This window comes from Pseudodonghicola flavimaris (assembly GCF_030164425.1).
GTDB classification, from domain to species: domain Bacteria; phylum Pseudomonadota; class Alphaproteobacteria; order Rhodobacterales; family Rhodobacteraceae; genus Pseudodonghicola; species Pseudodonghicola flavimaris.
Window position 1 is genome coordinate 283,659 of sequence record NZ_JASNJD010000003.1, and the last position, 55,325, is coordinate 338,983.

Genomic DNA, 55,325 nt, shown 5'->3' on the forward strand with positions numbered 1-55,325 from the left:
AAAATCAGAGACTTGAAAAGTTTTCCGAAAAAACTTCGAAATCGAGCGACGGAACCCCGTCCCGCCTGCGTATGACCAAGTGGCGTTTATCGCCACCGTCACCCATCCCCGGTTCACCCCCACTCACGGAACCGCACGACCTCCTGGTCACGGGGGTGGGTGACATCCGCGGCCAGGGAGGGGCATTCCCCGATGACCGCCAGAAGGCAGGCATCGCCCCTCCCGGCCGCATCTTGCCAACCCGCGATCCCGGTCACAGCGCCGCGCTGGGGCGGGCTGCGATGGCGTCGAACCAGGCCCGGGTGGCGGTATTCTCCTCCGGGATACGGGTCTTGATGACGCGGGCGAAGTCGATGAAGACGAAGCCGGTGATATCGGCCAGGGTAAAACGGTCGCCGGCGAGATAGGCGCTGTGACTGAGCCGCTCCTCGATCATGTCGAAGAAGATCGCAACCCGGGTGCGGCCGCGTTCCGCCAGTTCCGGGATCTGGTCGAAATCCTCCGGCCCCGGGATCGCACGGCCCTGCATGTGACGGTTGGAATTGCGGAATGTCTCGGCGATCGGCATGCCGCCCTGCTGTTCCACCAGCGCGTTCCACATCATCACCAGCCCCTTTTCAACAGGCGTCTCTCCCATCAGCGGCGGTTCGGGGAAGCGGGCCTCGAGATAGGCGGCGATGCCGAGATTCTCGGCCAGCACCGTGCCCTCGTCGGTGACCAGCACCGGCAGGGTGGCGCGCGGGTTCACCTTCAGAAAGGCCGGCGACAGCTGCTCTCCCTTCGCGATGGAAATATCGCGGGTATCGATGGTCAGGCCCTTTTCGGCGATGAACATCCGCGCCCGGCGCGGATTGGGGGCGGTCGAACAGTCGTAAAAGATCATCTGGCGGGTCTCCTCTGGCCGCCACGATAGCGACGGCGACAGACCCGGCAAGCCCCCTTAGCGACCGATCAGCCCGGTCAGTGCGCGCTTCACCATGCCGCGAACCGACGGCCTGTGGCGCGGGGTGAAGGCCAGCGGCCGGCAGACCTCCATCGCCGCGACACCGACCCGGGCCGAGAGCGCACCGTTGACCAGCCCCTCGCCGAAGCGGCGCGACAGCTTGCTGAGGATCGAGCCCCCCAGCAGCGGTTCCAGCAGATCGTCACCGACCGCCACCGCGCCGGTGGCCACCAGATGGCCGAAGACCGCCCGCATCAGCCGCCAACTGCCTAAGAACCCGCCGCGGCCGCCATAGACCTCCGCCACCCGGCGGATCATCCGCAGATTGGCGGTGAGCGCGGCGGCGACATCGGCCAACGCCAGCGGCACCAGCGCGGTCACCGTCGCCACCTGCCGCGCCGCCGCCTCGACCTCGCGCGCGGCGCGGGCGTCGAGCGGGGCCAGCACCTCTGCCTCCACCAGTTCCAGCACGGCGGCGGCATCGAACTGCTCGCCCACCTGCTCCTCCAGCCGGGCGCGGCCCCAGCGGGTGTCCTCGCGCCCGGCATAGAGCGCGATCAGCCGGGCGGCGACGGCGCGGGCGCCGTCCAGATCGGCATCGGCCAGGGCGGCATCGGCCTGCCGCCGCACTCCGTCGAGCCGGGACAGACGGCCGAGTGCGGCCAGTTCGCGCAGCACCAGCAGTGCCACCACCAGCAAGAGCGCCAGGATCAGCGCCGCCACCGCCCAGCCGAGGATCGGCAGCCGGTCGATCAGCCGATAGACGAAATCCCAGGCCGCGACCGAGATCACCGCGCCCAGAACCCCGCTCAGCAATCCCCAGAACCAGCGTGCCAGCCGCGATGGCCGGGCCCCGGCGATCCGGGCCGCGCGCTGCATCGCCGCGCCGTCCAGGCCCGGCGCATCGGGATCGGGCACCGGCGCGGCCCCGGCCACATCGGGCAGCGCCTCGCCGCTCTCTTCCAGATCGAACAGCACCGGTCCCTTGCTCATCGCCCGCTCTCCTGTTGCCAGATCATGGTGATATCCGGCAGGTTTTCATCGTTCTCGGCGCCATCGCCGCGCGCCACCTCGGCGAACCCCGCCCGCAGGTAGAACCGATGCGCCCGGTTGTTGGCGGCGATCACCCTCAGCCACAGCCGGGGGGATCGCGCCTTGGCCTCCGCCATCAGCAGATCGGCCACCCCGCTGCCTTGAGCCCCGGGCGCCAGGTAGAGCGCGCAGATCTCCTCTCCGTGCCGGGCGAGAAACCCCACCACGGCGCCGGAATACTCCGCCACCGTCACCCAGCCCATGCGGATCATCGCATCGCAATGGGCGATCGCCTCCGCCCCGGTGTGGTGATCGGGCATCCAGTCGGTCTCCCGCTGGAAGCGATGCAGGATCTCTCCCATCCTGCCGGCGTCCAGCGGCCGGGCGGCGCGCAGGAACAGGCTCACAACCGGTCCCCGATCAGGAATTGCGCGGCGCGGTCCAGACGGATGTGCGGCGGCCCGTCGCCCGGGTGCAGCACCAGCGGCGCCGGTGCAAAGCGCATCAGCCCGTAATCGGCGCCCAGCCAGGCGCGCGCACCCTGCCGCGCCGGGGCGAGCAGCCGCGCCGGATCCTCCGGCAGCTCTCCCGGATAGAACGCGGCCTGCCGTCCGTCCTCCAGCAACCGGCCGCGCACGCAGGGCAGTTCCCGCCCGTCATGATCGCGCATCTCCTCGGTGGTGGCGCGCAGCGCGGCGATCGCCATCGCCGCCGTCTCCGCCCCGGCGAATTGCGCGCGATCCCGGGCACTGCGGGTCAGCGCCTCCATGATCGCGGTCAGACGGCCGTGCTGGCTATGATGCAGGTGATCGGCCTTGGTGGCGGCAAACAGGATGCGGTCGACCCGCTTGCCGCGCCAGAGCCGGGACAGGAAAGCGTTGCGACCGGGGCGGAAGGCGCCAAGGATGCCCTCCATCGCGCGGCGCAGATCCTCCACCCCCTGCGGGCCGGCATGGATCGCCCCCAGCGCATCGACCAGCACAACCTGCCGGTCGAGCCGGGCGAAATGATCGTGAAAGAACGGTTTGACCACCTTTGCCTTGTAAGCCTCGAACCGCCGTTCCATCTCGCGCAGCAGACTGCCGCGCCGGCCGGCGCCTTCCGGGATCGGCGCGAAGGTCAGGACCGGAGAGCCCGCCAAATCGCCCGGCAGCAGGAACCGCCCCGGCGGGATGCAGTCATAGGAGCCACTGCCCCGCGCGGTATCGAGATAGGCGGTGAAGCTGCGGGCCAGCGCCTGCGCCACCGGTTCGTCCAGCGCCGCGTCCGGGTCGGCGGCACGGGCCTGATCCAGATAGGGCTGCGCCTCCGGACGTCGGGCCAGGCGGCTCAACGCATCCTCCGCCCAGTCGCGATAGGACATCTCCAGAAGCGCCAGATCGAGCAGCCATTCCCCTGGGTAATCGACGATGTCGAGATGCACGGTGCGCGGCCCCTGCAGCCCCGCCAGCAGCCCCGAGGGCCGCACCCTCAGCGACAGGCGAAGCTCGGAAATCGTGCGGGTGCCGTCGGGCCAGTGCGGCCCCGGCCCGGTCAGCGCCGCCAGATGGGTCTCATAATCGAAGCGCGGCAGGGTGACATGCGGCTGCGGCTGCAGAAACGCGGCCTCGATCCGCCCCTCCTGCGCCGCCACCAGCCCCGGCATCCGGCCCCGGTCCAGCAGATTGGCCACCAGCGAGGTGATGAAGACGGTCTTGCCGGCGCGGGCAAGGCCGGTCACCCCCAGCCGGATCACCGGTTCGAAGAAGGTTTCCGAGATCCGCCCGCCCAGGGTATCCACCCCGCGGGCGACCTCATCCGCCAGATCGGTAATGATCAAACCTGTCTCCTGCCGATTGCCTGTCCTGCAAGATAGGCACGGCGGCGGCCGGGGCCAAGCGGCTCTTGCCCGCGGGCCTGCGCCGCGCTACTGCCCGGGCCATGCCACGCTATGCTTTGAAAGTCGAATATCAGGGGGCGCCCTTTGCCGGCTGGCAAAGGCAGAAGCAGCAGCCCTCGGTTCAGGGCGCCATCGAAGAGGCGCTGGCCCGGCTGGAACCGGGGCCCCATACCATCGCCGCCGCCGGCCGCACCGATGCCGGCGTGCACGGGCTGGGACAGGTGGCCCATTGCGATCTGGTCAAGGACTGGGATCCCTTCCGGCTGTCGGAAGCGCTGAATTACCACCTCAAGCCGCAGCCGGTGGCCATCGTCGCCGCCGCCCGGGTCGATGACGACTGGCACGCGCGGTTTTCAGCGGTGGAGCGGCAGTATCTGTTCCGCATCCTGGTCCGCCGGGCGCCGGCGACGCATGACGCGGGCCAGGTCTGGCAGGTGTCGCATCCGCTCGACGTGGCGGCGATGCAGGCCGGCGCCGACATGTTGCTGGGGCGGCATGATTTCACCACCTTCCGCAGCTCGATCTGCCAGGCGGCGAGCCCGGTGAAGACGCTGGACGAACTGCGGGTGGAGGCGGTGGACGGCTTCTCCGGCCCGGAAATCCATTTCCACGTCCGCGCCCGGTCGTTTCTGCACAATCAGGTGCGCAGCTTCGTCGGCACACTGGAGCGGGTCGGCGCCGGCGCCTGGGCGCCCGCGGATGTGCGCAGCGCGCTCGAGGCCTGCGACCGCGCCGCCTGCGGCCCGGTCTGTCCGCCGCAGGGGCTCTATCTGGCGCGGGTCGGCTATCCCGCCGATCCCTTCGCCGTGTGACGCCGCACGCGCCCCGCGACCGGAGGCGCGGGGCCCACAGGATCACTCTGCCGCGCGTGGCGATTCCAGAAGCTCGATTTCGACGAAGGCGCATTCGAACTCATTGGGGTTGATCACGTCATGCTCCGCCCCGAGCGGTTTGAAATAGGGCACCCCGTTCTGCACCGGCGACTGGATCACCTCGCCCCCCGGCAGGTGGATTTCGAGAAACCCGTCGAACAGCGGCACCACGACATAGTCGTATTCATGCCGATGCCAGCCGGTGTTGGCACCGCGCGCCTTGAACCGCCATTCGGTGACCTTGACCCGTTCGTTTTCGATCATGACCGTGGCCAGGGCCGATCCGCCTTCAGAACACATGGGAAACCTCTCTGTTGTTTCCGCGGACCCTAGGGGCGGGCCAAGTCCTTCCATAGCGCCAGTTTTCCGGGCTCACACAGGCCAGTTGCCCAGCCGTCAGACCGACACGCCCAGGCAGGCGGCATGCGCCCGGGCGATACAGCGGCCGCGATCGGCCGCAGCCCGCGCCACCCGCATCAGCCGTTCCGGATCGGCATGGTGGCCGGCGCTGGAGAGAATCCGCGCCCAGATGCAGTCCAGCAGCACCAGCGCGGTCAGTTGCATGAAATCATGCGCCTGCGGCGTCGGGTCCGCCAGCCCGAGCAGATGCGCCCGCGCCCGCCGCCAGAGCGCCGGCAGCCCGTCCTGCGCCACCGCCTCTCCGGTCAGGAACCGGTCGAAGGCCTCGGCCTCCGCCCCGCCCAGCAGCCGGGTCGCCAGCATCCGCGCATGGATGCCGTTGGCCCCCTCGTAGATGGCGGTGATACGGGCATCGCGATAGGTCTGCTCCAGCCGGTATTCGCGCAGGTAGCCATAGCCGCCCAGCACCTGGGTGCCCAGTTCTGCCGCCCGCATGCCGCCCTCGGTGCACAGCACCTTGGCCACCGGCGTCAGGAATTCCACCAGCGCCGGATCCTCGCCCGCTTCCATCACCGCATAGGCCAGATGCACCACGCCGCGCCCGCCCAGCGCCAGCGCGTCGATCTCATCCAGCATCCGGCGCACATCGGCATGCTGGTCGAGCCGCGCCGACGCCCCGTCCGGCAGCCGGCCCTGGCTGCGCTCGGCGGCATAGCTGGCGGCGACGTCATGAGCCCGCGCCGCATGGGCCACTCCCTGCAGCGCCACATCGGCGCGGGCATGGTTCATCATCGTGAACATGGCGCGCAGCCCCTGCCCCTCCCTCCCGATCAGCTCGGCCTCCGCCCCGTCGAAGGCCAGCTGGCAGGTCGGCGAGGCATGCAGCCCCATCTTCTCCTCGATCCGGGTGACGGCGACGGCATTACGACTGCCGTCGGCACACTCCGACGAGCAGAGGAACAGCGACAACCCCCGAATGCCGTCGTCGGAGGTGCGGGCGAGGACCAGATGCAGGATGCGCGGGCTCATGTCCTGATCGCCGCCGGAGATGAAGATCTTCTCGCCGGTGATGCGCCAGACCGCGCCGTCCGGCTCTGCCCGGCAACGCACCCGCGCCAGATCCGAACCGGCCCCGGGTTCGGTCAGGCACATGGTCGCCAACGTCGCACCGGAGGCCAGGCCGGGCAGATGTCGGGCCTTCTGGTCTTCGGTGCCGAAGCGCTGGAGGGTGCGAATCGCGCCGGGCACCAGACCCGTCACCATCTGCAGCGCATGATTGGCGCCAGAAAAGATTTCCGAGGTGATCGCCAGCATCAGCGCCCCCATGCCCTGGCCGCCGGCCTCCTCCGGCGCGGTCAGCCCCGGCCAGCCCTGGTCGGCATAGGCGCGATAGGCCGCGGCGAAACCGTCGGGCATGCGCACCCGGCCGTTTTCCAGCCGGCAGCCCTGCAGATCGCCCGAGGCGTCGAGCGGCGCGATCTCACCCTCCGCGAAGGCGGCGAAATGCGCCCCGATCCCGGCCGCCATCTCTGCGTCCCAGCCGGGCAGCGCATCGACCCCGGCGACATGGGTCAGGCTGAAGAGGATATCGTCAAGCGGTGCGGCAAAGGGTTTCATCGGTCATCTCCTCCCAGGATGACCGGCCCAGACCCGCCCGCCGCCGGCGCGGCGGCGAGACAGTGCGGCAGGGGCCGGTCAGTATCGCGCAGGTCTCAGCCCGCGATCACATCAGCCCCAGAAGCCGGGCCGCGTTGTTCTTGATGATGTCTTCGCGCAGTTCGTCCTTGATGGCGATCTTCTCGAAATCCGCCAGCCAGCGTTCCGGCGTGATCATCGGCCAGTCCGAGCCGAACAGCACCTTCTTGCGCAGAATAGAGTTGCAGTAGCGCACCAGGATCGGCGGGAAGTACTTCGGCGACCAGCCGGAGAGGTCGATATAGACGTTCGGCTTGTGCTGGGCGACGCTGAGCGCCTCTTCCTGCCAGGGAAAGGACGGGTGGGCGAGGATGATCTTGAGATCGGGAAAATCCACCGCGACGTCGTCCATATACATCGGGTTGGAGTATTTCAGGCGCATGCCGTTGCCGCCAGGCATGCCGGAACCAACGCCGGTCTGGCCGGTGTGGAACAGCGCGATGCAGCCGTGTTCGGCCAGCACCTCGTAAAACGGGTAGGCCATGCGGTCATTGGGAAAGAACCCCTGCATGGTCGGGTGAAACTTGAACCCCTTGATGCCGTAATCCTCGATCAGCCGGCGCGCCTCGCGCACCGCCATCTTGCCCTTCCACGGGTCGATCGAGGCGAAGGGGATCAGCACGTCGCTGTTCGCTTTCACCAGCTCGATCACCTCGTCGTTGGAATAGCGGCGATAGCCGGTCTCGCGCTCCGCATCGACGGGAAAGATCACCGCGGCGATGTTCTGTTCGCGGAAATGCGCCGCGGTTTCGGGGATCGTCGGCGGGTGCTTCCAGGGCGCGCCGAAATAGCCGGCCATGGTAGACTGCAGGTCGTCATAGCCGTCGTCGGAATGACAGCCGCAGGGTTCCTCGGCATGGGTATGGATGTCGATGGCGCGGATTTTTGACAGGTCGATCATTTATGTCCTCGAAACATGGGAAAACATCGCGTGGCTCAGGTCGGTGCGGTCAGCGGAGCGCGCCCGGCCCAAGGACGGCGCCCGATCCGGGGCCGCTGGCCCCGGGGCAAGAGTGGCGCTTCGGCGGCTCACCCTCAGATCCGCGTCACACATGGATCCTCCGGCGCATAGAGCCGCTCCAGCAGATCCGCGCGGCGGCTCAGCACCTTGCGGAAGTTCAGGTTGCCCTTGGCGGTCATCTCGCCCTCGGGCATCGAAGGCGGCTCGGACAGCACCATCGCCCGTGCGATCCGGGACGAACTGCCGGAAACCGACAACGCCCGTTCCGCCAGGCAGCGGTGAATCTCCGACAGGAGCCTGGGATCGGTCACCGCGCCGTCGCGGTCGGCGGGATCGAAGCCCTCGCCCTCCAGCACCGCCATGTTGGGAAAGATCATCACCCCGATCTCGTCGCGGTCGGCACCGGTGATCACCACGTCCTGCGCCAAGGGCGCCAGACAGGCCAGCACGTCCAGCCGCAGCTGGCCGGCCCGCACCCAGGTGCCCGAGGTCAGTTTGAAATCCTCGGAAATCCGCCCCTCGAACTTCATGCCCTTGTTGGGATCCTCCGGCACCAGAAAGCTCATCGCGTCGCCGGTGATGAAGTACCCCTCGTCGTCGAAGGCCTCCGCCGTCTTCTCCGGCGCCCGGAAATAGCCCGGCATGATGTTCGGGCCCTTCACCCGCACCTCGTAGCGGCCGTCGTCCTCGGGCACCAGCTTTGCGGTCACCCCGGTCATCGGCACCCCGACCACGCCGGAGCGGTCGGTGGGCTCCTGCTGCAGCATGGTGGCCGGCGCGGTTTCCGTCAGCCCCCAGGAAGAGGTCATCAGCGGCACCGCGCCGCAGGTCTCCAGCGTCAGCTGCTCATAGCCCGCCCAGACTTCCTGCGGCAGCGAGGCGCCGGCATAGAACAGCATGTCGAGATCGCCCAGCACCGTCCTGCGCAGATCGCCATCGCACTTCAGCGCGTCGAGCAGCATGGAGAAGCCCACCGGCACGTTGAACAGCATGGTGCCGGAAATCATCCCGAGGTTTTCGACCGTGCGGTCGAACAGCCCCTTCACCGGCTTGCCGTCGTCGATATAGAGCGAGCCGCCATTGGCCAGCATCATGTTGAAGTTATGCGAGCCACCAAACACATGGTTCCATGGCAACCAGTCGACGATGCGCGGCGGCCGCTGGCGCAGGAACGGCAGGGAATCGGCGATCATCGCCTGATTGGCGCACATCATCCGGTGGGTGGTCATCACCCCCTTGGGGCTGGAGGTGGAACCGGAGGTCATCAGGATCTTGACGACGCTCTCAGGGGTAAGCGCGGCGAAGGCGGCATCGACATCGGCGCTGCCATCGCCCTTCAGCAGATCGGAGAACGGCGTCGCGCCAGAGCTGCCCGGCCGGCTCGCCACCACCTCGACCCCGTCGAAGACGTCCAGTGCCAGCGCCTCGGCATAGTGGTCGGCATCGACGGTATAGGCCATCGCCGGGCCGATCAGTTCCATCGCGTGGCGCAGCCGGCCGTGGGCACCGTGGATCAGCGAATACTGCTCGGCCAGCGGCACCACCGGGATGCCGGCATACTGCCCCGCCAGCGCCAGTAGACCGTGATCGACGCCATTGCCCGACAACACCATGATCGGCGTCTCCGGCCCCATGCCGCGGCCCAGCAGCGCAGCGGCGAGGGCGCGCACCTGCTGCAGTGTTTCCAGATAGGTCAGTTCCCGCCAGCCGGCGCCGTGACGCTCGGCCAGAAACACGCGGTCGGGGGCCTCCTCAGCCCAGCGATGCAGCCAGTCGCCCGTCCGCTCGGCCACCGGCCCCAGATCGTACCCCGAGCGCAGCAGCACCGTGCCGTCCGCCCGTTCCTCCCGCAGCACATGATGCGGGCGATACCGCGACATGCAGTTCATGGTTCATCCTCCCTTCGAACCTCCCCCAGAGCTTTGCCGGATCAGGGACATCGCCCCGATCACCGCCAGCTTGGTCTCCTCCGTCATCCCGTTCAGGATACGTCTTTCGTGGCCGCGCACGGCCTCAAGCGCGCGGTCATACAGCCGCCGGCCCGCCAGTGTCGGGTTCAGCGCATAGGCGCGCCGGTCGGTCGGCACCCGGTCGCGGGTGATCAGATCGCGGCCCTCCAGCTCGTCGATGATCACCACCAGATTGGCCCGTTCGACATCCAGCGCCTCGGCCAGCTGCGACTGGCGCAGGCCCGGGTTATCGACGATCAGCACCAGCGCCGAATAGGTCACCATGCGCAGTCCCAGGGGCTTAAGTGCCTGGTTCAGATCGGCCTGCACCACGTTGAAGGCGCGCTTGATGTGATAGCCGATGAATTCGCGCAGCGTATCGTCGGACACCTGCTGGCCGGCCTCCGGAGCCGAAGTGGCGGCGTCGCGCCTGGCTGCGGCCGGCCGTTTCACCGCCCCTGCCCGAAGCTGGGCGCGCGTTTTTCAAGAAACGCCGCCAGGCCTTCGACCGCGTCCGGGCTGGTCTGGGTCAGCGCGGCGCAGAGGCTTTCGGTAAACAGGCCACCGGCCTTGTCCATATCCTCGATCCGGCTGAGCGCATGGATCATCACGTAATTCGACAAGGGCGCGTTGCTGGCGATCTTGCGGGCCAGGTCCATCGCCATCGGCAGCGCCTCGCCCTCGCCCACCGAATAATGCGCGAGCCCCAGCGCAGTGCCGTCCTCAGCGTTGTACTTGCGGCCCGTCAGCATCATCTCGACCATCCGGTCGGCGCCGAGGATACGGCCCACCCGCACGCTGGCGCCGCCACCGACATAGATGCCGCGCCGCCCCTCGGGCAGTTGGAAGATGGTCGACGGCTCGGCGATCCGCACATGGGTCGAGGTCGCCAGCTCCAGTCCGCCGCCGATCACCGCGCCCATCATGGCGGAGACCACCGGCAGCCCACCGTATTGGATCTTGTCCATCACCCCGTGCCAGTTGCGCGAATGGCGCATGGTGCCCTCGGCGTCGCGCGCCACATGTTCGCTGAGATCGAGGCCCGAGCAGTAATGCCCGGCGGTGCCGGTCAGTACCGCCACCTTCACCTCCGCCGGCGGCTTGGAGAAGAAGGCGTCGATCTCCTCGAGAAGCTGATCGCACATGGCGTTGCGCTTCTCCGGACGGTCCATGGTCAGAACCGCGATATCGCCCTGAATGTCGATGCGAAGCATGGGGTTGGTCATGATGCGTCTTCCGGTCCTTCTGCGCCGCAATCGGCTGTATCTGATAATTGTTGTAATCAATAACTAATTTGCCACAGATTCGCAACGCTTCTGTGCGTCCCCCCGCACATGGCTGTGGCAGGGGCCCGGGACCGGCGCAGCAAAAGAAAACGGCCGGGACATCCCGGCCGTCGTAACGGTCCATGAGGTAAAGGCCGAAGCCCGCCGGGTTATTCGGCCGGCCCGATGCGCAGCGCGATAGGGGCGAGCCCGTCGATGCCGCCGGTGATCTCATCGCCCGCGACCACCGGGCCGACCCCTGCCGGCGTGCCGGTCATGATCAGATCGCCCGGCACCAGGTGATAAAATTTCGACAGATGCGCGACGATTTCGGCCACGTTCCAGACCATTTCCTCCAGCGTCGCGTCCTGCTTGACCTCGCCGTTGACCTCCAGATGAATCCGCTGGCCTGCGGGCTGCCAGTCGGTGGCCCGGGTCAGTGGTGCAATCACCGCGCCATTCTCAATGTCCTTGCCCAGATCCCAGGGCCGGCGATGGTCCTTGCCATCCTGCTGACGGTCGCGCCGGGTCATGTCGAGGCCGCAGCCATAGGCGTAGATCGCCGCCTGCGCCGCGCTCTCATCGGCCTGGAACACCGGCGCGCCCAGCACCAGCGCCAGCTCCATCTCGTAATGGAAATTCTCGGTTCCCGGCGGATAGGGAATGGTCGTCCCGCTGGCCACATAGGCGCTCGACGATTTCATGAAATACCAGGGCGCCTCTCGGTCCACCTCGCCGCCCATCTCGGCGGCATGGGCGGCATAGTTGCGCCCGACGCAGAAGATACGGCCCACCGGATACTGCGCCGTCTCGCCCTGAACGGGAATGGTCTGGAGCTTCGGCGGTTCGAAGAGATAGTCGGTCATGTGGCGCGGTCCTCTTGATGTCCCGGTTGTCTGGCGCGGCCGGCGGCCGGCGTGGCCGCCCCCCCTCCAAGCCGCATATCGGCAAACGACGGGACGGGAAAGTGCCGCCCGCAGCAGCGACACCACCGGGCGCCGCCCCATCGCCCGGGCTGCCGGAAAGACAGGCAGGCGGGGCCTCAGCCCAGAAGCACCGCCATGCGCTGCACCGCCAGATCATAGCCCTGAATGCCGAAGCCCGCGATCACCCCCTCGGCCCGGGCAGAGACATAGGAGTGATGACGAAAGCTCTCGCGCTTGTGGACATTGGAGATGTGCACCTCCAGCACCGGGCCGTCGAAGGCGTTGAGCGCATCGAGAATTGCCACGGAGGTATGGGTATAGGCGGCCGGGTTGATGATGATACCCGCCGCCTCTGAGCGGGCGCGATGGATCATCTCGACGATCTCGCCCTCATGGTTCGACTGAAACAGCGCCGTGGCGAGCCCGAGGCCGGCGGCGCGCTCGGCACAAAGCCGTTCGACATCGGCCAGCGTTTCCGCCCCGTAGATCTCCGGCTCGCGCTGCCCCAGGAGATTGAGGTTGGGACCATTGAGAATATGGATCATCGGGGCGGTCATCGGGCGGTCCTGCGGTGGGTGATTTGCTGCCACCCTAAGCCGCAACGGCGCCGACGGGAACCGGTTTTCCACCACTACCCGGCACCACCGGCCCGGCGCCGGGCAGCGATTGAGGCCCAAGGGATTGAGGGGCCAGCCCCTCAAACTCCCCGGGATATTTGGACCAGATCGAAGGGGCCCCGATTCGCATCGGATGCCCGTAGAGGCGCTGCGTCAGATATCGAGCGACCGCGCGATCAGTTCCTTCATGATCTCGTTGGTGCCGCCGTAGATCATCTGCACCCGGCTGTCGCCGTAGAGCCGGGCGATGGGATATTCCATCATGAAGCCATAGCCCCCGAACAGCTGCAGGCATTCGTGCACCACCTCGTTCTGGGTCTGACTGCCCCAGTATTTCGCCATCGAGGCGGTGGCGGCGTCGAGTTCCCCGGCCTCGAGCCGGGTGATGCAATCGTTGACGAAGCTGCGCAGCAGTTCCGCCTTGGTCTTGGCCTCGGCCAGCTTGAAGCGGGTGTTCTGGAAATCCATCACCCGGCTGCCGAAGGCCTTGCGCTCCTGCACGTATTTCACCGTCTCGGCGATGGCGAAATCGATGGTGCCGAGCGCGGTCAGCGCGATCAGCAGCCGTTCCCAGGGCAGTTGCCGCATCAGCTGATAGAACCCCTGGCCCTCTTCGCCGCCCAGCAGGTTGGTCATCGGCACCTTGACGTCCTCGAAGAACAGCTCGGCGGTGTCGTTGGCCTTCATGCCCAGCTTCTTGAGGTTGCGGCCGCGGCGGAAGCCCTCGGCTCCCTCGGTCTCCAGCGCGATCAGCGACACGCCCTTGGCGCCCGCGGTCTTGTCGGTCTTGGCGACGACGATGATCAGATCGGCGGTATGGCCATTGGTGATGAAGGTCTTCGACCCGTTCAGCCGATAGGAATTGCCATCCTTCTCGGCGGTGGTGCGCACCGCCTGCAGATCCGATCCGGTGCCGGGTTCGGTCATGGCGATGGCGCCGACCATCTCGCCGGTGACGAGCTTGGGCAGCCAGCGCTGTTTCTGCTCCTCGGTGGCGAAGGCGACGAGATAGTGCATCACGATCGACTGGATCGAGAAGCCCCAGCCGCAATCGCCGCGCGCGCCCTGTTCATAGACGGTGATCGCGTCGAAGCCGATGCCGCCGCCGGCGCCGCCGAAGTCCTCGGAGATCGCGCCCGACATGATGCCGGCCTCGCCGGCCCTGGTCCAGAAATCGCGGTCGACCATGCCCTGATCGACCCAGCGATCCATGTTCGGCACCAGTTCCGCGTCGTAGAATCTGCCGACCGCGTCGGCGAACATCCGGTGTTCTTCCTCGGCCCAGGCCGATGTCTTGGTGATCAGGCTCACGTCGCCTCCTCCCTCTGAAATCCTCCGTCGGCGGGATGCTAAGCGGCAGGCGGGCAAAGGCAATCGGCCACCTGACGTCCACCGCGCTCGTGCCGCTGCGTCACATCGCTGCGGGGGCGAGCGTGGCCTCGATCCCGGCGACGCAGAAATCCAGCAGATCGCCGGCCTCCGCTCCGCCTTCGGCCAGCCCCAGCGCCCCCACCCGCCAGCCGGAGGTCAGATGCGCCAGCATCGCCGCCACCGCGTAGACGAAGCCCGCCGCCACCCGGCGCGGATCCGCCCCGGGGCTGAGCGCGGCGAGCTCGGCGATGAACCGGCGCGCGGTGGGATCGAACCAGTCCGCCGCCAGATCGCGCCAGCGCGGATCGGCCGAGACATGTGCGACCAGCCGGGCATAGGCCAGCCATTGCGGCCCGCCGGAACCCGCCATGTGGATATAGGGGCCCATGAAGCAGTCCAGCAGATCGCGCGCCGTCAGCGGCCCGGCGGCGCGGCGGTTTTCAAGCGCATCGAGCCTGAGCTGCGACAGCGTCTCCGCCCTTCGCGCGACGGTTCTGGCAAAAAGCGCCTCCTTGCTGCCGCCGTGATGATGCACCAGCCCGGCCTGGACCCCGGCGGCGGCGGCGATGTCGCGGATGCTGGCGCCATCGAATCCCCGTTCGGCGAACACCCGCTCCGCCGCGTCCAGAATCTTCTCCCGGGTCTGCAGGGAGCGCTGCGAGGGGGCTCTTTTACGTTGTTTTTCCAAGTCAATTCCCGGGGCTGCGAAAGCGTATTGCTTATTTTGGTCGATCGTTCAAAATAAGTCTAACATGGGAGGAGACATGACGGAAATGCGTAACAGGTTTGCCCTGATCGGGGCAGGACCGATGGGGCTTGCCATGGCCAAGGTTCTGGCAGAGCAGGGCATCGGGTTTCAGGGGTTCGAACTGCACAGGGATGTCGGCGGGCTGTGGGATATCAACGGGCCGAAGTCGACGATGTACGCATCGGCGCATCTGATCTCGTCGAAACGGATGACCGAGTTCACCGATTTCCCGATGCGGGACGAGGTGGCCGATTACCCCTCGCATCGTGAGCTGAAGGGGTATTTCCGGGACTTCGCCAGGGAATTCGACCTCTACCGCCATTACCGGTTCGGCACCGAGGTGATCCGCGTCGAACCGGTGGGCGGGTCGGGCGACGGCTGGCGCGTGGTCTGGCGCGATGCGGAGGGCGAGCAGGAGGAGATCTTCGCCGGCGTTCTGATCGCCAACGGCACCCTGTCGGAACCCAACATGCCGCAATTCAAGGGCGATTTCGCGGGGGAACTGATCCATTCCTCCGCCTATCGCACGGCCTCGCAATTCGACGGCAAGCGGGTGCTGATCGTCGGCGCCGGGAATTCCGGCTGCGACATCGCGGTGGATGCGATCCATCACGGGGCAAGCTGCGACCTGTCGATGCGGCGGGGATATTACTTCGTGCCGAAATACGTCTTCGGCAAGCCGGCGGACACCATGGGCGGCGCGATCAGGCTGCCGATGTGGCTGAAGCGGCGGATCGACGGGGTGATCCTGAAATGGTTCGTCGGCGACCCGCAACGCTACGGTTTTCCCAAGCCCGACTATCAGCTCTACGAAAGCCACCCGGTGGTGAATTCGCTGGTGCTGCATCATGCCGGCCACGGCGATATCCGCATTCGCCCCGATATCGACCGGTTCGAGGGCAACACGGTGCATTTCACCGATGGCAGCCGCGCGGACTATGACATGATCGTCGCCGCCACCGGGTACAAGCTGCATTACCCCTTCATCGACAAGGCGCTGCTGAACTGGCAGGGCGACGCGCCGCATCTCTACCTCAACTGCATGCACCCGACGCGTGACGATCTGTTCGTGCTGGGCATGGTCGAGGCCTCGGGGCTCGGCTGGCAGGGGCGGCACGAACAGGCCGAGATGGTGGCGCGCTATATCGCCGGGCTGCGCGCCGGTGGGGCCGCGGCCCAGGCGCTGCGGGCGGAAAAGGCCGGCGGGTTCGACCGCGCCACCGGCGGCATGGCCTATCTCAAGCTGCCGCGCATGGCATATTACGTCGACAAGGCGACCTACCGAAAGGCCGTGACCGGCTGGATCGCCCGGCTGGCCAAGGGACAGGCGGCATGAGCGGGATCGACGATATCACGCTGAATTTCAGTCCCGCCTCGCTGACCTTACTGAACGCCATTCTGGCGGTGGTGATGTTCTCCATCGCCATCGACCTCAAGCCCAGCGACTTCGACCGGCTGCGGCGGGCGCCGAAGCCGCTGATCGTCGGGCTGATGTCACAATTCCTGGTGCTGCCGGTGCTGACCTACGGGCTGGTGCTGGCGATGCAGCCCCGCCCGTCGATCGCGCTGGGGCTGATCCTGGTGGCGGCCTGCCCGGGCGGCAACATTTCCAACTTCATCACCCATCGGGCCGGCGGCAATACCGCGCTGTCGGTGTCGATGACCGCCTGCGCCACCGTGCTGGCGATCGTGCTCACGCCGCTGAACATCGCGCTTTGGGGCGGGCTTTACGCTCCGACCCGGGCAATCCTGCAGCAGACCCAGATCGACCCGCTGCAGGTGGCGGTGACGGTGGGGCTGATGCTGGTGCTGCCGCTGGTCCTCGGCATGCAGCTGAACCTCCGCCGGCCCGATCTGACCGCACGGCTGCACCGGCCGCTGCAGGGGCTGTCGATGGCGATCTTCTGCGGCTTCATCCTGATCGCGCTGATGTCGAACTGGAGCTTCTTTCTCGGCTATGCCGGGGCGGTGGCGGGTCTGGTGATCCTGCACAACGCCCTGGCATTGGGCGGCGGCTGGGTCATGGCCACTCTGACCCGGCTGTCGCCCTTCGATCGCCGTGCCATCACCATCGAGACCGGGATCCAGAACTCCGGCCTGGGCCTGGTGCTGATCTTCGCCTTCTTCGGCGGGCTCGGCGGCATGGCGGTGGTGGCGGCCTTCTGGGGCATCTGGCACGCGGTCTCCGGCCTCGGGCTGGCGGCCATCCTGTCCCAGAGGGAGGCGGCACGATGACCCGTATCCTGATCACCGGCGCCGGCGGCATGGTCGGCCGCACGCTGCTGGAGGAATTGGCGGCCACCGATCACGAGGTGATCGCCACCGATCTGGCCGCGCCGCCCGATCTGCCGGCCAATGCCCGCTTCGCCCGGATGGATGTGACCGGCGGCGATCCCGCCCGCGTCATCACGACCGAACGGCCCGAGGTGGTGGTGCATCTGGCCTCCATCGTCACGCCGCCGCCGGGGCTGGGGCGCGACTTTGCCTATCGCGTCGATGTCGACGGCAGCCGCCACGTGCTCGACGCCGCGCTTGCCGCCGGCACGCGGCGGCTTGTCGTCACCTCCTCCGGCGCCGCCTATGGCTATCACGCCGACAATCCAGCCTGGCTCAGCGAAAGCGATCCGCTGCGCGGCAACCGGGAATTCGCCTATGCCGATCACAAGCGGCAGGTGGAGGAGATGCTGGCAGAGGCGCGGCAGAGCCATCCCCAGCTAGAGCAGGTGGTGCTGCGCGTCGGCACCGTGCTGGGCGAAGGCACCGACAATCAGATCACCGCGCTCTTCCGCAGGCCGCGCCTGCTGGCGATCCGCGGCAGCGCCAGCCCCTTCGTCTTCATCTGGACCCGCGATCTGGCCCGCATCCTGCTGCGCGCGGCGACCGGGGGACCGGCGGGCATCTACAATGTCGCGGGCGACGGCGCACTGGACATGGCGGAGCTGGCGCGGCGGCTGGGCAAACCGCTGCTCACCCTGCCCGCCTGCGCGGTGAAGGCGGCCCTGGGCATCGCCCATCCGCTCGGGCTCAGCCGCTACGGGCCGGAGCAGGTGCGGTTCCTGCAATATCGCCCGGTGCTGGACAACAGCGCGTTGAAACGCGACTTCGGTTATATCCCCGCAAAGACCAGCGCCGAGACCTTCGCGGGCTGGCAGCGATGGGCCGGGCTATGAGGACGGCGGTGATTTCCGGGGGCGCCGGCGGGCTGGGCCGGGCGCTCTCCGCCGGGCTCCGGGCCGGGGGCTGGCGCGTCGCGCTTCTCGATCTGGAGGTCGCGGGGCTGGAGGAGACCGGCAACCAACTGCCGCTGGCCTGCGATCTGACCGATGCCGCCAGCCTCGCCGCCGCGATGGCGCGGCTGGCGGAGTGGTCCGGTAACTGCGTCGATCTGGCGGTCTATAACGCCGGGATCACCCAGATCGGCGCCTTCGCCGAGAGCGATGCCGCCAGCCACCGCCGGGTGTTCGAGATCAACTATTTCGCCGCAGTCGAGATGGCCCGCGCCCTGCTGGCCCCGGTGCGGGCGGCGGGCGGCACCCATCTGGCGATTTCCTCGGTGGCCGGCTTCTCGCCGCTCTATCACCGCACCGCCTATGCTGCCTCGAAACACGCGCTGGAGGGGTTCTTCGGTTCGCTCCGGTCGGAGGAGCGGACGCATGGCGTTCACGTGGCGATTGCCGCGCCGTCCTTTGTCGCCACCAATATCGGCAACGACCAGCGTCAGGCCGACGGGATCGCACGGCCTGGCTCCGCCGGCGACGGGATGGACTACATGACCCCCGATCAGGCGGCGGCGGAGATCCTGCGCGGTCTGGCCCGGCGCCGGCCCTTCATCCCGGTCGGCCGCGTCGCCCGGCTCAGCTGGCGGCTGAACCGGCTGTCGCCGCGCCTGTTTCAACGGCTGATGGAGCGCTCCATCTCCGGCCACTGAGGCCGGCACCACCCGGGGCTTTGCCCCGGCCCCGTGTTGCCGCTAGGGTCGCGACGGAACGAATGCGCGCCGGACCACGATGGCACCGGGCGACAGACCGAAAGGACGAAGAGATGGCGAAAGTTGCGTTTCTGGGGCTGGGGGTGATGGGCTACCCGATGGCCGGGCATCTGGCGAAGGCGGGGCATGAGGTGACGGTCTACAACCGGACCGCCGCCAAGGCCGAGGCCTGGGTCAAGGAGTATGGCGGGGCCGCCGCCGCCACCCCGGCAGAGGCCGCCGCCGGCGCCGATTTCGTGATGGCCTGCGTCGGTAACGACGACGATCTGCGGCAGGTCTGCATGGGCGAGACCGGCGCCTTCGCCGGCATGACGCCCGGCGCGCTTTTCGTCGATCACACCACGGTGTCGGCCAAGGTCACCGCCGAGATGTACGCCGCAGCAAAGGCCGCTGGCCTGGACTTTGTCGACGCGCCGGTCTCCGGCGGGCAGGCCGGCGCCCAGAACGGGGTGCTTTCGATCATGTGCGGCGGCGATCAGCCCGCCTATGAAGCGGCGGAGCCGGTGATGCAGGCCTATGGCAAGTCGATCAAGCGGCTGGGCGACAGCGGTGCCGGACAGCTGACCAAGATGGTCAACCAGATCTGCATCGCCGGGCTGGTGCAGGCGCTGAGCGAGGGGCTGGCCTTTGCCGAGAAGGCCGGGCTCGACGGGCGCGCGGTGGTCGAGGTGATCGCCGGTGGGGCCGCCGGATCATGGCAGATGGTCAATCGCCATGGCACCATGATCGACGGTGCGTTCGACCACGGCTTCGCCATCGACTGGATGCGCAAGGATCTGGGGATTTGCCTTGCCACCGGCAACGAGATCGGCGCCAGCCTGCCGGTGACCGCGCTGGTCGATCAGTTCTACAAGGACGTGCAGAACATGGGCGGCGCGCGCTGGGATACCTCGGCGCTGATCAAGCGGCTGCGCTGAGCGTCATCTTCCTGTCCCGACTGCGCCTGCGGCGCTGGCCGCCGGCGGGGATATTTGGGGCCAGAAAAGGACGGGCAAGAATGGTACGGCGGACCGTTTCAGCCCGCTCCGGACGGAACCCCGGGGCCACGAAAAGCTGCGATAAAACGAAAACGCCCGGGGAAATCCCCGGGCGTTTCGCGTTCCTGTCGCGCGCGACCTCAGGTCTTGAAGACTCGGTAGATCGCCGGGATCACCAGCACCGTCAGCAGGGTCGATGTCAGCAGACCGAACAGGAGCGAAATCGCCAGCCCCTGAAAGATCGGATCGGCCAGGATCACCACCGCGCCGATCATCGCCGCCACCGCCGTCAGCAGGATCGGCTTGAAGCGAATCGAGCCGGCCAGCAGCAGGGTTTCCACCAGCGGCGTCTCGGGTCGGCCTTCGTGGCGGATGAAGTCCACCAGCAGGATGGAGTTTCGCACGATGATCCCGGCCAGCGCGATGAAGCCGATCATCGAGGGCGCCGAGAACGGCGCGTTGAACAGCCAGTGGCCGCCGATGATTCCGAGGAAAGTCAGGGGAATCGGCGTCAGGATCACCAGCGGCAGCCGGAACGAGCCGAATTGCGCCACCACCAGGATGTAAATCCCCACCAGCGCGACGCCGAAGGCTGCCCCCATGTCGCGGAAGGTCACCCAGGTCACCTCCCACTCGCCGTCCCAGAGCAGCGTCACATGGCTTTCGTCCTCGGGCTGGCCATGCAACGAGATCACCGGCTTGGTGCCCTCGGGCCAGTCCATCTTCTCGATCCGGTCGGCGACGGCGATCATGCCGTAAAGCGGCGCCTCGAACTGGCCCGCCAGCTCGCCCTGCACCATCTCTGCCGTCCGGCCATTGTGGCGGAAGATCGGATAGGACACTTTCTCCTCGCGGAGGTCGATCACATCGCCCAGCTCGACGACGCCGCGCGCCTCATCCTCCAGCGCGGCGGGGATCGGCGTGGTCAGGAAGCTCTCGTCGATCCGCTTCTGCGATTTGTCCCGCTCCACCACGATGGGGATCGGCCGGCGCCCCTCGCCGCGATGGGAATAACCCACCGTGGTGCCGCCGTTGAGGATCTGGATGGTCGAGAAGACATCGCCCTCCTCCACCCCGAAGAACTCCAGCTGGTCGGTTGAAACGGTGGCGCGCAGCCGCCGGCTCTGGGTGCCGAAGCTGTCGTCGACATCGACCACATAGGGCACGTCCTCGAACGCCTTGCGGATCAGCCGCGCCGCCTCGCGCCGGACCTCCGGATCGGGGCCGTAGACCTCGGCCAGCAGGGTGGCGATCACCGGCGGGCCGGGGGGCGGCTCCACCGTCTTCAGCACCGTGCCCTCCGGCACCGCGACCCTGGCGATCCGCTCGCGGATATCCAGCGCGATCTCGTGGCTGGTACGGTCCCGCTCGCCCTTGGGCGTCAGGTTGACCTGCAGATCGCCCTGCTCGGCACTGGCGCGCTGATAATAATGCCGCACCAGCCCGTTGAAGTTGAAGGGTGCCGCCGCCGCCGCATGGGTCTGGATCGACACCACCTCGGGCAGCTGCATGATCACCTGCGCCACGTCCTGGGCCACCGCATCGGTCGCCTCGACCGAAGACCCCTCGGGCAGGTCGATCATCACCGCCAGTTCCGACTTGTTGTCGAAGGGCAGCAGCTTCACCGTCACATGTTTGGTGTAGAACGCCGCCATCGAGCCGAAGCTGAGCCCGGCCGCGACCAGCAGGAACAGCCCGGACCGCCCCTTGGACTTCAGGATCGGCCGCGCGACCGCGGCATAGACCCGGCCCAGACGGCCGCCATGGCCGCCGCCCTCATGCGCGTGCAGGGGCGCCCGGCCGGCGATCTTCAGCATCAGCCAGGGCGTGATGATCACCGCCACGAAGAAGGAGAAGATCATCGCGGCGGAGGCATTCGCCGGGATCGGCGACATATAGGGCCCCATCATGCCGGAAACGAAGAGCATCGGCAGCAGCGCCGCCACCACCGTCAGGGTGGCGACGATGGTCGGGTTGCCGACCTCGGCCACCGCGCGGATCGCCTTTTCGGCACGGTCGCCCTTCTCCGGCAGGCCCCAGTGACGGGCGATATTCTCGATCACCACGATGGCGTCGTCGACCAGGATGCCAATGGAGAAGATCAGCGCGAAGAGCGAAACCCGGTTCAGCGTATAGCCCATGATCCAGGCGGCGAAGAGCGTCAGCAGGATGGTCACCGGGATGACGATGGCGACCACGATGCTTTCGCGCCAGCCGATGGCGAAGAACACCAGCGCCACGATCGACACCGTGGCGAGCCCGAGGTGAAACAGCAGCTCATTCGCCTTCTCGTTGGCGGTCTCGCCGTAATCGCGGGTCACCTCCACCGCGATATCCTCGGGGATCAGCGTTTCCTTCAGCAGGTCGACGCGATGCAGGATCTGTTCGGCCACCACCACCGCATTGGCACCGGCGCGCTTGGCCACCGCCAGCGTCACTGCCGGGGTGCGGCGCAGGCCGCCGTCGCCGTCGCGCGCGATGTTCGAGACGATCTTGTCCGACGTGTCGGGAACGAAGCTGATATCGGCCACGTCGCGCACATAGACCGGCCGGCCGTCGGTGGTGGTCAGCAGCAGATTGCCGATCTCGGCCGGGGCCTGCAGGGTCTCCCCCGCCACCAGCGGGATCTGCTGGCCCCGGTCGCGCACCGTGCCGGTGGAAAAGGCGTTGTTCGCCGCCTCGACCTTGTCGGCCAGCCCCTGCAGCGTCACCCCGAACAGTGCCAGCTTGTTCGGATCGGGGGCGATCCGGATCGCATCGGGGCTTTCGCCGACGATATAGGTCAGACCCACATCCTGGATCTTGGCCATTTCGACCTGAAGTTCGCGGGCCACCCGGGTCAGGTCATTCGCCGTGATCTCCTCCGCCCCCGGTTTCGGGGCCAGCGTCAGGGTCACGATGGCCACGTCGTCGATGCCACGCCCGACGATCAGCGGCTCGGCGATCCCCACCGGGATCTGATCCATGTTGGCGCGCACCTTGTCATGCACCCGTAGGATGGCGGAATCGGCATTGGTGCCGACCAGGAACCGCGCGGTGACCATGGCGTAATCGTCGGTCGAGGTGGAATAGACATGCTCCACCTCGCCGATGCCGCGTACGATGGTCTCCATCGGCTCGGTCACCAGTTTCGCCGCATCCTCGGCCCGGAGCCCGGGCGCCGCGATGTGGATATCCACCATCGGGACGGAGATCTGCGGCTCTTCCTCGCGCGGCAGGCTGATCAGGGCCACCAGCCCGACCATCAGCGCCGCCAGGATCATCAGCGGCGTCAGCGGCGAGCGGATGAACGTTCTGGTCAGGCCGCCGGCGATGCCCAGGCCCTTCTTGCCCTCGGAGGTCTCACTCATCGCCGGTCACCACCGTGTCGCCGACACTGATACCCGAGAGGATCTCGATCATCTCGGAACCATCGACCGTCACATGCTGGCCCGGCACCACGGCGCGGCGGATCACCGCCCCAGAGGCCGCGCGCACCGGCACGAAATCCAGCCCCATGCGTGTCTCCACCGCCACCGCCGGCACCAGCAACGCCTTGCGCGCACCGATCGGCAGGCTGACCAGTACCCGCGCGTTGACGAAATCGCTGTTCAGCCCCTCGACCTCGACATCGGCGATCACCCGGCCGGTCTGGATCTCGGGATAGACCTTGGCCAGTCGGCCCAGCCGTTCCTCGCCGGAGGTGCCGATGCGGATATCCATCCCCTCATGCAGGAAGGGGGCATGCCGTTCCGGCACCCCCAGCCGCAGGAAGAAGCCGCCGCCGCCGATCGAGGCGATGGTCTCGCCCGGCAACACCACGGTGCCGCGGGTCACCGGCACGTCCAGGACCTTGCCGGCGATCGGCGCCAGCACCGCGCCCTCGGCCGCCTGTTCCTCGATCACCCGTTTGTCGCCCACCGCAGCGGCGATCTGGTTTTCCAGAACGCTCACGTTGGTGCGCAGCGAATCGAGCTGCTGGCTGGTGATCACCCCGCGCTCTTGCAGGTTCTCACCGCGCGTCAGCTCGGTCCGGGCATTGTCCAGCTGCGAGCGCAGCGCGTCGATATTGCCCTGTGCCGCCTCCAGTTGCAGCGCCAGCTTGGGATCGTGAATGGTGGCGATCACCTGACCTTCGGTGACATCGCTGCCCTCGGTCACATCGATCGACACCAGCGTACCGCCCAACCGGGAACGCGCGTCGATCTGATCGCGCGCCTCGATCCGGCCGAAGACCGCCTTCCATTCGGTGATATCGCGCTGCTCAACGGTCAGCTCTGCCGCGTAACCTGCCGACGCGGTTGCCAGAACCGCCAGCGCAGACGCCAAGATAAACTTTCGCATCGCCACTCCTCACTGCCGTCGTGTCAGAAGACACAGATGCACAATGTGGAATGCTTTGCAATCCCGCCGCACCGGGACCGTGCCCTGCGTCTGGCGGGACGCAGATTGACCAAGTCCCGGCAAACGGGGGTTATTTCGTCAGGATCAGCTTGCCCGCGCGGGTGATCCGCAGGGTATAGATCTGATCGCCCAACGCGATATGGGCCAGGTTGCCGCCGCTGGTCAGGTCCTCGGCCCGGTGGGCGGGAATGGCTTGGCTCGGGGTACTGCGGAGGGGCTCGGTGCTGTGAATGGTCATCGCCAGATCCTCGTTTCGGACTCGATACGGTCGATCACGGCGTCCACGGACAGCCCGAGCCGGACACCGGCATCGGCGAGAATGGTCCAGAGGCTGTCCCCGGCAGGGGCAGCCGACCGGTCGCAGGGCCGCCGGGCATCGGTCGGACAGGACATGGGCGCGTTCCTAAGTGATTTTTGCGGCTGGCTGACCCGGGCGCCGGGTTGGCTGAGTGAACCCAATAACTGACTAAATCCGTCACCTATGTCAACCCAAGCGATTTTGTCAGGCAAAGATTCGCCTGAGTTTCACCCGCCCCGCCCGAACCGATGCCGGCAGCGCCACAAAACACCGCCAATCGCCGCCCCGTCCCGCTAATCGGCTTTTCGGCGGCGGCAAATCCCGCTAGGTCAAAGCCGCGCGTTTCAGCCATTCCCGAGAACGGAGGACCAGATCTTGACCGCCATGCCCAGCCTTATCGCCCCCGAAGGCACCGTTCCCGCCACGCTCGCCGCTCCGATGCAGGCCCTGGCCCGCGTCGCCGCCGATCTGGCCCTGACCATCGCCCGAGGCCCGCTGGGCGGCGGGTCGCTCGCGGCCGAGGTCGGCAACAACTCCGATGGCGACAACCAGAAGGCGCTGGACGTGATCGCCGACGAGGCCTTCGCCGCCGCGCTGCCCGGCACCGGCGTGCGCTGGTATGCCTCCGAAGAACAGGAAGAGGTGGTCGAGATCGACGCCGACGGCACCCTGGGCCTGGCCATCGACCCGCTCGACGGCTCCTCGAACATCGATGTGAACGTGTCGATCGGCACCATCTTCTCGATCCGCCCGGCCCAGCCCGATGCAGAGGACACCTTCCTGCGCCCGGGCCGCGAGCAGATCGCCGGCGGCTATATCGTCTACGGGCCGATGACCGCCATGGTCGTCACCTTCGGCGATGGCGTGCTGACCTTCGTTCTGGACCCCGAGGACCGGGTGTTCAAACCGGTCGACAGCCCCAAGCCGATCCCGGCGGCAACCAAGGAATTCGCCATCAACGCCTCCAACGCGCTGCGCTGGGAGGCCCCGGTTCAGGCCTATGTCACCGATTGCCAGAAGGGCGAGGCCGGACCGCTGGGCAAGACCTTCAACATGCGCTGGGTCGCCTCTCTGGTGGCCGAAACCCATCGCATCCTGTCGCGCGGCGGCATCTTCCTCTACCCCGGCGACAGCCGCAAAGGCTATGAGATGGGGCGCCTGCGCATGGTCTATGAATGCGCCCCGATCGCGATGCTGATCGAACAGGCCGGCGGCCGGGCCACCACCGGCCGGGCGCCGCTGCTGGACCAGGTGCCGGACAAGCTGCACGCCCGCACGCCGCTGGTGTTCGGCTCGACCGAAGAGGTCGACCGCGTCACCGCCTATCACCAGACCTGAGCCCGATCACGAGATCGGCGGCAAAGGGGGCCCGGGCGGCCCCCTTTTTTCGTGCCGGCCGATCGCGTCGCGGATCTTCGCCCCCCACCTGCCCCACACCGGTTTCGCGATTGCCATTCACACATGCGAATGCGACGATACCTTTCGGAGGACATGGAGAGGAGGAAGACCATGCAGATCACGCGACGGCGATTGCTGCAAACCGGTGGCGCCGGGCTGGCCCTGGCCGGCACCGGCGCCGGCCGGCTCTGGGCGGCGACCGAACTGAGCTTTGGCGGGGTGACGGTTCAGACCCTGTCGGACGGGCATCTGGTGCTGCCGGCAGATTTCATCTTCGGCCCGATGCCGGAGGCCGAGCTGGCACCGCTGCTGTCGGATTTCGGTCTGTCGGCGGATGCGCCGCTCAACGCGCCCTGCAACGTCACCCTGCTGCGGGACGGCGACCGCGTGGTGCTGTTCGATGCCGGCGCCGGCAATGCCTTTCAGCCCTCTGCCGGGGAACTTCTCGGCGCGCTCGACGCCGCCGGGCTGGCGCCCGAGGATATCACCCATGTCGTCTTCACCCATGGCCACCCCGATCACCTCTGGGGGGTGCTGGACGATTTCGACGATCCGCTGTTCGCCAATGCCACCCATCTGATGGGTCGGGCCGAATGGGCGTATTGGTACGACCCCGCCACCGTCGACAGCATCGGCAGCGCCCGCACCAGTTTCGCGGTCGGTGCCCGGCGCCGGCTGGAGGTTCTCGAGGATGCCATCACCTTCTTCGACGATGGCGCCGAAATCCTGCCCGGGGTCGCCGCCCGCGCCAGCTTCGGCCACACGCCCGGACATATGTCCTTTGAAATCCGCCGCGGCACCGAGGCGGTGATGGTCGTGGGCGATGCCATCGGCAACGGCCACCTCGCCTTTGCCCGCCCCGGCTGGCCCTCCGGCTCGGACCAGGACCAGACGCTTGCCGCGGCGACCCGTCTGGCGCTGCTCGATCAGCTGGCCTATGAACAGATGCGGCTGATCGGCTTCCACCTGCCCGCAGGGGGACTGGGCCGGGCGGAGAAAACCAGCGACGGCTATCGCTTCGTACCGGAGGCGGGCTGACGCGTCAGGAAAGGGGGCGGCATGGCCGCGATTGTCTTCGATCTCGACGGGACCCTGATCGACAGCGCCCCCGATATCCACGCCGCGCTCAATCAGGTGATGACCGAGGCCGGCGGCAGCCCCTTCGATCTGGCCACGGTGATCAGCTTCATCGGCGGCGGCGTGCCGCTGCTGGTGGAACGCGCGCTGCAGGCGCAGGGCCGGCCGATGGCGGAACACGCGACGCTGACCGCCCGGATGCTGCAGGTCTATGGCGCCGCCAGCGCCGTGCGTACCCGCCTCTATCCCGGCCTGCCCGAGACGCTGGAGACGCTGCGGGCCGCCGGCCACGCCCTCGGCATCTGCACCAACAAGCCCGAGGCACCGGCGCGCGACATCCTCGACGCCTTCGACCTGACCCGCTTTTTCCCGGTGATCATCGGCGGCGACACGCTGGCGGTGAAGAAACCCGATCCGGCGCCGCTTGAGGCCGCCTATGCCGCGCTGCCCGCCGGGCCGCGGATCTATGTCGGCGACAGCGAGACCGACGCCGAAACCGCCCGGCGCGCCGGGGTTCCCTTCCTGCTCTTCACCGAAGGCTATCGCAAATCGCCGGTGGAGGCGCTGCCGCACCGGGCGCGGTTCGACGATTACGCCGGGTTCCCAGCGCTGCTGGCCGGCGCGGCCTGACCTGCGGCGATCGCCCGGCTGACCCCACCGGCGCGCCCCGCGCCGTTGCGTCACCACCGCCGCCGCCCCGTTGACAGGTTTTCGGCTCGCCTGTTCAAATCCCGCCCAGCGAAGCGAGGGCCAGGCGCCCCCGGCGGAAGGGAGGCCGCCGCGATCCGCAGAGGTGCCGTGCGACCCGGTGCCCCTGCCCCGGCGCAGCCACATGCGCCCGTTCACGATATCCGTACATCACATCAGCGCCGCGCCCGCCCTGCCCAGAAGGCGCGCGGCCACGCCCGGAGGAGGGACCCCCGAATGACAGAAGCCGCCTATATCTACGACGCCATCCGCACCCCGCGGTCCAAGGGCAAGCCCGATGGCTCCCTGCATGAGGTCAAACCCATCGACCTCGTCACCACGCTGCTGTCCGAGATGCAGGACCGCCACGATCTCGACACCGCGCGGGTCGACGATGTGATGATGGGCTGCGTCACCCCGGTGATGGAACAGGGCGCGGTGCTGCCCAAGATCGCGCTGCAAAAGGCCGGCTGGGACGAATCGGTCCCCGGCGCCCAGGTGAACCGCTTCTGTGCCTCCGGTCTCGACACCTTCAACACCGCCGCCGCCAAGATCGCCTCCGGCTGGGAGGACATGGTCTGCGCCGGGGGTTATGAAAGCATGAGCCGCGTGCCGATGGGCGCCGATGGCGGCCCCTTTGCCGAGGATCCCGGCACCTCGTTCCAGACCGGGTTCGTGCCGCAGGGGATCGGCGCCGACCTGATCGCCACCCTCGGCGGCTGGAGCCGCGACGATGTCGACGCCTTCGCATTGGAAAGCCAGCGACGTGCCGCACAGGCCCGCGACGCCGGCTGGTTCGACCGCTCGGTCGTGCCGGTGCGCGACGAAAACGGCATCGCCATCCTGGAACGGGACGATTTCATCAAGCCCGATACCAACATGCAGAAGCTGGGCGGGCTGAAACCCTCCTTCGCGGTGCCCGGCGCCTTCGGTTTCGATGCGGTGGCGCTGGCGAAATACCCCGAGGTCGAGCGGATCGACCACGTCCACACCCCTGGCAATTCCTCCGGTATCGTCGACGGCGCCTCGCTGATCCTTCTGGGCAACGAACGCGCCGGCAAGGACCTGGGGCTGACGCCGCGCGGCCGGGTCGTCTCCATCGCGCTGACCGCGACGGAACCCACCATCATGCTGACCGGGCCGGGGCCGGCCTCGGAAAAGGCGCTGGCCAAGGCCGGGCTGACCATCGACGACATCGATCTGGTGGAAATCAACGAGGCCTTCGCCTCGGTCGCGCTCAGGCTGCAGCGCGATCTGAACGTGCCGGATGAAAAGCTGAACGTGGTCGGCGGCGCCATCGCCATGGGCCATCCGCTGGGCGCCACTGGCGGCTGCCTGGTTTCCACCATGCTGGACGAGCTGGAGCGGCGGAACCTGAAACGCGCGCTGATCTGCATGTGCGTCGGCGGCGGCATGGGCATCGCCAGCATCATCGAACGCGTCTGAGGGAGGGGAACCAGATGACCGAATATACCTACGGCACCGATTACCACTATGACCGCGATGCCGATGGCATCGTCACCGTTACGCTGGATATGGCAGGGCAATCCGCCAATACGATGAACACCCGCTACATCCCGATGATGGAGGAAATCCTGACCCGGCTTCAGGCAGAGGAGGGGCTGGCGGGCGTTGTCATCACCTCGGCCAAGAAGACCTTCTTCGCCGGCGGAGACCTGAACGGGCTGCGCGATATCGACAGCGCCGGACCGGAGAGCCTGGCGATGTTCGAGGCCAACAAGGCGCCGTTCCGGGTGATGGAGAAGCTGCAGGTGCCCTTCGTCGCCGCGATCAACGGCGCCGCACTGGGGGGCGGCTATGAAATCTGCCTGGCCTGCAATCACCGCATCGTGGTGGACGATCCCGCCGCCATCGTCGGCCTGCCAGAGGTGACGCTGGGCATCCTGCCCGGCGCCGGCGGCGTGGTGCGGCTGACCAAGCTGTTGGGGCTGGAAAAGGCCCTGCCCTATCTGCTGGAGGGCAAGCCCGCCAAGCCGCAAAAGGCCCTGAAGGAAGGCATGGTCGATGAGATCGTCGCCAGCCGCGAGGATCTGGTCCCCGCCGCCAAGACCTGGATCAAGGCCAACCCGGAGACCTGGCAACAGCCCTGGGACCGCAAGGATTTCCACTATCCCGGCGGCGACGCGCTGCACCCGCGCATTCGCCAGACCGCGATGGGCGCACCGGCGATTCTCTACAAGAAGACCCGCGGGCTGATGCCGGCACCGGCGAAGATTCTGGATATCGCCGTCAACTCCATGCGCATGGGGGTCGAGGCGGCGCTCCGGATGGAAAGCCGCGGCATCTGCGCCCTCGCCGTGACGCCGGAGGCGAAAGCCGCGATCAACACCTTCTTCTTCGGCACCCAGGCGATCAAATCCGGCAGTATCCGGCCGGAGGGGCCCGCCTGGGCGCCCAGGACCTCGGCCATTCTCGGCGCCGGCATGATGGGCAGTGGCATCGCCTGGGCCCATGCCCAGGCCGGGCTGCCGGCGGTGCTGAAGGACATGGAGCTGGCAACCGCCGAAAAGGGCAAATCCTATTCCGCCGGTCTGGCCGACAAGCTGATCGGACGCGGCCGCATGACCGAGCAGCAGAAGGCCGAGCTGCTGGCGCGGATCACCCCCAGTACCGATGACGCCGATTTCGCCGGCACCGACATCATCATCGAGGCGGTGTTCGAAGATATCGACCTGAAGGAAAAGGTCATCGGCGCCACCTTCGGGCAGTTGTCCGAAGACGGCATCTACGGCTCCAACACCTCGACCCTGCCGATTTCGGTGCTGGCAGAATTCTGCCCCGATCCAACCCGCTTCATCGGGCTGCATTTCTTCAGCCCGGTCGACAAGATGAAGGTGGTGGAGATCATCATGGGCGAGAAGACCAGCCAGGACACCCTGCGCAAGGCCTACGATTACGTCCGCCGCATCGGCTATATGCCCATTGTGGTGAACGACAGCCGCGGTTTCTTCACCAGCCGCGTGTTCTCCACCTACCTCGACGAGGGTATGGCGCTGATGCGCGACGGCATGTCGCCGGTGGCGATCGAACGCGCCGCCTGGCTGACCGGGATGCCGGTGGGACCGCTGGCGGTGCACGACGAAACCTCGCTGGTGCTGTCCCAGAAGATCCGCAAGACCCACGAGGCGCTGGACAAGCGGCTGGGCGTCGAAAACGGCCTGCCCATCGACATGGAGGCCAGCAATGCCGTGGTCGACGCGATGCTGGACCAGGGACGCGGCGGTCGCCGCTATGGCGGTGGGTTCTACGACTATGCCGCCGACGGGACCAAATCGCTCTGGCCCGGGCTGGCGCAATTCGCCCATGGCAACGGCGGCATCACGCTCGACGATGCCAAGGACCGGCTGCTTTACCGCCAGGCGATCGAAACCCTGCGCTGCCTGCATGAGGGGGTGCTGAACACGGAAGTGGAGGCGAACCTCGGCGGCATCTTCGCCATCGGCTTCCCCGCACACACCGGCGGCGCGATCCAGTTCATCCGGGGCATCGGCATCGACACCTTCGCCGCCCGCGCGGCGGAATTGGCAGAGCGCTACGGCGACCGTTTCGCGATCCCCGAAGGGGCGCTGGACCGGCTGCGCGGCGCTGAGGCCAAGGCGGCATGAGCGGGCCGCTCAAGGGTCTGCGCGTGGTCGAGATGGAGGGGCTGGGACCGGCCCCTCTCGCCGGCCAGTTCCTTGCCGATCTCGGGGCGGAGGTGATCCTGATCACCCGCACATCCCGCCCCGCCGATCCGACCGACATCAACACCCGGGGCAAGCGGTCCGCCGCGCTGAACCTGAAGACCCCGGAGGGGATCGAGGCGGCGCTGGCGCTGATCGCCCGCGCCGACGTGCTGATCGAGGGCTTTCGCCCCGGGGTGATGGAGCGGATGGGCCTGGGCCCCGAGGTCTGCCAAAGCCGCAACCCGGGGCTGGTCTTCGCCCGCATGACCGGCTGGGGGCAGGATGGGCCGATGGCCCAGATGGCCGGGCACGATATCAATTACCTCGGCCTCACCGGGTTCCTGAACGCCACCGGCCGCGCCGATGACGTGCCGACGCCGCCCCTGAACATCGGCGCCGATTACGCCGGCGGCACCATGTTCCTGCTGTTCGGCATCATGGCGGCGCTGTTCGAACGGCAATCCTCCGGCAAGGGGCAGGTGGTGGATGCGGCGATGGTCGACGGCGCCTCGGCGCTGATGGCGCTGATCCACAGCTGGATCGCGCGCGGTCACTGGAGCGAGACGCGCGAGGCCAATCTGCTGGACGGCGGTGCCCCCTTCTATCGCGCCTATGCCTGCGCCGATGGCAAGTTCCTGTCGGTCGGACCGCTGGAGCCGCAGTTCTTCGCCGAACTGGTGCGGCTGGCCGGCCTGCCGGAAGATCACCGGGCAACCCAGATGGACGCCCGCACCTGGCCCGACCGGCGTGACGCCTATGCCGAGGTCTTCGCGCAGAAGAGCCGAGACGACTGGATGGCGATCTTCGACGGCTCTGACGCCTGCGTCGCCCCGATCCTCAGCTGGTCGGAGGCGCCAGAGCACCCGCATCTGGCCGCCCGCGGCACCTTCTTCACCCGCGGCGGGGTGACCCAGGCCGCGCCCGCGCCGCGGTTTGACCGCACCCCGGCCCCGCCCCCCGGCCTGCCCCCCGCCCCCGGCGCCGAGACCGAGGCCCTGTTGACCGAGGCCGGCTGCGATGCCGAAACCCTTGCCCGGCTGCGCGCCGCCGGCGCCCTGACCTGAAGACCTGAAGGATGTCCCGATGACCGACCTGCCCGTGACCCTGACCCGCGACGGCACCGTCGCCACGCTGACCCTGTCCCGCCCCGAGGCGCGCAATGCGCTGAACGATGCGCTGCGCGCCGGGCTGCGCCAGGCGGTGGACGAGGCCGAGAACGACCCGGAGCTGCGCGTGATCATCCTGCGCGGCGCCGGCCGCGGCTTCTGCGCCGGGGCCGATCTGACCGAGCCGATGCGCCCGCCGGTGCATCAGCGGCTGGAAAGCGATTATCGGCCGATCTACAGCGGCATCGCCGCCTCCTCCAAGATCTGGATCGCCGAGGTGCATGGCGTCGCCGCCGGCATCGGCGCGGCGCTGGCGATGAACTGCGATCTGGTCACCATGGCCGAGGATGCCACCCTCTACATGGCCTTCGCCGCCATTGGCCTGATCCCGGACGGCGGCTGTTTCTGGCTGCTGGAACGCGCCATGGGACCGCGCCGGGCATTGCAGGCGATCCTCGAGGGCCGTCATATCCCCGCCGCCGAGGCGCTGGAACTGGGGCTGGTCAACAGCCTGCATCCGGCCAACAGCCTGCCGCAGGAGACACGGGCGCTGGCCGGCCGGATCGCCACCGGCGCGCCGCTGGCCATGGCCGCAGCCAAGCGGCTGATCCGCCGCACCGACGGCCTGTCCTATGGCGAGACCTTCAGCGCCGAGGCCGCCGAACAGAGCCTGCTGGCCCAGAGCGCCGATGCCGCCGAGGGGGTCGCCGCCTTCCTGCAAAAGCGCAAACCGGCGTTCAAGGGCCGCTGACCGGCGCCCGCCCCTGCGCCACGCCGCCGCGTCGCGGGCGATCCACAACGGTGGACGCCGCCGCCAATGCTCTGTACAGCCTGCGGCTGACCCGGGCGGCCGTTGTCGGAACGGCCCCCTGCACAGCGTGGATCACAGGATGGAAGACGTCATGCAAGCTCCCGATTTCTCGATGGAGGTTCAGATTAGTTTCGGCCATTGCGACCCGGCGGGGATCGTCTTTTACCCGAATTACTTCCGCTGGTTCGACCGCTGCTTTCACAGCTTCCTGCAAAAGGCCGCCGGCGGGCATCGCAAGCTCTGCCGCGATCTCGACGCCCAGGGCATCGGCCTGATGGATGTGCATGCGAAATTCCTCTCTCCCGCGCTCGATGGCGATCTGATGACGCTGGAACTGCGGCTGCAGGAATGGGGCGACAAGACCCTGACGCTGGATTACCTGGGCCGGATCGGCGACCGGCATGTGGTGCGCGGCACCGAGCTGCGCGGCATGTTCATCCGCCGCGACGGCCGGATGCGGGCCGGCGAGATGGCGCCGCTGCGCGCCGCGCTCGGCCTGACCGCGCCCGTCTAGGCCCCGCCCGCCGCCAGACGCGGGTCGAGGCCGAGGATCCAGCCCTCCTCCGGCGCCGTCACGTCCAGCAGCCGGGCCAGTTCCGCCTCCGGGCGGGCGGCCAGATCGCCGGCGACCTGCTGCACCTGCCAGGCATCGCGGATCATTCCCTCCGGCCCGCGCCCCAACGTCAGCGACGGCCAGATCTCCACCAGTGCCACCGGCGCGGTCAGGGCCTCATAGGGCCAGGCCGCCACCGCCCCGGTGAACCGGTGACGCAGCCGGGCCAGCACCGGCAGCCCCATGATGACCTGCCCGCCGACCGCCCCGGCCCCGGACATCTGCCAGAGGGTGAAACTGCCGCGGGTCTGCGGTTGCCGCTCGGCCAGGCGCCGGTCCGGGAAAGGGTTGCGATAATCCCGCTTGGTGCGGGGCAGCCCCGCGATATCGCGTTTCAGCCCGTTGCCCCAGAACGGCCCGCGCCCCCCGAACCGGCGGTTGATCTCCGCCGCCAGATCGAAGCGGTTGTTGGCCTTCGGCGCATCGCTCACCCGCGCCGCGAACCAGTCCCAGAGCGCCAGGGGATCCGCCCGCCCGGTCAGCGCGGCGGCAAATCCCCGCGGATAGCCGAAGGGGAAATCGAAACCGATCATCAACCGCCGCCCCGCCGCCCGTTCCGCCTCGATCAGCCGGATCAGCCAGTCCTCGGCCAGCGCACGGTTGCGCAGATAGACCGGTCTCCCCGTCGCCCCGCCGCGCCGTGCGACACAGGCCCAGATGGCGTCGGCACAGGGGCGCGGCCCCCGGTCGTTGCCGCCCGACCAGTCGACCATCGCGAAAGTGTCGAACCCCGCCATCCGGCTCAGCCGCGCAGCAGATCGCGCGCGCGCGCCAGATCCTCGGGCGTATTGAGGTTGAAGAACGGGTCGAACCGCGGCCCCGGAAACCGCACCCGCGCCGCCCCGTGGTCCAGCGCCCAGACCCGCAGCTTGCGGGTTCCGGCGGCCAGCGCCTGGCGCAGGTCATCGCGCAGCGCCACCGGCCAGAGCCCGAAGGTCGGCTGCAATCCGCCCTCGCTTTCTGCCAGGGCGAGGCCATGCCCTCCCGTCTCCGCCCCCAGCAGCAACTGCGGCACCAGATCGCCCGGAAAGAACGGCGTGTCGACCGCCACGGTCACGATGGTCTCCGCCCCCTGATCCGCAGCCCAGTCGAGCCCGGCGAGAATCCCCGCCAGCGGCCCCGGATGCCCAGGCATCGGATCGGGCAGAACCGGCAGGCCAAAGCGTGCGAAGCGGGCAAGATCACCATTGGCGTTCAGCGCCAGGCCGGCCACCTGCGGCTCCAGCCGGTCGATCGCATGGGCCAGCAAAGGCCGTCCGCCCAGGTCCAGCAACGCCTTGTCACCGCCACCCATCCGGCTGGCCTGACCGCCGGCCAGGATCACCCCCAAAGGTTGTTTCATCCGTTCTCCCGTTCCGGACCCGACCGGCCATCAGGTCCCCCGCCGTCGCCCCGGCCGGAAGACGCCGCGTGCCGGGGCTCCACCGATTGCATCCTTATGCAAACGCATATAGGCGGAAACCATAGCTGAAGGACCCCCCATGTCATCCCCCGCCGTCTCCTCCTATTACTGGAAAGGTTTTCGCGACAGCGCGCCCTTCGTGCTGGTGGTCGGCCCCTTCGGCATGCTGTTCGGCGTGCTCGCGGTCGAGGCCGGGCTGAAACTGGTCGAAACCCTGACCCTGACCAGCACCGTCTTTGCCGGCGCCGCGCAGTTCACCGCGCTGCAGCTGATGCAGGCGCAGACGCCGATCCTGATCATCCTCGCCTCCTCGCTGGCGGTGAACCTGAGGATGGCGATGTATTCGGCCTCGCTCACCCCCTATCTGGGGGCGGCGCCGCTGTGGCAGCGGGCGCTGGCGGCCTATCTGATGGTCGATCAGGCCTATGCCTGTTCCATCGCCCGCTATGAGACCGACCGCGACATGACGGTGCCGCAGCGGATGCGCTATTACTTCGGCACTGTCACCCCGGTGGGGATCGTCTGGTTTCTGGGGACCGTGGCCGGCGCGGTGCTGGGGGCACAGATCCCCGAAAGCCTGGCACTGGATTTCGCCCTGCCGATCGCCTTCCTGGGGATGGTGATCCCGATGCTGCGCACGCTGGCACATGTGACCGCTGCCGGCGTCGCGGTGACGGTGGCGCTGCTGGCCGCCGGGCTGCCCTACAACCTGGGGCTGATGGTGGCGGGCCTGGCCGGCATGATCGCCGGCGCCAGGGTCGAGCTGATGCTGCGGCGCCGAGGGACATGGACATGACCGAGACCTCCCCGCTGACCGCAGCCGTCGCCCCCCCCGATCCCACCACCCTGTGGATCCTGATCATCGGCCTGGCGATCGGTACTTTCCTGCTGCGCTTCGTCTTCGTCGGTTTCGTCGGCGACCGGCCGATGCCGGAATGGCTGCTGCGGCACCTGCGCTATACTGCGGTGGCGATCCTGCCGGCGCTGGTCGCGCCGCTGGTGGTCTGGCCGGCTGCCACCGGCGGGCAGCTGGACCTTCCACGCACTGCGGCCGCCGCGGCCACCATCGTCGCCGGCTGGATCAGCAAGAACGTCCTGATCGGCATCGGCGCCGGGGCTGTAACGCTCTACACCCTGCTCTATCTGCTGGGCTGACCGGCAAGCCGGATGCCCGGGCAGCCCGCCCGGGGCCCCGCCAAAACCGCGGGCTCACTCCGCTTCGGCAGCGGTCTTTTGCGAGGCGGCCAGGGCCAGCGCCTCGAGCTTGGCATTGTTCTTCGCCAGCCCTTCCTGCAGATCGGCGCTGTCGTTCTCATAGAGCCGTTCGGTCTTCACGCCCGGCAGCTGGGCCACCTGCTCTTCGAGTTTGGCGGGATAGAAGGTCGACCGGATATTCTCGAATCCCGGCACCTGCTGCAGCAGCCCGGAGGTCGCCTTGGCGCAATAGGCCTGCGGCACCGGCCCATCCTTCAGGGCCAGCTGATAGGCGATTTCGGCCTGCTCGGGCGTCACCTCGATGGTCTGCACCACCACGTGATGGGTGCTGCGCGCATGCGACGAACGATAGGCCCGCTCCACCGCCGGGGTGACCCCGAACAGCACATCGTTCCGCTCCGGCACCACGGTGGAATAGAACGAGCCCGCCGGATCGAAGATCACCCGCTCCGAGGCGTTGATCATCAGCGAGCTGTGGCCGCCCGCCCCGGTCCGGTTGTTGACCATGGTGTAAAGCGTCAGGGTCTTCGGCCCCGGGTCGCTGTAGGACACCGCGGCGACCGTGGCGTCATCGGCATAGGGACGAGGATGCGCGACACAGCCGGCCAGAGCCAGCAATGCGGCGGAAACGCAGAAGATACGCAACACGGAAACTCCGAGCACTTGGAGGAGGAAAGAGCCGGGCAGTCAGACGGGCTGCGCGATCAGGTCAGGAAGACCGCCATGAACAGCGCCAGGAAGATCAGGAACACCACGGAGTAGGTGGTGAATTTGACGAAACCATCGAAGGTCTTGGTCTGTTCGGTGATGTCCATCTCACCTTGCTTGAAGTCGGCCATGAGCAATCGTCCTGTCGGTTGCGGGTCTTGTTGCAAGAGAGATACTGAATTTCGCGCCCCCTGTCACGCGATCATCCGCCAGATGTCGGCAAAGCGCGGGATTTCCGCCGCTGTTCCGAACCGGCACGGGAACAGGAACGGGACCCGGTGCCGTCCCCTGTCAGCTTTCCTCGTCCAGATCCTGGGCCAGACGAAAGCCGATGCGCAGCGGCGGGCTGTCGGCCTGCGGTTTCGGCATCGCCCGCAGCAACACGTTCAGCTGGGTGACATGCTGGATCTGCTGGGTCTTCGCCCCATCGGCGTCGCGCCCGTAGAAAGTGACGATATCGGGGTCGAAATAGCCGATCCCCTCGATCCGCATCACCCCGGCCTGACCGCCGGTGAAGCCCATCGCCACCTCCTGGGTGTTGTCGAGCTGGGCCTCGAAATTGCGGATATAGAGGATCATCCGTTCATAGGCCCATTGCGCCGGGCTCTTGTCGTCCACCGGCTTGCCGACGGCAGCTTTCAGCCCCTCGCTCTGCTGCGCGGCCTCGGGGTCTGCATGCACCTCATGCACCCGCGGAATCGCCGCGGCTTCGGCAGCCTCGGCGGTGGTCTCGATCTTGTTGTCCATCGGTCTCTCTCCCACCTGGCCGGTCCGGGCGGGGGTCGGCCATCGCCGCCGCCGCTCAGTCCCGGCGTTGATAGAGCCAGGCGCCATCCGGCCCCCTGGTGCGGCTCACCTGCCCTGTAAGATAGAGGTGATTGACGTGAGAAACAGCCTCGACCAGCGCCAGACCGTATTCGCCGGCGCCGATGCTGCGCTTGAACAGCGGCGGGAAACACTGCGCCGCGCTCTGCGGCGTGTCGAGATGCTTGAGCAGCCGCTTCAGCGCGCTGTGGTGATTCTGGATCAGCTGAGCCATCCGCAGCGGCAGCCCGACGAAGGGCATCTTGTGCCCGCCGAGCGCCAGCTGATCGGGACGCGCCAACGCGCTCAGCCGGTCGCAGGCCGCCAGCCAGTCGGCCAGCGGATCGGCCATCGGCTCGGTCGCATAGACCCCGATGTTGGGGCTGATCGACGACAGGATCTGATCGCCGGTCAGCACCAGATTGTCATCGAGGCTCCAGAAAGTGGCGTGTTCCGGCGCGTGGCCGTCGCCCATATGCACCGCCCAGGTCCGCCCGCCCATGCGAATCGTGTCGCCCTCTTTCACCCGGCGAAAGCCCAGCGGCATGGGCGCGACCACATCGGCGTAATTGAACGGCCGCTCGGCCAGACGCTGGGCCAGAATCTCCGCATCCATGCCGGCGGCGCGGTAATAGGCCTCGGTCTCCGCCGGCATGGTCTCCTGCACGTCGAGCGTCAGCATGCGGGCGAACAGCCAGGAGGTGCGTGACGTCACCAGTTCCGCCCCCTGTTCGGCCTGAAACCAGCCGGCCAGGCCGATATGGTCGGCGTGGTGATGGGTCACCACCACCCGTCGCACCGGCTTGCCGGCCAAGGGGCCGGCCAGCAGCTGCGCCCAGATCTCCCGGATCATCGAGGTGTCGAAGCCGGTATCGACCAGCGTCCAGCCATCGCCGTCGTCCAGCGCATAGACATTGACGTGGTCCAGCTTCATCGGCAGCGGCAGGCGCATCCACAGCACCCCTTCGGCCACCTCGATCGCCTCGCCGGTTGCCGGCGGTGTGTCCCAGGGGTACCTCAGGGTGCGGGGTGCGCCATCCATTGCCTTACCCCCGCCCGAGATCGTCGATGCTCAGCGCATAGAGATCCTCGGCGCCGCATTGCGCATGGGCGAGCAGCGCGCTGTGCTCCGGCAGCATCCGGTCGATGTAGAACCGGGCGAGCGCCGCGGCCGGGCCGGACGGATCGGCCAGCGCGGCGGCCAGGTGGTAATGGCCCCCCAGCACCCGGGCGAACCCCTTCAGATAAGGCACGGCACCGGCGAACCGGTCGTTCATCTGGCCCTGCGACACCAGCCATTCGGTCGCCTCGCGCAGCGTCTCCGCCGATTGCCAGACCGCTTCGGCCATCTCCGGCTGGGTGGCGCGGGCACGTTCGGCCTGATCCTGGATTTCGTCCAGCAACCGCGAGGCCGCCTCGCCGCCATCCATCATCTTGCGCGCCACCAGGTCCATGGCCTGAATGCCGTTGGTGCCCTCGTAGATCGCGGTAACCCGGACATCGCGGTAATATTGCGCCGCGCCGGTTTCCTCGATGAAGCCCATACCGCCATGCACCTGCACCCCGGTCTCCGACACGAAGATGCCGGTATCGGTGCCGAAGGCCTTCGCGATCGGGGTCAGCAGCGCCGCCCGCGCGGACCAGTCGGCCTCTCCGGTGGCGGTCTGCATGTCGATGGCAGTGGCACAGGCCAGCAGGATCGCCCGGGCGGCGAACAGCTCGGCCCGCATCTCCAGCAGCATACGGCGCACGTCGGCGTGATCGACGATGGTGCCCGAGGGCGTCTTGCCCTGCTTGCGTTCCAGCGCATAGGCCAGCGCGTGCTGATACGCGCCCTCACCGGCGCCGACCCCCTGGCCGCCAACCCCGAGACGGGCGTTGTTCATCATCGTGAACATCGCCGCCATGCCGCCATGTTCCTTGCCGACCAGCCAGCCGGTGGCGCCATCGTATTGCATCACGCAGGTCGGCGAGCCATGCAGGCCCATCTTATGCTCCAGGCTAACCACCTTCAGGCTGTTGGCCTTGCCGGGGTTGCCGTTTTCGTCCGGCAGGTACTTCGGCACCAGGAACAGCGAAATCCCCTTGGTCCCTGGCACCCCGTCGGGCAGCCGCGCCAGCACCAGGTGGCAGACGTTCCCGGTGATGTCGTTGTCGCCCCAGGAGATGAAGATCTTCTGCCCCGAGACCGCATAGGTGCCGTCGCCGTTCGGTTCCGCCTTGGAGGTCAGCGCCCCCACGTCCGAGCCCGCCTGCGGTTCGGTCAGGTTCATCGTACCGGACCATTCGCCGCTGATCAGCTTCGGCAGGTACAGATCTTTCAGCGCGTCGGAGGCGTGATGCTCCAGCGCCTCGATCTGGCCCTGGCTCATCAGCGGCGCCAGTTGCAGCGCCAGGCAGGCGCCGCTCATCATCTCGTTGACGGCGGTGGTCAGGGCCATCGGCAGCCCCATGCCGCCATGGTCCTGCGGCGCGCTCATGCCGATCCAACCGCCTTCGGCAATCGCCTTGAAGCCGTCGGAAAAGCCCGGGCTGGTTCGTACCACACCGTTCTCCAGCACCGCCGGCTGCAGATCGCCATTGCGGTTCAACGGCGCCATGACCTCGTCACAGAGCTTGCCGGCCTCGGTCAGGATGGCGGTGGCGACATCGAAATCGGCCTCGGCAAAACGCTCGGTCGCGGCGATCTGGTCGTAACCGACCACGTGACGAAGCAGAAATTCATATTCGGAAACAGGCGCACGGTACGGCATTGGCGTCCTCTTGTCTGCGCGGTGCCCGGCCTGACGGGCTTGGCTTCCACCGGCGGCACCGCTATGGCTCAACCTGCGACGATACCTAGCTATCCGCAATCGGCAAGCAACCAAAACGCGGCGTCAAAGCCATGCCTCAGACAGAAACCCTGCGTCTCACCCCGAGCCCCGCCGATCTGGAACGCGCGGCGGGGTTGCTGCGCGCCGGCGAGCTGGTCGCTTTCCCGACCGAAACGGTCTATGGCCTCGGCGCCGACGCGACCAATGGAACGGCAGTGGCGGCGATCTATACCGCCAAGGGCCGGCCCAGCTTCAACCCGCTGATCGCCCATGTGCCCGATGCCGAAGCGGCGCGGGCGCATGTCGAATGGTCCGACCTGGCGGAGCAGCTGGCGGCGGCGTTCTGGCCCGGACCGCTGACCCTGGTTCTGCCGCTGAAGCCCGGCCACGGCATTTCCGAACTGACCACCGCCGGCCTGCCGACGCTGGGTGTCCGGGTGCCGGACCAACCGACCGCGCAGAGACTGCTGCGTGCCGTCGGCCGGCCGGTAGCGGCGCCTTCGGCAAACCCCTCCGGCCGGATCAGCCCGACGACGGCCGATCACGTCCTGGCCGGGCTGGCCGGCCGGATCGCGGCGGTGCTGGACGATGGTCCCACCGAGGTCGGGGTCGAATCGACGATCCTGGGGCTGAGCGATGCACCGGTGCTGCTGCGCCCTGGCGGTGTGCCGGCCGAAGCGATCGAGGCGGTTCTGGGCCACCCGCTGCCTCGCCGCGCCGGCGACGCCGCCATCAATGCCCCGGGCCAGCTCAGATCGCATTACGCACCGGCGGCCCCGGTGCGGCTGAACGCCGAAGCCCCCGGACCGGGAGAGCTGTTTCTGGGTTTCGGGACCCGGGATGGCGATCTCAACCTCTCTCCCGGCGGCGATCTGGCCGAGGCCGCCGCGCATCTTTTCGGCTACCTGCACCGGCTCGACGCCCGGGGCGCCCCGATCGCGGTGGCGCCGATCCCGGAAACCGGGCTGGGCGCGGCGATCAACGACCGGCTGCGTCGCGCCGCGGCACCGCGCGACTGAGCCCCCCAAGATCCCTTTTCCCGGCTCTGCTCCCCCGCCCCGCGCCTCAGGCCCGACCGGCGCTGGCCGACAGCGTCAACGGATCGACCCCGAGGGTGCGCAACGCGGCTTCCCATTTCGCGCCATCGCGGGCGCCGAAGACCAGATCGGTCTCCGCCTCGGCGGTGAGCCAGCCGTTCATCGCGATCTCCGATTCCAGCTGACCCGGTCCCCAGCCGGCATAGCCGAGCATCAGCAGCGCCCGCTCCGGCCCGCGCCCGCAGGCGATATCTTCCAGAATGTCCAGTGTCGCGGTCATCCGAAAACCGTCAGACACCCGCATCGAATGCAGATTGGCCTCGTATTCCGCGGAATGCAGGACGAACCCGCGCGCCGTTTCCACCGGCCCGCCGAAATGCACCTGCATCTCGCCGCGCTCCGGCCTGTCCGCCTTGATCTTGAGCTGCTCCAGCAGATCCGACAGCCGCACATCGCTCGCCGGCTTGTTCACGATCAGGCCCATCGCGCCCTCGGCGCCATAGCTGCACAGAAACACCACCGAGTGGTCAAAGCGCGGATCGCCCATCCCGGGCATTGCGATCAGCAGCTTTCCAGTCAGGTCCATTTTTTCGGCCCCGAAACAGTAAAGTCTATATCTGTTTAACATGGCCACTTCCTGAGACCAGTCAAGACGGCCGCTGCGACACTTGGACCCAACGTCTCGCGATATGTTGAGGTGCGGGCGGCTTGGCAAGCGGCGGGCAAACCGCCATCTAGGAGAGAGGTTTTCGCCCGAGCCGCCAAATCCCCGAGGATACCATGACCCGGTTTGCAGCCCTGATCGCCCTTTGCACCGCCTTCGCCCCGGTCCTGCCGGGAGCGGTCCGCCCCGCTGCGGCGGCCGACCGCTCCGATCTGGACAAGCTGGTGACGGTCGATGTGATCGACGGCGGCCCGACCGCGCGCGGCACCTATATGGCGGCGTTGCGGCTAACCCTGTCGGATGGGTGGAAGACCTATTGGCGCGCGCCCGGAGAGGCCGGCATCCCGCCCAGCTTCGACTGGAAGGGATCGCGCAACCTGGGCGAGGTGTCGATGACCTGGCCGACGCCGAAAGTCTTCGACAGCAATGGCATGCAGACCATCGGCTATACCCGGCAACTGGTTCTGCCGGTCGAGATCACCCCGGCCCGAGATGGCCGCCCGATCGAGCTGCGCGGCCGCATCGAGCTGGGGCTTTGCAGCGATGTCTGCATCCCCGGCACCGTCAGCTTCGACCACCGCGTCGACCCCGAGGCCGGGCGCAACCCGGCCATCGTCGCGGCGCTGGCCGAACGTCCCTATTCCGCCCGCGAGGCTGGGGTGCGCGCCGCCACCTGCCGGCTGCAGCCCAGTGCCGACGGGCTGCGGGTCGAGGCGCGGATCACCATGCCCTCCGCCGGCGGTCCCGAGGTCGCGGTGATCGAATCGGGCACCCCCGGGATCTGGGCCACCGAGACCGAGACCAGCCGCCAGGGCAACACGTTGATCGCCGCCTCCGATCTGATCGCCGAGACCGGCGGCGCCTTCGCGCTGGATCGCTCGGCGCTGCGCATCACCGTTCTGGGCAGCAAGCACGCGGTCGACATCCGCGGCTGCGACGCGGGCTGAGCCGGCATGACCACGATCCCCCGGCTCGGCGCCATCGCGGTTCTGGTCGAAGGCGACCGGGTGCTGCTGGCACAACGCAAGAAGACGCCGGATGCCGGGCTCTGGGGGTTTCCCGGCGGCCATGTCGAACCGGGCGAAACCGCTTTGGCCGCGGCGCAACGCGAATTGTTGGAAGAAACCGGGCTCAGCGCCGAACCGGTTGAATATCTCACCAATGTCGACGTGATCCGCCACGATGCCGATGGCCACGTGCTGGTGCATTACCTGCTGGCGGCCGTGCTCTGCACCGCGCCGCGCGGTACGCTCTGCGCCGCCGATGACGTGTCCGATGCCGCCTGGTTCCCGGTGCCGCAGATCCGCGCCGGAGACCTGCCGATGAGCGCCCAGGTCGCCGAGGTGATGGACCTGGCCATCCGCCGGCTGCAGGACGCCGGCTGATCCCGGCTCAGGTCCGTGGCAGCGGGCGGCGTGCCATGATCAGCGCCGCGACCACGTAGGCCAGACCGACGATCGCCAGCGCCCCGATCAGGAACAGCAGCAGCGCCGCGCGGGCCGGATCGGCCCCCGCCAGCGCCGGCCAGAGCCGCAAGAGCGGCGCCGGCAGTGCCCCGGTCAGCAGCGCCGCCCCCATCGTGCCCAGCAGCCAGACGAACAGGACCAGACCGGTGCCCAGCACCGCCCCGCGCAGCGCCCGGTTGGGGCTGAAGACAGCGCGGCGCAGTGCGGTCAGCGGCCGCGAAATATCCTGCTGCGCCGCCAGAAGCGCCGGCACCACCAGCATCACCAGCCCCATGCCGAAGCCGAGACCATAGACCAGCGTGATCACCGTCGGCTTCAGGAACTGCGCCTGCTGCGACTGTTCGTACAGCAGCGGCGCCAGCCCCAGAACCGTGGTCAGCGTGGTCAGCAGCACCGGCCGCAACCGGTCGGCGGCAGCATCGATGATCGAGGGGATCAGCCCGCGGTCGCGGGCGTATTCGTCGATGGTCGAGACCAGAACGATGGAATCGTTGATGATGATCCCGGTCATCCCCAGCAGACCGACCACCGTGAACATCGACATCGGCACGTCCCAGATCGCATGCCCCCAGATCACCCCCACCAGGCCGAAGGGGATCACCGCCATCACCACCATAGGCCGGGTCCAGCTGGCGAAGATCCAGGCCAGCACCAGATAGATCCCCGCCAGGCAGAGGATCAGGCCGGTCATCGCATCGGAGAGGAATTCGTCCTCCTGCTCGCTCAGCCCCGACATCCGCCATTCCACTTGGCGGTCGCTGGCGATGCGCGGCAGGATCTCCTGTTCCAGCGCGGTCTGGATCTCTGCCGCCCGCGCCGCATCGTCTTCGGAGATATCGCCGGTCACGCTGATCACCCGCAGCCCGTTTTCCCGCCGCACGGTGGAAAAGCCGGTGCGCTGGGTCAGGGTGACGATATCGGCCAGCGGAACGTAATCGCCACTGGCGGTGCGCATGCGGGTGCGGTCGAGGAAATCGGCGCTCAGCTCGGCCTCCGGCAGCTCGACCCGGATCGCCGCACTGCGCGGCCCGTCGGGATAGGTTGCCGCCTCGATCCCGTTCAGCCGGTGACGCAGGATGCGACCCAGGCTTTCCGCGGTGAACCCCAGCGCCTGGCCCTGCGGCGTCAGCTCCAGCACCTGTTCTTCCTTGTCGTAGGCGAGGTTGTCCTCCACCGCCGAGACTTCGGGATAGCGCAGCACCGCAGTCTGCAGATCGAGGCTCGCCGCCTTCAGCGTATCGACATCGGCACCATAGAACTGCACGTCGAGCGCATCGCCCCCCGGCCCCGACCGCCAGCCACGGAAACTGACCACCTCGGCCAGCGGATGGCGGCGCACCGCGTCCTGCAGATCGGCGACGAAGGCGAAGCTGGAATAGGGCCGCAGATCGGCATCGATCAGCTCGATGCTGATCCCGCCGAGCAAGTCGGGATCCTTGGTGTCGGCGCCATCGAGCGGCCGGCCGGCATTGCCGCCGATCTCAGCCATGACGAAATCCAGCGGGTTGCGGCCATAGCGCGCCTCATACTCCCGCCCCAGCGCCTCGGTCGCGCGCTGCATCTCCCGCATCATCGCCAGCGTATCGGCCCGGCTGGCCCCCTCGACCATGGCGAAATTGCCGGTGACCGACCCGCGCTCCGGCGCGTTGAAGAACCGCCACTGCACCTCGCCGCGCAGAAACAGCGCCGCCTGCCCCGCCAGCAGCACCATCGCCCCGGCCAGCACCACGTAGCGGCCGCGCACCACCCAGCCCATCAGCGGCCGGAACAGCCGGTCGCGGACCCAGCGAAAGCCACGGTCGACCACCCGGCTGGGCACGTCGTACCAGTGATCGCGCGACGAATGCGCCAGCGCGTGGCTCATATGGTTGGGCAGGATCAGGAAACATTCCACCAGCGAGGCCAGCAGCACCACGATCACGGTGAAGGGCACATCCTTGATCAGATCGCCGAAGCGCCCGCCCACCGCCTCCAGCCCGAAGAAGGCGATCACCGTCGTCGCGGTCGAGGCGAAAACCGGCATCGCCATCCGCCGCGCCGCGGTCTCGGCTGCCAGCACCGGGTGTTCGCCCAGCCGGCGGGCACGGAAATCGGCGTGTTCGCCCACCACGATGGCATCGTCGACGACGATCCCCAGCGTAATGATCAGCCCGAACAGGCTGATCATGTTGATGGTGATGCCAAAGGCATACATCAGCGCGATCGCCGCGAACATCGAGGCCGGGATGCCCGCCGCCACCCAGAAGGCCGTGCGGGCGTTCAGGAACAGGAACAGCAGCACCACCACCAGCCCCAGCCCCATCAGCCCGTTGTCGACCAGGATGTTCAGCCGGTCGCTGATCGCCTTGGCCCGGGTGCGGATCAGATCGATGCTCACCCCCTGCGGCAGGCTGGCCTGCATCCGTTCGGCGACCTCGCGCACCTGTTGCTGGATCTTGATCGCGTCGCCCGCATCCGAGCGGTCCACCCGGATCGAGATCGCCGGGTTGTCGCCGACGAAATAGGCCCGGCTGCGGTCGATCCCCTCGACCCGGATGGCGGCGACATCGCCGATGGTCAGCGCCGAGCCATCCGCATTCGTCCGCAGCACGATTCGCGCCAGGGCCTCGGGGCTGCGTTTCTCGGTGCCGGTGCGCACCCGCGCATTGGCACCGGTGACATCGCCCGCCGGGCTGGCGGTGACCTCGGCGGCGATGGCGCCGGCGATATCCGCCATCGCCAGATCGTGTTCGATCAGCGCCCGCGTCGGCACCTCGACCAGGGTTTCGGGCGCCGCGACGCCGCGAATGGTGGTCCGGGTCACCCCGGCCTCGAACAGCCTGGCGACGAATTCATCGGCGAACTGGCCCAGCTGCGCCGGCGCCACCGGGCCGGTGATCACCACATCGGTCACCCGGTCGCGCCAGACCCCGCGGGTCACCCTGGGCTCCTCGGCCTCTTCCGGCAGGGTGGTGACGGCATCGACCGCCGATTGCACATCGTCGGCGGCCCGGCCCATATCCCAGCCCGGTTCGAAATCGAGCGTCAGCGTCGCCGCCCCCTCGCTCGACACTGATTCGGTGCTTTCCACCCCTTCCACCGCCATCAGCGTCGGTTCCAGGACCTGCACGATGGCGCTGTCGACATCCTCCGGCCCGGCCCCCTCCCACTCGACCCGGACGGTAACGCTGTCGACCACCACATCGGGAAAGAACTGCGCCCGCATGTTGGGGATCGCCGCCGCGCCCAGCATCAGCAGGATCACCAGAAGCAGGTTCGCTGCCGTCCGGTGACGGGTGAAATAGCTGAGCAGACCGCCGGCCCGGTCGGAGAGATCGCGCACCATGGCTCAGCCCCCGCTGCGCGCTTCGAGCCGTGCGACCAGCGCCGCCGGCACCTTCGGCGCGGCGAGCTGCGCCAGCATCCGGGTCTTCACCGGCGCCGGCATGGCGCCGGAGCCCTCGACCAGCGCCACCAGACGGGCGCGCCGGTCATCGCTCAGCTCCAGCAGCGCGGCTTCCTCCTGCGGCGCGGCGGCACTGGCTTCTTCGCGCAGTGGCCGCACCCGGATCCCCGGGCCCAGCAGCGGCGTGCGGCCGATCACCACCTCACGACCGGCGAGCCCCGCGCCCCTTATCAACACGCTGTCGCGCTGGCGTCGGATCAGCTCGATCGGCAGCGCCTCCAGCCGATCCTCCGGCCCCAGCACCAGAACGGTCCCCGAGGCATCGAGCGCCGAGGCCGGCAGCGCCACCACATCGTCGAGCGGCGGTTCCTCCACCGTGACGGTGACGAAATCGCCCGGCTTGAAGCCGCGGGCCTCGGTCAGGTCGGCATAAAGCATCCGGCCGCTCTGCCCGGCGCCGACAGCGGCGCTGTCGCGATCGACCCGCCCGCGCGCGGAGAGCGCCGCCCCCGCGATATCCAGCGTCGCCGTCACCGGCGCCGCGATCAGCGCGCCGCTGTCATCCAGAAGCCGGGCATATTGCGCGGTGGAGATGCGAAAGGCCACCTCCAGCGTCTCCGGGTCGATCAGCTCGGCCAGCTGTTCATTGGCCGACACCAACCGCCCCTCGACCAGGGTGACATTCGACAGGGTGCCGGAAAAGCCGGCGGTGATTGTGGTATCGGCCAGATCGCGCTCTGCCTCCTCCAGCGCGATCCGGGCGCGGGCCAGCTGAGTCGCGGCCTGATCGACACGGGCCTCCGCCTCGGCCAGCGCCAGACGACTGGACAGCACCGCCCGGCGGGCGGAGGACAGATCGAGCTCGGCGCTTTCCACCGTGGCCGAGGATCCCACCCCGCGGGCCTGCAGATCGGTCTGCCGCTGGAACGCCCGCTGGCGCAGATCCTCCTGCGCGCGGGCGGCGGCCAGTTCGTCCCGGGCCAGCACCAGCGCCCGGGCGGCATCGCGTCCCTCGGCCTCCGCATCCCTGAGATCGCTGGCCACCCGGTCGCGGGCGGCCTCGGCATCGGCCGGGTCGATCCAGACCAGATCCTGCCCCTCTGTGACGACACCGCCTTCGACGAAGTTCTCCGCCAGCCAGATCACCCGGCCACCGACGGCGGCGCGCAGCTCCAGCCGGCGGCGGCTGTCGACCTGGCCGAAGGCCTCCAGAAGTGGCACCACCCGTGCCGGCGTGGCGGTGCGCAGGCTGACGGTGAACACCCTTTCGCGCGCCTGGGGCGGGCGGACGTCCCGGGTCAGCCGCGCCTGGATCGCCCCCATCACCAGTTGCCCGGCATAGAGCAGCAGCGCCGCGACGACCGAGGCCAGAAACAGTCCGATCAGACTTTGCCGCAAGAACCGCATACTCTTTCCACTCCGAGGCTGGCATCCACTGGCTCGCGCTACACAGTAGCGCCGCGCACCGGTTTGCCAAGCGCGCGGGGCGGATTCTGTCGGCCCCAGACCGGCGGGTTATTTCCGACGCTGGTTTTCGGTCAGCCGGGGAAAGATCTCGACAAAGTTGCAGGGCCGGTGACGGTAATCCAGCTGGTGACAGAGGATCTCGTCCCAGGCGTCCTTGCAGGCACCCGGACTGCCCGGCAGCGCGAACAGATAGGTGCCGCCGGCGACACCGCCGGTGGCCCGCGACTGCACGGCGGAGGTGCCGATCTTCTGCATCGAGACGATGGTGAAGACGGTGCCGAAGGCATCGATCTCCTTCTCGTAGACGTCGCGATGCGCCTCGACCGTGACATCGCGCCCGGTCAGCCCCGTGCCGCCGGTCGAAATCACCACGTCGATCTCCGGATCGGCGATCCACGCGCGCAGCTGGTCGGCGATCTCTGCCCGTTCGTCGGGCAGGATCTGGCGCGCCGCCAGCCGGTGGCCGGCGCCCTCCAGCCGGTCGACCAGCACCTGGCCGGATTTGTCTTCGGCCAGGCTGCGGCTGTCGGATACCGTCAGCACCGCGATACGAACCGGGATGAAATCCTTGCTGTCGTCGATACGGTCCATGGCTTATGCCCTTTCCAGAATGGCCAGCCGCAGCGCCAGCGCGGCGAAGATGGTGCCGCTGATCCGGCCCAGCCAGCGCCCGGCCGCCGCGGATCCGGCCAGCCAGCGCCCGGCGCCGCTGGCGAAGATGCCGACAGCGGAATTGACGATGAACCCGCCCAGGCTCAGCACCGCGCCGAAGATCAGGAACTGACCCAGCACGCTGCCCGCCTCGGGGCGCAGGAATTGCGGCACGAAGGCCAGCACGAAGAGGATAACCTTGGGGTTGGTGAGATTGACGAAGAACCCGGTGCGAAACGCCCGCAGCGGTGCGATCGCCGGCCGGTCGGAGCGGGCCGCATGGCCACCCCGGAACGCCCCCCAGGCGAGATAGAGCAGATAGCCGACGCCGACCCAGCGGATCACGTCGAACAGCGCCGGCACCGCCGCCACGACCGCGCCCAGCCCCAGCCCCGCCAGCAGAACGTGCACCATGCCGCCGACGGAGATCCCGGCGCTTGCCGCCACGGCGGAACCGCGCCCTGAGCGCAGCCCCTGTCCGAGGCAGAACATCATGTCGGCCCCCGGCGTGAAGTTCAGCGCCAGCGCCGCGGGCACAAAGGTCAGAAGGGTGACGGGATCGATCATGGCGCGACCTCGAACCAGGTGCCGGCAGGACCGAGGTTGACCACCTCGGTGGTGCCGATGGCACCGTGCCCCCCCCAGCAATCATGAATATGACCGCAGAGCGCCAGCCGCGGCTGCACCCGCGCGATCGCCGCGTGAATCGCCGGTGAGCCCACCGACATTCCGGCAGAGGTGCGATCGGCCACCCCCTTGGGCGGCGAATGGGTGATCAGGATATCGGCGGCGTCGCAGCGCGCCAGCATCGCCTCCGCCGCCGCCTCGGTCAGGTCGAAAGACCAGTCGCCGAAAGGCGTGGGCGGGATGCCGCCGCCCAGCCCGAAGATCCTGAGCCCGCCGATCTCCAGCCCCTCGCCATGCAGCACGGTGGCGCCCGGCCCGGCGGCGGCGCGCAGCTCCTCGGCGCTCTCGGCATTGCCGGGGACCAGCAGCATCGGCGCGGCGATCCCGGAGAGCAGCTCCATCGCCTGGTCGAGCCCGCGGCGCATGTTGCAGAAATCCCCCGCCCCGATCACCAGATCGGCGTCGGCGCTGGCCTGCACCAGCCCCTCGGCGGCGCGGCGGGCCAGATGCAGATCGGAAAAGGCCAGTATCTTCATGCGCGGTCCCGGCTCCCTCTTGTTGTCGTTTCGGTGCGGCCTCAGCTCTGGCGCAGCTTCGCCTGCAGCTCCAGCAGATCGGCCCAGGCCATCCGCTTCGCCGACGGCTGGCGCAGCAGATAGGCCGGATGGAACATCGGCAGCACCGGTTTGTCCATCGCCTGCTGCCATTGGCCGCGCAGCCGGGTGATGCCGCGTTTGCCCAGAACCGCCTGACAGGAGATATTGCCCATCAGCACGATGGCCTTCGGCGCACTCAGCGCCACATGGCGTTCCAGAAACGGCGTCATCATGGCGATCTCGTCCGGCCGCGGATCGCGGTTCTGCGGCGGCCGCCACGGCAGCACGTTAGTGATATAGACATTCTCGGCCCGGCTGAGCCCGATGGCCGCCAGCATCCGGTCCAGCAACTGCCCGGCGCGCCCGACAAAGGGACGGCCCTCGCGGTCCTCGTCCCGGCCCGGTGCCTCGCCGATGATCATCACCGGGGCGCCGCGTACCCCGTCGGCGAAGACAAGATTGCGGGCGCCGCGCTTCAATTCGCAATGATCGAAGGCGGCCAGCGCCGCCTGCAGCGCATCGAGATCACCGGCCGCCCGGGCAGCCGCCCGCGCCTCGGCCACCGGGTCGGGGCCCTTGGGCTTGGCCATCGGCATTGGTGCCCCCTGCCCGGGCTGATCGGCGGCGACCTGTGCTGTCCGGGGCGGGCGATGCTGATCGGGCAAATCGTAGCGGTTCACCGGCTGATCGCCGATGGCATCCGTCACCCCGAGCTCAACCTGCCATTCCAGAAGCGCCCGGGCGGTGTGAAAATCAATCTGCGTTTCCATCGGCCCCGATTCCATGGCCGGACCCTACCCCGGAAATCGCGGCCCTGAAACCGCAATGCGGGGTTGCAGCCGCCCGCGCCATGTTGCCCCGCGCGCCCGGGCTTTCTATAAGCAGCGCCAGCAGCACAGCCGGAGTCCGCGCATGTCCTTTGCCCATCGTCACCTTCTGGGAATCGAACCGCTGAGCCAGCAGGACATCGTCACGATCCTCGATCTCGCGGAAACCTATGTGGACCTGAACCGGCAATCGGCGAAACACGCCGATGTTCTGGCCGGTCTGACCCAGATCAACATGTTTTTCGAGAACTCCACCCGCACCCAGGCCAGCTTCGAACTGGCCGGCAAGCGGCTGGGCGCCGATGTGATGAACATGGCGATGCAGGCCAGTTCGATCAAAAAGGGCGAGACCCTGATCGACACCGCCATGACCCTGAACGCCATGCATCCCGATCTGCTGGTGGTCCGCCACCCACATTCCGGCGCCGTCGATCTTCTGGCGCAGAAGGTCAATTGCGCGGTGCTGAACGCCGGCGACGGCAAGCACGAACATCCGACTCAGGCGCTGTTGGACGCGCTGACGATCCGCCGCGCCAAGGGGCGGCTGCACCGTCTGAACATCGCCATCTGCGGCGATATCTCTCACAGCCGGGTGGCCCGGTCGAACCTGATCCTGCTCGGCAAGATGGAAAACCGCATCCGCCTGATCGGCCCGCCCACCCTGATGCCCGCCGGCATCGGCGAATTCGGTGTCGAGGTCTACGACGACATGCGCGAAGGGCTGAAGGACGTCGACGTCGTCATGATGCTGCGGCTGCAGAAGGAACGGATGGACGGCGGCTTCATCCCGTCGGAGCGGGAGTATTACCACCGCTACGGCCTGGATGCCGAGAAACTGGCGCTGGCCAAACCCGATGCCATCGTCATGCACCCCGGACCGATGAACCGCGGCGTCGAGATCGACGGTACGCTCGCCGACGACATCAACCGCTCCGTCATCCAGGAGCAGGTGGAGATGGGCGTGGCGGTGCGCATGGCGGCGATGGAGCTTCTGGCCCAAAACCTGGCGGCGGAGACGCGGAGATGAGCGATCCCCTCAGCGTCGTGGCCGGCGAACACGGGGTGATCCGTGTCTTCGCGCTGGAGATGCGGCCCGAGCAGGCCGCGTTTCAGCGCGAGGAAGGCGCCGCCGCGCAGATGCTGGGGGTGGCGACGCTGGAGCCCGGCCAGGTCGATGTGATCCGGATCGCCGATCTGGAGGAGCTGGGGCTCGCCGGCTATCTGACCGAGGGCTGCGGCATCCCCGACGCGCAGATCGCCCCCGACCGCGCCCGCCTGGCGGCGCTGACCGGCTGGGTCATGGTGGTGCGCAGCCGCGCCTTCGGTGGCCGCGCGGCGCAGATCGCCCCGGCGCCCGAACTGCGGCTGGTCGCCACCTATCGCGAACCCGGCACCGACTGGACCGCCGCCCCGCTCAAGAGCCAGAGCGCCGAGCCGTTTTCCGCCGCCCGCCCGTCGCCGCGCGCGGCACGGGCGCGGGCGCGGCGGATCGGCGCCACGCTGTTTGCGGTGGTGATGGCGCTGATCGCGCTTCTGCTCTGGCTGGTGATCGCATGAGCCCGGCACAGTTCCCCGCCGACCGCGCCGCCTATCTGCGCGCCCACGCCTGGCTGGCGGCTGCCGCCATGGCGGGGGCGATGCTGATCCTGTGGATCGCCGGCAACCCGCATATCTGGACCGGCGGCGTCGCCGGGCTGGCCGCCATCGCCCTGCGCGGCTGGTATCTCGCCTCGGAGGAGCTGACCGCGGTCTGGGCCGTCGAGGGCGCCGAGCTGACCGGCCCCGGCGGCCAGCGGATCGCACTCAGACGCATCGAGACGGTGCGCACCATCGGCAGCTTCGTGCAGGTGATCACCACCGACGGGCACAAGTATCTCATTAAATACCAGGCCGATCCCCAGGCCACCATGGCCGCCATAGAAAGGGCAAGGGCATGAGCGATCTCCTCTTCACCAACGCCCGGCTGATCGACCCCGAGGCCGGCACCGATGCGATCGGCTGGCTGCGGGTCGCGGAGGGCCGCATCACCGAGACCGGCAGCGGCCCGGCGCCCGATCCGGCGGCCGGCGATCAGCTGGTCGATTGCGGCGGCAAATGCCTGGCACCGGGCATCGTCGATCTGGGCGTGAAGGTCTGCGAGCCGGGCGAGCGGCACAAGGAAAGCTATCGCAGCGCCGGTCAGGCGGCGGCGGCCGGCGGTGTCACCACCATCGTCACCCGCCCCGACACCGCCCCCACGATCGACAGCCCGGAAACGCTGGAATTCGTCACCCGCCGGGCCCAGGCCGACGCCCCGGTCAACGTGCTGCCGATGGCAGCGCTGACCAAAGGCCGGCAGGGCCGCGAGATGACCGAGATCGGCTTTCTGATGGATGCCGGCGCCGTCGCCTTCACCGATTGCGATCATGTCGTCACCGAAACCAAGGTGCTGTCCCGCGCCCTGACCTATGCCCGCAGCCTCGGCGCGCTGGTGATCGGCCATCCGCAGGAGCCGGGCCTGAGCCAGGGGGCGGCGGCTACCAGCGGCAAGTTCGCCTCGCTGCGGGGGCTGCCGGCGGTATCGCCGATGGCCGAACGCATGGGGCTCGACCGCGATATCGCGCTGGTCGAGATGACCGGCGCCCGCTATCACGCCGATCAGATCACCACCGCCCGCGCCCTGCCAGCGCTGGAGCGGGCCAAGGCCAACGGGCTCGACATCACCGCCGGCGTCGACATTCACCACCTGACGCTGAACGAATTCGACGTCGCCAATTACCGCACCTTCTTCAAGCTGAAGCCTCCGCTCCGGTCGGAGGATGATCGCCAGGCGGTGATCGAGGCGGTGCGCAGCGGGCTGATCGACATCATCTGTTCGATGCACACGCCGCAAGACGAGGAAAGCAAACGGCTGCCCTTCGAAGAGGCGGCCAGCGGCGCGGTGGGGCTGGAAACGCTGCTGCCGGCGGCGCTGCGGCTCTACCACTCCGGCGATCTGAGCCTGCCCCAGCTGTTCAGGGCCATGGCGCTGAACCCGGCGCAGCGGCTCGGACTGGAGGCCGGGCGCCTGGCGGCGGATGCGCCGGCCGATCTGGTGCTGTTCGACCCCGACGCGCCCTTCGTGCTCGACCGGTTCAAGCTGAAATCGAAATCCAAGAACACGCCTTTCGACGGCGGCCGGATGCAGGGGCGCGTGCTGGCGACCTATGTGGCAGGCCTGCCCGTCTACCGGAGGGACTGATGCCCGAGATCACCTCTTCCGCGCTGACCCTGATCCTCTGGGCCGTGATCGGCTACGGGCTGGGGTCGATCCCCTTCGGCATGGTGATGACCCGGATCTTCGGTCTCGGCAACCTGCGCCAGATCGGCTCCGGCAACATCGGCGCCACCAATGTGCTGAGGACCGGCAACAAGGCCGCCGCCGCGCTGACCCTGCTGCTGGACGGCGGCAAGGGCGCCGCTGCGGTGCTGCTGGCGCGCGCCTTCGCCGGCGACGACGCGGTGCAATTGGCCGGGCTGATGGCCTTCATCGGCCATTGCTTTCCGGTCTGGCTGGGCTTCCGTGGCGGCAAGGGGGTGGCGACCTTCCTCGGCCTCTGGCTGGCGCTGGCCTGGCCGGTGGGGATCGCCTGCTGCCTGACCTGGCTGGTCGCCGCGCTCCTCGGCCGGATTTCCTCGCTCAGCGCGCTGGTGGCGGCGGCGGCCTCGACCCTCTGGGCGGTCGGGCTGGGCCATGGCCAGGCGCTGGTGCTGGGCATCCTGCTGACGCTTCTGGTGTTCTGGCGCCACAAGGCGAATATCGCCCGGCTGCGCGCCGGAACCGAACCGAAGATCGGCCAGAAGTGAGAGCGTCAAACGCGAAAAGGGCCCGGCGCACCCGCCAGGCCCTAGCAGATCGGCGGGGGGGCCCGCTCCGGCTCAATAGCTGAACGCGTCGTAGATCCTCTCCAGATCGCCGTTCCAGTCGCCGTTGTAATGGGCCAGCAGCTCATCCGCCGGGGTCATGCCGGTCTCGACGCTGTCCTCCAGCGCATGCAGGAAG

57 protein-coding genes (1 of these 57 only partly in view) are annotated in these 55,325 nt (G+C 68.1%); 24 read left to right on the forward strand and 33 right to left on the reverse strand.

Going from position 1 to position 55,325, the window contains the following annotated elements:
- Positions 1–253 precede the first annotated feature (253 nt).
- From QO033_RS05870 to QO033_RS05885, 4 genes are read right to left on the reverse strand one after another with little or no spacing between them, the layout of a single operon-like run.
- Entirely contained in the window at positions 254–883 is a 630-nt protein-coding gene (locus QO033_RS05870) for a glutathione S-transferase family protein (protein ID WP_284480011.1), read from the reverse strand.
- Between the two features lie 57 nt (positions 884–940).
- Entirely contained in the window at positions 941–1,936 is a 996-nt protein-coding gene (locus QO033_RS05875) for a YcjF family protein (RefSeq protein WP_284480012.1), read from the reverse strand.
- Entirely contained in the window at positions 1,933–2,382 is a 450-nt protein-coding gene (locus QO033_RS05880; RefSeq protein ID WP_284480013.1) for a GNAT family N-acetyltransferase, read from the reverse strand. The genes QO033_RS05875 and QO033_RS05880 overlap by 4 nt, the downstream gene beginning before the upstream one ends.
- Complete coding sequence (locus QO033_RS05885; RefSeq protein WP_284480014.1) at positions 2,379–3,794, reverse strand: YcjX family GTP-binding protein; 1,416 nt, start codon at positions 3,792–3,794, stop codon at positions 2,379–2,381. The genes QO033_RS05880 and QO033_RS05885 overlap by 4 nt, the downstream gene beginning before the upstream one ends.
- Before the next feature lie 101 nt (positions 3,795–3,895).
- Between QO033_RS05885 and truA the strand changes: the two genes are divergently transcribed.
- On the forward strand, positions 3,896–4,666 hold the full coding sequence (truA, locus tag QO033_RS05890) for a tRNA pseudouridine(38-40) synthase TruA (RefSeq protein ID WP_284480015.1): 771 nt from the start codon (positions 3,896–3,898) through the stop codon (positions 4,664–4,666).
- Between the two features lie 42 nt (positions 4,667–4,708).
- On the opposite strand, the gene QO033_RS05895 is transcribed toward truA, so the two are convergent.
- The 10 genes from QO033_RS05895 to QO033_RS05940 all read right to left on the reverse strand — a co-directional run bounded on the left by QO033_RS05895 (position 4,709) and on the right by QO033_RS05940 (position 14,558).
- A complete protein-coding gene (locus QO033_RS05895; RefSeq protein WP_284480016.1) occupies positions 4,709–5,026 on the reverse strand; it encodes a cupin domain-containing protein in 318 nt (105 codons plus the stop codon).
- A gap of 96 nt (positions 5,027–5,122) precedes the next feature.
- Positions 5,123–6,703 carry an acyl-CoA dehydrogenase family protein gene (locus QO033_RS05900; RefSeq protein ID WP_284480017.1) on the reverse strand — a complete coding sequence of 527 codons (1,581 nt, stop codon included), beginning with the start codon at positions 6,701–6,703 and terminating at the stop codon, positions 5,123–5,125.
- A gap of 106 nt (positions 6,704–6,809) precedes the next feature.
- Positions 6,810–7,682: an amidohydrolase family protein gene (locus QO033_RS05905; protein WP_284480018.1), complete on the reverse strand. Its 873-nt coding sequence runs from the start codon at positions 7,680–7,682 to the stop codon at positions 6,810–6,812.
- Between the two features lie 134 nt (positions 7,683–7,816).
- Positions 7,817–9,631 carry a feruloyl-CoA synthase gene (locus QO033_RS05910; RefSeq protein ID WP_284480019.1) on the reverse strand — a complete coding sequence of 605 codons (1,815 nt, stop codon included), beginning with the start codon at positions 9,629–9,631 and terminating at the stop codon, positions 7,817–7,819.
- A 3-nt stretch (positions 9,632–9,634) separates the two neighbouring features.
- On the reverse strand, positions 9,635–10,144 hold the full coding sequence (locus QO033_RS05915; protein WP_284480020.1) for a MarR family winged helix-turn-helix transcriptional regulator: 510 nt from the start codon (positions 10,142–10,144) through the stop codon (positions 9,635–9,637).
- Positions 10,141–10,917, reverse strand: coding sequence for a crotonase/enoyl-CoA hydratase family protein (locus tag QO033_RS05920; protein WP_284480021.1), 777 nt, complete (start codon positions 10,915–10,917; stop codon positions 10,141–10,143). Before QO033_RS05920 ends, QO033_RS05915 begins: the two co-directional genes overlap by 4 nt.
- A 209-nt stretch (positions 10,918–11,126) precedes the next feature.
- Positions 11,127–11,822, reverse strand: a complete 696-nt coding sequence (locus QO033_RS05925; protein WP_284480022.1) for a fumarylacetoacetate hydrolase family protein — start codon at positions 11,820–11,822, stop codon at positions 11,127–11,129.
- Between the two features lie 176 nt (positions 11,823–11,998).
- The gene (gene aroQ / locus QO033_RS05930; RefSeq protein WP_284480023.1) at positions 11,999–12,439 is read right to left on the reverse strand and encodes a type II 3-dehydroquinate dehydratase; all 441 of its coding nucleotides are present in this window, start codon (positions 12,437–12,439) and stop codon (positions 11,999–12,001) included.
- Positions 12,440–12,652: 213 nt separating this feature from the next.
- Positions 12,653–13,810, reverse strand: a complete 1,158-nt coding sequence (locus tag QO033_RS05935) for an acyl-CoA dehydrogenase family protein (RefSeq protein ID WP_284480024.1) — start codon at positions 13,808–13,810, stop codon at positions 12,653–12,655.
- Positions 13,811–13,910: 100 nt separating this feature from the next.
- A complete protein-coding gene (locus tag QO033_RS05940) occupies positions 13,911–14,558 on the reverse strand; it encodes a TetR/AcrR family transcriptional regulator (protein ID WP_284480025.1) in 648 nt (215 codons plus the stop codon).
- A gap of 85 nt (positions 14,559–14,643) precedes the next feature.
- On the opposite strand from QO033_RS05940, the gene QO033_RS05945 reads away from it, so the two are divergent.
- From QO033_RS05945 to QO033_RS05965, 5 genes are read left to right on the forward strand one after another with little or no spacing between them, the layout of a single operon-like run.
- On the forward strand, positions 14,644–15,954 hold the full coding sequence (locus QO033_RS05945) for a flavin-containing monooxygenase (protein WP_284480026.1): 1,311 nt from the start codon (positions 14,644–14,646) through the stop codon (positions 15,952–15,954).
- Entirely contained in the window at positions 15,951–16,853 is a 903-nt protein-coding gene (locus QO033_RS05950; RefSeq protein WP_284480027.1) for a bile acid:sodium symporter family protein, read from the forward strand. The genes QO033_RS05945 and QO033_RS05950 overlap by 4 nt, the downstream gene beginning before the upstream one ends.
- Positions 16,850–17,788, forward strand: a complete 939-nt coding sequence (locus QO033_RS05955) for an SDR family oxidoreductase (RefSeq protein ID WP_284480028.1) — start codon at positions 16,850–16,852, stop codon at positions 17,786–17,788. Before QO033_RS05950 ends, QO033_RS05955 begins: the two co-directional genes overlap by 4 nt.
- Complete coding sequence (locus QO033_RS05960) at positions 17,785–18,546, forward strand: SDR family NAD(P)-dependent oxidoreductase (protein WP_284480029.1); 762 nt, start codon at positions 17,785–17,787, stop codon at positions 18,544–18,546. Before QO033_RS05955 ends, QO033_RS05960 begins: the two co-directional genes overlap by 4 nt.
- Positions 18,543–19,523: an NAD(P)-dependent oxidoreductase gene (locus QO033_RS05965; RefSeq protein WP_407682096.1), complete on the forward strand. Its 981-nt coding sequence runs from the start codon at positions 18,543–18,545 to the stop codon at positions 19,521–19,523. Before QO033_RS05960 ends, QO033_RS05965 begins: the two co-directional genes overlap by 4 nt.
- Before the next feature lie 200 nt (positions 19,524–19,723).
- Here the strand turns inward: QO033_RS05965 and QO033_RS05970 are convergent, their stop codons facing one another.
- The 4 genes from QO033_RS05970 to QO033_RS05985 form a co-directional block, all read right to left on the reverse strand.
- Positions 19,724–22,933 carry an efflux RND transporter permease subunit gene (locus QO033_RS05970; protein ID WP_284480031.1) on the reverse strand — a complete coding sequence of 1,070 codons (3,210 nt, stop codon included), beginning with the start codon at positions 22,931–22,933 and terminating at the stop codon, positions 19,724–19,726.
- On the reverse strand, positions 22,926–23,906 hold the full coding sequence (locus QO033_RS05975; RefSeq protein WP_284480032.1) for an efflux RND transporter periplasmic adaptor subunit: 981 nt from the start codon (positions 23,904–23,906) through the stop codon (positions 22,926–22,928). Before QO033_RS05975 ends, QO033_RS05970 begins: the two co-directional genes overlap by 8 nt.
- 130 nt (positions 23,907–24,036) lie before the next feature.
- Positions 24,037–24,204 carry a hemin uptake protein HemP gene (gene hemP / locus QO033_RS05980; RefSeq protein WP_284480033.1) on the reverse strand — a complete coding sequence of 56 codons (168 nt, stop codon included), beginning with the start codon at positions 24,202–24,204 and terminating at the stop codon, positions 24,037–24,039.
- The gene (locus QO033_RS05985) at positions 24,201–24,359 is read right to left on the reverse strand and encodes a hypothetical protein (protein WP_284480034.1); all 159 of its coding nucleotides are present in this window, start codon (positions 24,357–24,359) and stop codon (positions 24,201–24,203) included. The genes hemP and QO033_RS05985 overlap by 4 nt, the downstream gene beginning before the upstream one ends.
- Before the next feature lie 289 nt (positions 24,360–24,648).
- Between QO033_RS05985 and QO033_RS05990 the strand changes: the two genes are divergently transcribed.
- The 8 genes from QO033_RS05990 (at position 24,649) to QO033_RS06025 (ending at position 33,543) form a co-directional block, all read left to right on the forward strand.
- Positions 24,649–25,602 carry a class 1 fructose-bisphosphatase gene (locus tag QO033_RS05990; RefSeq protein ID WP_407682097.1) on the forward strand — a complete coding sequence of 318 codons (954 nt, stop codon included), beginning with the start codon at positions 24,649–24,651 and terminating at the stop codon, positions 25,600–25,602.
- Positions 25,603–25,773: 171 nt separating this feature from the next.
- A complete protein-coding gene (locus tag QO033_RS05995) occupies positions 25,774–26,700 on the forward strand; it encodes an MBL fold metallo-hydrolase (protein WP_284480035.1) in 927 nt (308 codons plus the stop codon).
- Positions 26,701–26,721: 21 nt separating this feature from the next.
- A complete protein-coding gene (gene gph, locus QO033_RS06000) occupies positions 26,722–27,369 on the forward strand; it encodes a phosphoglycolate phosphatase (RefSeq protein ID WP_284480036.1) in 648 nt (215 codons plus the stop codon).
- 294 nt (positions 27,370–27,663) lie between these two features.
- The gene (locus QO033_RS06005; protein WP_284480037.1) at positions 27,664–28,872 is read left to right on the forward strand and encodes an acetyl-CoA C-acetyltransferase; all 1,209 of its coding nucleotides are present in this window, start codon (positions 27,664–27,666) and stop codon (positions 28,870–28,872) included.
- A 14-nt stretch (positions 28,873–28,886) separates the two neighbouring features.
- The gene (locus QO033_RS06010) at positions 28,887–31,052 is read left to right on the forward strand and encodes a 3-hydroxyacyl-CoA dehydrogenase NAD-binding domain-containing protein (protein WP_284480038.1); all 2,166 of its coding nucleotides are present in this window, start codon (positions 28,887–28,889) and stop codon (positions 31,050–31,052) included.
- Positions 31,049–32,176, forward strand: coding sequence for a CaiB/BaiF CoA transferase family protein (locus tag QO033_RS06015; RefSeq protein WP_284480039.1), 1,128 nt, complete (start codon positions 31,049–31,051; stop codon positions 32,174–32,176). The genes QO033_RS06010 and QO033_RS06015 overlap by 4 nt, the downstream gene beginning before the upstream one ends.
- Before the next feature lie 19 nt (positions 32,177–32,195).
- Positions 32,196–32,969 carry an enoyl-CoA hydratase/isomerase family protein gene (locus tag QO033_RS06020; RefSeq protein WP_284480040.1) on the forward strand — a complete coding sequence of 258 codons (774 nt, stop codon included), beginning with the start codon at positions 32,196–32,198 and terminating at the stop codon, positions 32,967–32,969.
- 151 nt (positions 32,970–33,120) lie between these two features.
- On the forward strand, positions 33,121–33,543 hold the full coding sequence (locus QO033_RS06025; protein WP_284480041.1) for an acyl-CoA thioesterase: 423 nt from the start codon (positions 33,121–33,123) through the stop codon (positions 33,541–33,543).
- Here QO033_RS06025 and QO033_RS06030 read toward each other — a convergent pair.
- Positions 33,540–34,379, reverse strand: coding sequence for a molybdopterin guanine dinucleotide synthesis (locus QO033_RS06030; RefSeq protein WP_284480042.1), 840 nt, complete (start codon positions 34,377–34,379; stop codon positions 33,540–33,542). The genes QO033_RS06025 and QO033_RS06030 overlap by 4 nt on opposite strands.
- 5 nt (positions 34,380–34,384) lie before the next feature.
- Positions 34,385–34,984 carry a molybdenum cofactor guanylyltransferase MobA gene (gene mobA / locus QO033_RS06035; protein ID WP_284480043.1) on the reverse strand — a complete coding sequence of 200 codons (600 nt, stop codon included), beginning with the start codon at positions 34,982–34,984 and terminating at the stop codon, positions 34,385–34,387.
- A 139-nt stretch (positions 34,985–35,123) separates the two neighbouring features.
- Between mobA and QO033_RS06040 the strand changes: the two genes are divergently transcribed.
- Together QO033_RS06040 and QO033_RS06045 are read left to right on the forward strand one after the other, a co-directional pair.
- Positions 35,124–35,840 (forward strand): AzlC family ABC transporter permease, encoded by a 717-nt coding sequence (locus QO033_RS06040; RefSeq protein ID WP_284480044.1) that lies wholly within the window; start codon positions 35,124–35,126, stop codon positions 35,838–35,840.
- Positions 35,837–36,199: an AzlD domain-containing protein gene (locus QO033_RS06045; protein ID WP_284480045.1), complete on the forward strand. Its 363-nt coding sequence runs from the start codon at positions 35,837–35,839 to the stop codon at positions 36,197–36,199. Before QO033_RS06040 ends, QO033_RS06045 begins: the two co-directional genes overlap by 4 nt.
- Positions 36,200–36,253: 54 nt before the next feature.
- Here QO033_RS06045 and QO033_RS06050 read toward each other — a convergent pair whose 3' ends face one another.
- The 5 genes from QO033_RS06050 to QO033_RS06070 form a co-directional block, all read right to left on the reverse strand.
- Positions 36,254–36,907, reverse strand: coding sequence for a hypothetical protein (locus QO033_RS06050; RefSeq protein WP_284480046.1), 654 nt, complete (start codon positions 36,905–36,907; stop codon positions 36,254–36,256).
- 56 nt (positions 36,908–36,963) lie between these two features.
- Positions 36,964–37,098 (reverse strand): aa3-type cytochrome c oxidase subunit IV, encoded by a 135-nt coding sequence (locus QO033_RS06055; RefSeq protein ID WP_284480047.1) that lies wholly within the window; start codon positions 37,096–37,098, stop codon positions 36,964–36,966.
- 160 nt (positions 37,099–37,258) lie between these two features.
- A complete protein-coding gene (locus QO033_RS06060) occupies positions 37,259–37,714 on the reverse strand; it encodes a DUF6173 family protein (protein ID WP_284480048.1) in 456 nt (151 codons plus the stop codon).
- Positions 37,715–37,769: 55 nt separating this feature from the next.
- A complete protein-coding gene (locus QO033_RS06065; RefSeq protein WP_284480049.1) occupies positions 37,770–38,813 on the reverse strand; it encodes an MBL fold metallo-hydrolase in 1,044 nt (347 codons plus the stop codon).
- Between the two features lie 4 nt (positions 38,814–38,817).
- A complete protein-coding gene (locus tag QO033_RS06070; protein ID WP_284480050.1) occupies positions 38,818–40,524 on the reverse strand; it encodes an acyl-CoA dehydrogenase in 1,707 nt (568 codons plus the stop codon).
- Between the two features lie 131 nt (positions 40,525–40,655).
- On the opposite strand from QO033_RS06070, the gene QO033_RS06075 reads away from it, so the two are divergent.
- A complete protein-coding gene (locus QO033_RS06075) occupies positions 40,656–41,603 on the forward strand; it encodes an L-threonylcarbamoyladenylate synthase (protein WP_284480051.1) in 948 nt (315 codons plus the stop codon).
- 46 nt (positions 41,604–41,649) lie between these two features.
- Here QO033_RS06075 and QO033_RS06080 read toward each other — a convergent pair whose 3' ends face one another.
- The gene (locus tag QO033_RS06080) at positions 41,650–42,207 is read right to left on the reverse strand and encodes a YqgE/AlgH family protein (protein WP_284480052.1); all 558 of its coding nucleotides are present in this window, start codon (positions 42,205–42,207) and stop codon (positions 41,650–41,652) included.
- A 194-nt stretch (positions 42,208–42,401) separates the two neighbouring features.
- Between QO033_RS06080 and QO033_RS06085 the strand changes: the two genes are divergently transcribed.
- Both QO033_RS06085 and QO033_RS06090 read left to right on the forward strand, forming a co-directional pair.
- Complete coding sequence (locus QO033_RS06085) at positions 42,402–43,232, forward strand: protein-disulfide reductase DsbD domain-containing protein (protein WP_284480053.1); 831 nt, start codon at positions 42,402–42,404, stop codon at positions 43,230–43,232.
- 6 nt (positions 43,233–43,238) lie between these two features.
- Positions 43,239–43,670, forward strand: a complete 432-nt coding sequence (locus QO033_RS06090) for an NUDIX hydrolase (protein WP_284480054.1) — start codon at positions 43,239–43,241, stop codon at positions 43,668–43,670.
- Between the two features lie 7 nt (positions 43,671–43,677).
- On the opposite strand, the gene QO033_RS06095 is transcribed toward QO033_RS06090, so the two are convergent.
- The 6 genes from QO033_RS06095 to QO033_RS06120 all read right to left on the reverse strand — a co-directional run bounded on the left by QO033_RS06095 (position 43,678) and on the right by QO033_RS06120 (position 51,247).
- Positions 43,678–47,076 carry an efflux RND transporter permease subunit gene (locus tag QO033_RS06095; RefSeq protein WP_284480055.1) on the reverse strand — a complete coding sequence of 1,133 codons (3,399 nt, stop codon included), beginning with the start codon at positions 47,074–47,076 and terminating at the stop codon, positions 43,678–43,680.
- 3 nt (positions 47,077–47,079) lie between these two features.
- Complete coding sequence (locus QO033_RS06100) at positions 47,080–48,543, reverse strand: efflux RND transporter periplasmic adaptor subunit (protein ID WP_284480056.1); 1,464 nt, start codon at positions 48,541–48,543, stop codon at positions 47,080–47,082.
- A gap of 108 nt (positions 48,544–48,651) precedes the next feature.
- On the reverse strand, positions 48,652–49,194 hold the full coding sequence (gene moaB / locus QO033_RS06105) for a molybdenum cofactor biosynthesis protein B (protein ID WP_284480057.1): 543 nt from the start codon (positions 49,192–49,194) through the stop codon (positions 48,652–48,654).
- Between the two features lie 3 nt (positions 49,195–49,197).
- Positions 49,198–49,821 (reverse strand): LysE family translocator, encoded by a 624-nt coding sequence (locus QO033_RS06110; protein ID WP_284480058.1) that lies wholly within the window; start codon positions 49,819–49,821, stop codon positions 49,198–49,200.
- Complete coding sequence (locus QO033_RS06115) at positions 49,818–50,417, reverse strand: metallophosphoesterase family protein (protein ID WP_284480059.1); 600 nt, start codon at positions 50,415–50,417, stop codon at positions 49,818–49,820. Before QO033_RS06115 ends, QO033_RS06110 begins: the two co-directional genes overlap by 4 nt.
- A 41-nt stretch (positions 50,418–50,458) precedes the next feature.
- Positions 50,459–51,247, reverse strand: a complete 789-nt coding sequence (locus QO033_RS06120; protein WP_284480060.1) for a uracil-DNA glycosylase — start codon at positions 51,245–51,247, stop codon at positions 50,459–50,461.
- A 142-nt stretch (positions 51,248–51,389) separates the two neighbouring features.
- Here QO033_RS06120 and QO033_RS06125 point away from each other — a divergent pair, with 142 nt between their 5' ends.
- From QO033_RS06125 to plsY, 5 genes are read left to right on the forward strand one after another with little or no spacing between them, the layout of a single operon-like run.
- On the forward strand, positions 51,390–52,331 hold the full coding sequence (locus tag QO033_RS06125) for an aspartate carbamoyltransferase catalytic subunit (protein ID WP_284480061.1): 942 nt from the start codon (positions 51,390–51,392) through the stop codon (positions 52,329–52,331).
- Complete coding sequence (locus QO033_RS06130) at positions 52,328–52,861, forward strand: hypothetical protein (RefSeq protein ID WP_284480062.1); 534 nt, start codon at positions 52,328–52,330, stop codon at positions 52,859–52,861. The genes QO033_RS06125 and QO033_RS06130 overlap by 4 nt, the downstream gene beginning before the upstream one ends.
- Entirely contained in the window at positions 52,858–53,241 is a 384-nt protein-coding gene (locus tag QO033_RS06135) for a hypothetical protein (RefSeq protein WP_284480063.1), read from the forward strand. The genes QO033_RS06130 and QO033_RS06135 overlap by 4 nt, the downstream gene beginning before the upstream one ends.
- Positions 53,238–54,524, forward strand: coding sequence for a dihydroorotase (pyrC, locus tag QO033_RS06140; RefSeq protein ID WP_284480064.1), 1,287 nt, complete (start codon positions 53,238–53,240; stop codon positions 54,522–54,524). Before QO033_RS06135 ends, pyrC begins: the two co-directional genes overlap by 4 nt.
- Complete coding sequence (gene plsY / locus QO033_RS06145) at positions 54,524–55,129, forward strand: glycerol-3-phosphate 1-O-acyltransferase PlsY (protein ID WP_284480065.1); 606 nt, start codon at positions 54,524–54,526, stop codon at positions 55,127–55,129. The genes pyrC and plsY overlap by 1 nt, the downstream gene beginning before the upstream one ends.
- Positions 55,130–55,201: 72 nt before the next feature.
- On the opposite strand, the gene QO033_RS06150 is transcribed toward plsY, so the two are convergent.
- Positions 55,202–55,325 carry the 3' portion of a glutamate--cysteine ligase gene (locus QO033_RS06150; protein WP_284480066.1) on the reverse strand. The gene runs 1,247 nt beyond the window's last position, so 124 of the gene's 1,371 nt are visible here — the last part of the coding sequence; the start codon falls outside the window, past its right edge; its stop codon occupies positions 55,202–55,204.

What these genes read in the sequence shown, in the direction of transcription:
- QO033_RS06055 (WP_284480047.1), bottom strand. Translation starts at nt 37,098, where the DNA reads ATGGCCGACTTCAAGCAAGGTGAGATGGACATCACCGAACAGACCAAG.
- QO033_RS06080 (WP_284480052.1), bottom strand. Translation starts at nt 42,207, where the DNA reads ATGGACCTGACTGGAAAGCTGCTGATCGCAATGCCCGGGATGGGCGAT.
- QO033_RS05950 (WP_284480027.1), top strand. Translation starts at nt 15,951, where the DNA reads ATGAGCGGGATCGACGATATCACGCTGAATTTCAGTCCCGCCTCGCTG.
- QO033_RS06045 (WP_284480045.1), top strand. Translation starts at nt 35,837, where the DNA reads ATGACCGAGACCTCCCCGCTGACCGCAGCCGTCGCCCCCCCCGATCCC.
- aroQ (WP_284480023.1), bottom strand. Translation starts at nt 12,439, where the DNA reads ATGACCGCCCCGATGATCCATATTCTCAATGGTCCCAACCTCAATCTC.
- QO033_RS06065 (WP_284480049.1), bottom strand. Translation starts at nt 38,813, where the DNA reads ATGGATGGCGCACCCCGCACCCTGAGGTACCCCTGGGACACACCGCCG.
- QO033_RS06090 (WP_284480054.1), top strand. Translation starts at nt 43,239, where the DNA reads ATGACCACGATCCCCCGGCTCGGCGCCATCGCGGTTCTGGTCGAAGGC.
- QO033_RS05960 (WP_284480029.1), top strand. Translation starts at nt 17,785, where the DNA reads ATGAGGACGGCGGTGATTTCCGGGGGCGCCGGCGGGCTGGGCCGGGCG.
- QO033_RS05895 (WP_284480016.1), bottom strand. Translation starts at nt 5,026, where the DNA reads ATGTGTTCTGAAGGCGGATCGGCCCTGGCCACGGTCATGATCGAAAAC.
- QO033_RS05970 (WP_284480031.1), bottom strand. Translation starts at nt 22,933, where the DNA reads ATGAGTGAGACCTCCGAGGGCAAGAAGGGCCTGGGCATCGCCGGCGGC.
- QO033_RS06005 (WP_284480037.1), top strand. Translation starts at nt 27,664, where the DNA reads ATGACAGAAGCCGCCTATATCTACGACGCCATCCGCACCCCGCGGTCC.
- moaB (WP_284480057.1), bottom strand. Translation starts at nt 49,194, where the DNA reads ATGGACCGTATCGACGACAGCAAGGATTTCATCCCGGTTCGTATCGCG.
- QO033_RS05870 (WP_284480011.1), bottom strand. Translation starts at nt 883, where the DNA reads ATGATCTTTTACGACTGTTCGACCGCCCCCAATCCGCGCCGGGCGCGG.
- QO033_RS06030 (WP_284480042.1), bottom strand. Translation starts at nt 34,379, where the DNA reads ATGGCGGGGTTCGACACTTTCGCGATGGTCGACTGGTCGGGCGGCAAC.
- QO033_RS06020 (WP_284480040.1), top strand. Translation starts at nt 32,196, where the DNA reads ATGACCGACCTGCCCGTGACCCTGACCCGCGACGGCACCGTCGCCACG.
- QO033_RS06010 (WP_284480038.1), top strand. Translation starts at nt 28,887, where the DNA reads ATGACCGAATATACCTACGGCACCGATTACCACTATGACCGCGATGCC.
- QO033_RS06060 (WP_284480048.1), bottom strand. Translation starts at nt 37,714, where the DNA reads ATGGACAACAAGATCGAGACCACCGCCGAGGCTGCCGAAGCCGCGGCG.
- QO033_RS05905 (WP_284480018.1), bottom strand. Translation starts at nt 7,682, where the DNA reads ATGATCGACCTGTCAAAAATCCGCGCCATCGACATCCATACCCATGCC.
- QO033_RS06115 (WP_284480059.1), bottom strand. Translation starts at nt 50,417, where the DNA reads ATGAAGATACTGGCCTTTTCCGATCTGCATCTGGCCCGCCGCGCCGCC.
- QO033_RS05910 (WP_284480019.1), bottom strand. Translation starts at nt 9,631, where the DNA reads ATGAACTGCATGTCGCGGTATCGCCCGCATCATGTGCTGCGGGAGGAA.
- QO033_RS05900 (WP_284480017.1), bottom strand. Translation starts at nt 6,703, where the DNA reads ATGAAACCCTTTGCCGCACCGCTTGACGATATCCTCTTCAGCCTGACC.
- QO033_RS05990 (WP_407682097.1), top strand. Translation starts at nt 24,649, where the DNA reads ATGCCCAGCCTTATCGCCCCCGAAGGCACCGTTCCCGCCACGCTCGCC.
- QO033_RS06040 (WP_284480044.1), top strand. Translation starts at nt 35,124, where the DNA reads ATGTCATCCCCCGCCGTCTCCTCCTATTACTGGAAAGGTTTTCGCGAC.
- QO033_RS05995 (WP_284480035.1), top strand. Translation starts at nt 25,774, where the DNA reads ATGCAGATCACGCGACGGCGATTGCTGCAAACCGGTGGCGCCGGGCTG.
- hemP (WP_284480033.1), bottom strand. Translation starts at nt 24,204, where the DNA reads ATGACCATTCACAGCACCGAGCCCCTCCGCAGTACCCCGAGCCAAGCC.
- QO033_RS05985 (WP_284480034.1), bottom strand. Translation starts at nt 24,359, where the DNA reads ATGTCCTGTCCGACCGATGCCCGGCGGCCCTGCGACCGGTCGGCTGCC.
- QO033_RS06135 (WP_284480063.1), top strand. Translation starts at nt 52,858, where the DNA reads ATGAGCCCGGCACAGTTCCCCGCCGACCGCGCCGCCTATCTGCGCGCC.
- QO033_RS05975 (WP_284480032.1), bottom strand. Translation starts at nt 23,906, where the DNA reads ATGCGAAAGTTTATCTTGGCGTCTGCGCTGGCGGTTCTGGCAACCGCG.
- QO033_RS06120 (WP_284480060.1), bottom strand. Translation starts at nt 51,247, where the DNA reads ATGGAAACGCAGATTGATTTTCACACCGCCCGGGCGCTTCTGGAATGG.
- QO033_RS06025 (WP_284480041.1), top strand. Translation starts at nt 33,121, where the DNA reads ATGCAAGCTCCCGATTTCTCGATGGAGGTTCAGATTAGTTTCGGCCAT.
- QO033_RS06125 (WP_284480061.1), top strand. Translation starts at nt 51,390, where the DNA reads ATGTCCTTTGCCCATCGTCACCTTCTGGGAATCGAACCGCTGAGCCAG.
- QO033_RS05875 (WP_284480012.1), bottom strand. Translation starts at nt 1,936, where the DNA reads ATGAGCAAGGGACCGGTGCTGTTCGATCTGGAAGAGAGCGGCGAGGCG.
- QO033_RS06015 (WP_284480039.1), top strand. Translation starts at nt 31,049, where the DNA reads ATGAGCGGGCCGCTCAAGGGTCTGCGCGTGGTCGAGATGGAGGGGCTG.
- QO033_RS06085 (WP_284480053.1), top strand. Translation starts at nt 42,402, where the DNA reads ATGACCCGGTTTGCAGCCCTGATCGCCCTTTGCACCGCCTTCGCCCCG.
- QO033_RS05945 (WP_284480026.1), top strand. Translation starts at nt 14,644, where the DNA reads ATGCGTAACAGGTTTGCCCTGATCGGGGCAGGACCGATGGGGCTTGCC.
- QO033_RS06095 (WP_284480055.1), bottom strand. Translation starts at nt 47,076, where the DNA reads ATGGTGCGCGATCTCTCCGACCGGGCCGGCGGTCTGCTCAGCTATTTC.
- QO033_RS06070 (WP_284480050.1), bottom strand. Translation starts at nt 40,524, where the DNA reads ATGCCGTACCGTGCGCCTGTTTCCGAATATGAATTTCTGCTTCGTCAC.
- mobA (WP_284480043.1), bottom strand. Translation starts at nt 34,984, where the DNA reads ATGAAACAACCTTTGGGGGTGATCCTGGCCGGCGGTCAGGCCAGCCGG.
- truA (WP_284480015.1), top strand. Translation starts at nt 3,896, where the DNA reads ATGCCACGCTATGCTTTGAAAGTCGAATATCAGGGGGCGCCCTTTGCC.
- QO033_RS05920 (WP_284480021.1), bottom strand. Translation starts at nt 10,917, where the DNA reads ATGACCAACCCCATGCTTCGCATCGACATTCAGGGCGATATCGCGGTT.
- plsY (WP_284480065.1), top strand. Translation starts at nt 54,524, where the DNA reads ATGCCCGAGATCACCTCTTCCGCGCTGACCCTGATCCTCTGGGCCGTG.
- QO033_RS06130 (WP_284480062.1), top strand. Translation starts at nt 52,328, where the DNA reads ATGAGCGATCCCCTCAGCGTCGTGGCCGGCGAACACGGGGTGATCCGT.
- gph (WP_284480036.1), top strand. Translation starts at nt 26,722, where the DNA reads ATGGCCGCGATTGTCTTCGATCTCGACGGGACCCTGATCGACAGCGCC.
- QO033_RS06110 (WP_284480058.1), bottom strand. Translation starts at nt 49,821, where the DNA reads ATGATCGATCCCGTCACCCTTCTGACCTTTGTGCCCGCGGCGCTGGCG.
- pyrC (WP_284480064.1), top strand. Translation starts at nt 53,238, where the DNA reads ATGAGCGATCTCCTCTTCACCAACGCCCGGCTGATCGACCCCGAGGCC.
- QO033_RS06075 (WP_284480051.1), top strand. Translation starts at nt 40,656, where the DNA reads ATGCCTCAGACAGAAACCCTGCGTCTCACCCCGAGCCCCGCCGATCTG.
- QO033_RS05955 (WP_284480028.1), top strand. Translation starts at nt 16,850, where the DNA reads ATGACCCGTATCCTGATCACCGGCGCCGGCGGCATGGTCGGCCGCACG.
- QO033_RS06100 (WP_284480056.1), bottom strand. Translation starts at nt 48,543, where the DNA reads ATGCGGTTCTTGCGGCAAAGTCTGATCGGACTGTTTCTGGCCTCGGTC.
- QO033_RS05925 (WP_284480022.1), bottom strand. Translation starts at nt 11,822, where the DNA reads ATGACCGACTATCTCTTCGAACCGCCGAAGCTCCAGACCATTCCCGTT.